The sequence below is a fragment of the Acidovorax sp. ACV01 genome (assembly GCF_014851495.1).
Taxonomy (GTDB): Bacteria; Pseudomonadota; Gammaproteobacteria; order Burkholderiales; family Burkholderiaceae_C; genus Acidovorax; species Acidovorax radicis.
Genome location: NZ_JACUZT010000001.1, coordinates 967955 through 1010744, shown reverse-complemented (window position 1 = coordinate 1010744; position 42790 = coordinate 967955). Strand labels below are relative to the sequence as shown.

Genomic DNA, 42790 nt, shown 5'->3' with positions numbered 1-42790 from the left:
GGGCCAGCCACTCCAGGCGCTCGATGTAGGTCTTGGGGCGGAATTCACCCTGCTCGTCGAAGTCCGTGATGGGGAAGGACAGCAGGCCGGAGCCCATGATGGATTTGAGTTCTTGCGGGTTCATGGTGATGGTAGGTCTGGTGAGAAAAACCTTGAAAGCCTTGGAGCTTCGAAGTGGGAAATCAATCGAGCTTGATGTTGGCGGCCTTCACCACGGTGGCCCAGCGGGCGCGTTCCTTGGTGAAGAACTGGTCTTGCTCGGTGGGGGTCATGGTCACCACTTCAGCACCCTGGCCGGCCAGGCGCGAGCGGATCTCGGGGGCGCGGATGGCCGTGATGAGTGCCTTGTTGAGCTTTTGCACGATGGCATCCGGGGTGCCGCGTGGTACCAGAATGCCTTGCCATGTGCCCGATTCGAAACCAGCCACGCCTTGTTCGGCGAGGGTGGGCACATCGCCAATCAGCGGCATGCGGGTGGCTTTGGAAACGCCCAGCACCTTGAGCTTGCCGTTCTGCACCTGGGGCAGGGTGGCGAGCATGCCGTTCATCAGGATCTGGGTCTGGCCAGCCACGGTGTCTTGAATGGCGGTAACGCCCCCCTTGTAGGGGATGTATTGCCACTTTGCACCGCTGGCGCGCTCCAGCGCCACGCCTGCCACGTGCGGCGCGCTGCCGGTGGCCGTCACGGCAAAGTTCAGGTCGTTCTTTTTCGAATACGCCACCAACTCCTTGAAGTTGTTGACGGGCACCGAAGGGTGCACCACCAACAGGTGGGGCGAGTACGCCAGCATGGTCACGCCACGCAGGTCCTTGGAGGGGTCGAATGACAGCTTGGTGTAGACCGAGGGGCTGATGGCCAGCGCACCCACGTCGCACAGCAGCAGGGTGTAGCCATCGGGTTCGGCCTTGGTCACAAAGTCGGCACCCAGGTTGCCATTGGCGCCGGGCTTGTTCTCGACGATCACCGTCTGCTTGAGCGATTCGGACAGCACTTGGCTGATGGAGCGCGCAATGATGTCCGAGCTGCCGCCTGGAGGGTAGGGCACCACGATGCGCAGGGTCTTGGCAGGCCATTCGGCGGTCTGTGCGGTGGCAGAGGCCGCAGCAAGGGTGGCGATACACGCCAGAAAGGCGGCTCTACGGCGCAGGGTCATGGAATGTCTCCGTGAATTAAGTTGTTAGTCATCGTACAACTAAGATTGCAAAGTGGCAATAGGAATGGTGGGGATTGGGATCTTTTTAGGTGAAAAATCAGGGTTTCTACCAGCATTTTTGCGTGAATTTCCCTATGGTATCGCCGGAAAAATTCCGCGAACGGCAGTCTTCAAAATTGGGGTAATCCCTGCATGAAGAGTTGGAAGTTATCGCGACAATGCAACTCTTGTTGTACGACAACATATAACGTATGACAAAACCCAAGACACTCCGCCGACCACACCGAGTCCCGGTCAGTAGCCGGCGGATGAATACCCATATGGCAAGCGGTGGCTGCGACCACCGCGCCGATCACTTCAGGAGATGGCAATGACCGCTGTACTTCGCATCCGCACCCGGGCGGCGCAACTGGCACTGGCTGCCGCTACCTGCCTGGCCACGCCCGGCGCCTGGGCGGTCACCTGGGTGTATGTCTCCAACGCAGACAGCCAGGATGTGTCGGTGTTCGAGCTGGACCGAAGCGCCGCCGCGCTCAAGCCGGTGGACACCACGGCGCTGGGCGGCATGGCGATGCCCATGGCTATGAGCCCGGATAAGAAGGTGCTTTACGTGGCGCTGCGCTCGCAACCATTTCGGGTGGTGAGCCTGGCGATCGACCCCACCAGCGGCAAGCTGCGCAAGCTGGGCGAGGCTCCGCTGGCCGACAGCATGGCCAATATCGATACCGATGCCACGGGGCGCTGGCTATTCGCGGCCTCATACCCGGGCCACAAGATCACGGTCAACAGCATTGGCAAGGATGGGGCGGTGGGCGCTGTGCAGCAGCTCATCCCCACGGCGCCCAACGCGCACGCCATCCATGCCGATGCCGCCAACCGCCACGTATTTGCCACCAGCCTGGGCGGCGACAACCTGTCGGCCTGGCGCTTCGATGCCGAGACCGGCAAGCTCACCGCCAACGAGCCGGCGGTCACTATGGTGACCCCTGAAAAAGCGGGCCCGCGCCACTTCGTGTGGGACAAGGGCCAGCGCTTCCTGTATTTGCTGAATGAACTGGACGCCTCCGTGCACGTGCTGGCCTACGACGCGGCGCGCGGCACGCTGCGCGCGGTGCAGCGCACCACAGCGCTGCCGGCCGGCTTTACCGGCAAGCCCTGGGCGGCCGACATTCACCTGTCGCCCGATGGCCGCACGCTGTATGCGTCGGAACGTACATCTAGCACACTCAGCAGCTTCCGCATCGACGCGGCCACGGGCCAGCTGCAACCGCTGGGCCAGGTGCCCACCGAAAAAACCCCGCGCGGCTTTGCGGTGGATTCGTCGGGCCGGTTCCTGATCGCAGCGGGGCAGGAGTCCCACCAGGTTTCGCTGCATCCCATCGACCCCACCACCGGCATCCCGGGCACCCCAACGCGTGTGCCTGCGGGCAAGAACCCCAACTGGGTCGAGATCGTTGACTTGCCTTGAGACGGCCTGAACCGTAGAAACGCCAGAGCGGTTCCTCCATTCGGGCCATCCATTCACCATCCATAAACCAGGAGACTTTTCATGCAACGCAGAACCCTCATCCACACAGCGGCCCTTGCCGCCGCCGTGGGCTTCATCGGCCTGCCCGCCGCCGCCCAGGGCGCGTGGCCCACGGGCAAGCCGATCAGCTACGTGGTGCCGTTTGCCGCTGGCGGCACCACCGACACGCTCGGCCGCCTGATCGGCCAGCAGTTGGGCACCGCCCTGGGGACCACCGTGGTGGTCGAGAACAAGGGGGGCGCGGCCGGCAGCATCGGTTCGGAGGCTGCAGCGCGCGCCGCACCTGACGGCTACACGCTGCTGGGTGGCACCGTCAGCTCCCACGCCATCAACATCAGCCTGTACCCGAAGCTGGGCTATGACCCCATCAAGTCATTCAGCCCTGTCACGCTGATCGGTACCAACCCCGTGGTGCTGGTCGTGGCCGCCAACAGCCCACACAAGACGCTCAAAGACGTGCTGGCCGCCGCCAAAGCCAAGGAGGGCGGCCTGTCGTCGGCCTCTGCCGGCACCGGCAGCTCGCAGCACCTGGCTGTGGAACTGCTGGCCTACAAGTCGGGCGTGAAGTTCACGCACATCCCGTACAAGGGCAGCGGCCCCGCCATCCAGGACGTGATCAGCGGCCAGGTGGACATGATGTTCGACACAACGGTAGTCGCTGCACCGCACATCCAGAGCGGCAAGCTGCGCGCCATTGCCGTCACCTCGCCCAAGCGCCTGGCCTCCATGCCCGATGTGCCCACCGTGGCCGAATCGGGCGTGAATGGCCTGGCCGACTTCCAGGTGCAGTCGTGGCAGGCGATTTTTGTGCCCGTCGGCACCCCCACACCCGTTGTCACGCGCTTGCACGACGAGATCCGCAAGATCCTCGCCCAGCCCGACATGCAAAACCGCCTGAAGGGGTTTGGCATGGAGCCGGCCGACCTGAACGTGACGCAGATTGCCGCCTTCCAGAAGGCTGAAGTCGAAAAGTGGGCGCAGGTCATCAAGGCGGCGAATATCAAGGTGGATTGAGCGAGCAATCCGTCGATCGCCCTTGCTGGGCAGGGTGCGGGATGGCCCTTGCGGGCCATCCCGTTTTTTTTGCCTGTCGTGGCAACAGGTTTGCAACAGGTTCTGACAAAAAGCAGGGGCATTGCCGGGAAGAGGAGGCAGGGCAGCGGGCGCCGTCGCAGCGAGACACAGCTGTGCGGCGTCTCCCATTTTTCTCCCCAATTGGCAGGCAGAAATACGGGTGGCGCATCCGCCATCCGCATGGTTTGACCTCTATACCCCATCTTCTGAAGGCCCCTGTATGACACACGCAACCCCTCCTCTTCTCACCCGGCGTCGCAATGCACTCGGCACCGTGGGCGCGCTCACCGCGCTTACCCTGAGTGCATGCGGAGGGGGTGGGAGCAGCAGCAATTCCAGTACGTCGAGCAATGCGTCGCTCTCTGGGTTGAGCGTGTCAGAAGAAGGGTTGAGCCCGGCATTTGATGCGGCCACCACCAGTTACGACCTGGCGGTGGCTAACACCGTCGCGTCACTGAAGCTGGTGCCAACGACTGCGGGCACCGATGCCAGCGTCCAGGTCAATGGCGCCACTGTGGCCAGTGGCAGCAGCACGGCGACGGTGGCTATCGCCGAGGGAACGAACACGCTCTCGGTGGTCGTCACGGCGGCGGATGGCAGCACCGCGCGCACTTACACGGTGCGGGTCACCCGGGCGCCGGCCAGTGCGTCTGCAGATGCTTCGCTGCGCGCGCTCACCCTCTCGTCCGGCGAGCTGTCGCCCACCTTTGCGGCCGGCACCACGGCCTACACGGTGGCGGTGGCCAATGCCGTCTCGATGGTCACGCTCACCCCCACGGCCACGAGCGGCGCTGCGAGCATTCGTATCAATGGCGTGGCCGTGACCAGCGGCAGCGCATCGGCAGCCATCTCGCTGGCTGTGGGCACCACCACGCTCACCGTGCGCGTCACCGCCCAGGACAAGGTCACCACGCGCAGCTACACCGTCGTCGTCACGCGGGCCGCCACCACGGTGTCCAGTGACGCCTCGCTCAAGACCTTGGTGCTGTCCGCAGGGGCGCTCACCCCCACCTTCGCGTCCGCCACCAGCAGCTACACCGCCTCGGTGGCCAACAGCGTGGCTTCAGTCACCGTGACGCCCACGGCTACCAGCGCTGCGGCCACGGTCTCGGTGAACGGCGTGGCGGTGGGCAACGGCAGCAACTCCGGCGCCATCGCGCTGGCAGTGGGCAGCAACACCATCAAGATCGTCGTGACCGCGCAGGACGGCGGCACCAGCAGCAGCACCACTGTGGTCGTGACGCGGGCCGCAGCCTCCGTGTCCACGGATGCGAGCCTGTCTGCGCTGGTCCTGTCGTCTGGCAGCCTATCGCCATCCTTTGCTGCGGCCACAACGGCCTATACGGCGGCCATCTCCAACACCGTGGCTTCGTTGACCCTCACGCCGACCACTGCGAGCAGCGGTGCCAAGATCACGGTCAATGGCAGCACCGTGGCCAGCGGCGCGGCGTCATCCGCCATCACCCTCGCGGTGGGGAGCAACACCCTGAGCATCGTGGTGACGGCTGCAGATGGCGTCACGGCGCGCACTTACACGGTGGTGGCCACGCGCGCCGCCACGGGCACATGCACACTCACGGCCACCGAGACCCAGGGGCCGTACCCACTGCTGGCAATCCTGTCGAACTCGGCCATGGTGCGCAGCAATATCACCGAGGGCAAAACCGGCGTACCGCTGACGGTGACGCTGACGGTGCAGGACGTGAGCAATGGCTGTGCGCCCGTGGCGGGCGCAGCGGTCTACATCTGGCACTGCGACAAGGATGGCCTCTACTCGGGCTACAGCACCGGCACCAATGCGGGCCAGGCGGGGTTGACCTATCTGCGCGGTATCCAGGTGACCAACAGCAGTGGCCAGGTCACCTTCACCACCATCTACCCCGGCTGGTACGCGGGCCGCATCACGCACATCCACGCCCAGGTCTATCTGAACGACAACCTCAGCGTCACCGCCACGGCCACCACCCAACTGGCCTTCCCCCAGGATGCGACGACGGCGGTGTACAACAGCACGCTTTACAGCGCCAAAGGTCAGAACAACTCGGTGACGAGCTTCGCCGCCGACAACGTGTTCAGTGACGGCACCAGCACAGAGATGGTGGCCATCAGTGGGAGTGTGGCGAGCGGTTACGCTGCGAACCTCACCGTCAACATCGCCTGAGTACGCGAAGGAAGCTCCGGGCTATTGAGTCCGACCCAGCGAACCCGGAGCCTCAGTCAACCCCCGCTGGGGTGCTGGGTTCGCGCAGGGCTCCGTCTTCATGCGCCCCGGGCTGGGTTCAGACGCCCACGGGGGCGTGCGCACCGCCGTTCGCTCCGGATCTTTCGGCCAGGCAAAACGCAGGATGCTGGCCCGTGAGCAGCAGAAACATCGCAAACACTGGCCCTTGCATGTTGCGCTCGTCGCTGGTGCTCTCCAGCGCCTGCCAGGTGCGCGACTGCACACCGCCTCGGCTGCCCGTCTGCAGCGGGTAACCCATCAGCTCCGCTGCCTGCGCCTGGCTGAGCCCTGCGGCAATGCGCGCTGCCTTGAGCTGGTCGCCCGTGGGGGTGGGCATGTCGAGCGGAATGGGTGTGGTAGTGGACATGGGTAGGCGGTTTGAAAGTTGTTTGCTATTAAATTTATAGCTATAAACGCAATGTGAACAAGCGGTAGGGCCTATTTTCACCAAAAATTAGCAGACCGCCGCCACGTTGCAGGGCACGCCGCATCAACACCTGGTGCCGTGGCAAGGATAAAGGGTCCCCTAAAATCCGCGAACCACACCAAGTAGTAACGCCGCGCCGGGAGGGGATGGGATGAGTTACACGCTGCAGCTCTGGGAAAAACCTGCCGATTGGCCCTGGCCCACCACCAAGGCGGAGGCCGAAGCACAGTTCGAGCGCGCGGCTGATGGCCCCAGGGGCCCGCTGAACCCCAAGTTCGTGGCGTGGGCCCGGGTGGTGGAAGATCGGTTCCCCGAGGCCTGGGACATCTGGCTGGGCGGCCCGGAAGACGCCGAGCCCACGTTTGGCTTCGGTCTGAACACCCGCATGTCGGACTGGGGCCCGCCGTTTGACCATGCCTGCGAGCAGGCCCATCGGCTGGGCCTGAACCTGTATGACCCCCAGAACGGCCTGCACTACCTGGCCAACGGCGATGTGCCCGAAGAGCCGGATCTGCAGGTGCGGCATGCGGTCAGCGCCCGCAAGGCGGGTGACGACGCCACGGCCTGGGCCGAGTACCGGCGCTGGGCGGCGCTCGGCAACAAACACGCCCTCTACGCCATGGGCCGCGCGTTGCGCTTTGGCACGATGGGCCAACGTCGGCACTTCGACCTGGCGGCAGTGCTGCAGACAATGGGTGCGCACGATACCCAGACCCAACTGGATGCCCAGGGCTTTTACGAACGCTTTCCGGCGGAGGCGAAAGCGCGTGTGCAGACGCTGTTCGCGCGCCTGAACTCTGCGTCGGGTGAGCAGCTGCTCAAGATCGTGGACGATGAGCGCAAGGCTGTGGACGATGCCTTTGTGCACGCCGAGCAAATGGCGCTCTTCACGCGCAAACGCATCGAAGCCGCCGACACCGTGATGGCAGTGGCTGAGCAGGGCCATGAGGTGGCGGCGTTTCAGCATGCGCTGGAGACGGTGATCGGCTGGGAACAGCCCAATTACGAGAGCGCCCGCTACTGGTGCCACCGGGCCGCCGACTGGGACTACGAACCCGCCAAGCGCTTGCTGGCGTTGATGCACGAGCGTGGCTGGGGCGGCCCCGTGGACAGGGAAGAGGCCGCCAAATGGAATGCTGCGGCGCAAGAGCAGCGGCAGCAGGCGCAAAAGATGCAGCAACGCCAGGAAGAGTCCGACTCACCGGGCGGCCTCAGCCTGGCACCCATGGCTCCGGCACCTTCGTCCTCGTCTTCCTCTGCACCCGTCGTGTGGACCGGCTCGGTCACCCGCGACCTGGTGGGCTGGTTCGCGCGCGAAGGCGACCCCCATGCGGCGTTCAGCCTGGGCACGTCAGACCAGCATGGCCGCGACGGGGGACCCGTGAACCTGGCCCAGGCCCGCGCGTGGTATGCCCAGGCGGCCGAGGCGGGCCATGCCGACGCGACCTACAACCTGGCCCTCTTCGTCGAGGAGGGTAGGGGTGGACCCAAGGACGCACTGGTGGGCAAGGCGCTTTTCATGCTGGCCCATGTTCGCGGCAGCACCCTGAGGGTCGAAAACTTGCGAGTCTCTCCGGCCGAGCAGGGCCCCGTGCGTGCATTGGTCACGGCCCTGCGCGCGCCAGGCCGTCTGCGTGCCGTGCTGCAGGAGCGGGGGCTGGCCCCCAGCGCAGAGGCGCGGTCGGTGTCCGTCCCTGCAGCGGCGGCCGGTGTGGTAGCGGCCGGACTGTCCGCATCGGAGTGGGGCCGGGCCGATACAGCTGCGCCAGCGCCCGCGCGTGCCCAGCCGTCCCAGGTTCCGGCGCCCAGCCGCTCACGCGGCCGGGCGGACGATGACGAGGAGGGTGAGCACAGCCGTGGTGCGCGATCCGCCTTCTCCCTGCATCTGGGCCATGTGGCCCTGGCCATTGGTGTGGCCAACGCAGTGTTGCTGATTGCGTTCTTCAAGCCTGGCGCGAGCTTTCGCATGGGCATGCTCATCCTGGGTTGTGTGGCAGCCTATGGAGCGTGGCGCACGGCGCGGGATTTCGACTGGTCACCCGTCACACGCGCCGTGGTGGCACTTCTGGCCGGGGTACCCATGCTGGGCATGGCCGTGAGCCTGGGCCTGTTGTTCAAGGCCGTGCGCGAGCGCTGAATTGCAATTCAGGCGCTAGCCTGTGCGCTCAGGCAGTGACCTCATGTGCCAGCATCTGCGCAAAGTACGACTCGGGCTCGATGTTGGTGTAGTTGGGAATGTCGGCCATCAGCGCCGCCGCCGTCTGTTTGGCTGCGATTTGTGCCTGCTTCAGGTCGCTGAAAAAAGCATTGGTCAGCGCCACCACCTGGCCGGGGCGTGGCTCGCCGGGGTAGAGCACGCGGTCGCTCTCCAGCCGCACCAGGCCCAGTGGCTGCAGGGCCGAACGGGCGATGCGCATGTGTTCGCCGTGGTAGTAGTCATGGTTGAAGGTGGCGCCTTCGCGCCAGCGGTACAGGGCGGTGACTTTGATCATCGAAGCCTTTCCATCAGGTATTGAAAACCGCCACCGTAGGGGCAACGTGTCGGTTGCACAGCCGCTTGCGCGACAGCCTGTCGCCCAGGTGGCTTGGTGTCGGTCCTTGTCAGGTCAATCCTCTTCCGATTCACCCAGGAATCCACCGCTCTGGTGACCCCACAGCCGTGCATACACGCCACCCTGCGCCAGCAGTTGCGCATGGGTGCCTTCTTCGACGATGCGGCCCGCGTCCATGACGATGAGGCGGTCCATGGCGGCGATGGTGGACAGGCGGTGGGCAATCGCGATCACGGTCTTGCCCTGCATGAGGCCGTCCAGGCTTTGCTGGATGGCGGCTTCCACCTCGGAGTCGAGCGCGCTGGTGGCTTCGTCCAGCAGCAGGATGGGCGCGTCCTTGAGCATCACGCGTGCAATGGCCACGCGCTGGCGCTGGCCCCCCGAGAGCTTCACGCCGCGCTCACCGACATGCGCCTCGTAGCCTGCGCGGCCCTGCAGATCCGTCAGCGTGGTGATGAAGTCCGCCGCTTCCGCGCGCTCGGCGGCCTGATGCAGGTCGGCCTCGCTCGCGTCGGGGCGGCCGTACAGGATGTTGTCGCGCATTGAGCGGTGCAAGAGCGAGGTGTCTTGCGTGACCATGCCGATGTTGCGGCGCAGGCTGTCCTGCGTGACCTGGGCGATGTCCTGCCCATCGACAAGGATGCGGCCCGACTGCACGTCGTGAAAACGCAGCAGCAGGTTGACCAGGGTGGACTTGCCTGCGCCCGAGCGGCCGATGAGCCCGATCTTCTCGCCCGGACGAATGGTCAGGTTGAGCCGGTCGATGACCAGGCGGGCACCGGGGCCGCTGCCGTAGGCGAAACTCATGTTGTCAAAACGCACCTCGCCCTGGGTCACGCTGAGAGGCGTCGCGCCGGGCGCATCGACCACGGTGTGGGGTTTGGTCAGCGTGTTGATGCCGTCCTGGATGGTGCCCACGCTCTCGAACAGGGTGGTCATCTCCCACATCACCCAGTGGGCGTGGCCCGACACGCGCAAGGTCATGGCGGTGACGGCGGCCACGGCCCCGGCGCCCACTTCGCCCGCCGACCACAGCCACAGCGCGGTCCCGCAGGCGCCCAGAATCATCGCCACCACCAGGATGTGGTTCACGATCTCGAACCGGCTCACAAGCCGCATCTGCGCGTAGCCGGTGAGCTTGAACGCATCCATGGCGGCACGGGCAAATTCAGATTCGCGCCGGGTGTGCGAGAAAAGCTTGACGGTGGCGATGTTGGTGTAGGCGTCGGTGATCCGTCCGGTCATCACCGAGCGCGCATCAGCCTGCGCCTTGCCCACCTTGCCCAGGCGCGGCACAAAGTACCAGCAGGCCAAGCCGTAGGCCACGATCCATACCGCAAACGGCACGATCAACCGCGCATCGAACCCCGCGAGCAGCACCAGGATGGTGGCGATGTAAATGCCCATGCCAATCACCACGTCGGTCGTCGTGAAGATCATGTCGCGCACGGCCAGCGCGGTCTGCATGACCTTGGTGGTGATGCGGCCTGCAAACTCGTCGGCATAAAAGGCCATGCTCTGGCCCAGCATCAACCGGTGAAAGTTCCAGCGCAAACGCAGCGGGAAGTTGATGGCCAGCACCTGGTGCTTGATGCTGGTCTGCACCGCCACCAGCGCCACCGAAGCCAGCAGCAGCGCGGCGATGCCGATCAGCGCACCTTTGCGCTCGGCCCAGAGTGCGCCCGGGGCCGTGTTGGATATCCAGTCCACCACGTAGCCCAGCACGGCAAACAGCAACGCTTCGTAGAAGGCAATGGCCGCAGACAGACCGGCCATGGCCACCACATAGCCGCGCAGGCCGCGCGTGCCATCCCACACAAAGGCCATGAAGTCCTTCGGGGGCAAATGGGGTTCGGCGGGGGGATAGGGGGGAAGGCGGCTTTCGAAATACTTGAACACGTAGCAAGGCTCCTCTGTGCCCGATGGTAGAGGCTCTGCGTGCTGGGGGGCTGTCAGCAGAGGGCTTGTCCGCGACTTCTGTAGGTGAACCGCGGGACCACCAGCAGTGACTGCGTTTTTATGCGCGCTGCAGCCGCGTGCTATGAAAACTGCTCCAGCAAAAAATCAACAAAGCTGCGCAGCTTGGGCGAGCGGTAGCGGTCTGGTGGGTAAACCACATGCATGGGACGACTCGGGAGGTCGTAGCCGGGAAACAGCTGCACCAGGCGGCCCGCCCGCACGTCGCCCGCCAGCTGGAACGACGGCTGCAGGACGATGCCCAGGCCGTGCAAGGCGGCGACGCGCAGCGCTTGCCCGTTGTTCACCTGAAGGCGGCCCGACACCGGCACGCGGCACACACCCTCATCGCCGGTCAGCTTCCACTCCGTCAGCACGGCAGGGCTGAAGGCCACGCACTCATGGCTTGAAAGGTCCGCGGGCTTTTGGGGGGTGCCCCGGCGCGCAAGGTAGGCCGGAGACGCACACACCATCAGCTGGTAAGGCGACAGGGGCCGGGCGATCAAGGCCGAATCGGGCAATGGCCCGATGCGGACTGCGGCTTCGAACCCTTCCTCCAGGAGGTCGACCACGCGGTCATTCAGCACGAGGTCCACACTGACGTCGGGGTAGCGGTCGAGGTAGGTCGACAGCACGGGCATGAGCGCCTCGGTACCGAACGTGACGGGCGCGCTGATGCGCAGCTGCCCCGCCGGCGCGAGCTGCAGGTTTTGCGCCAGCGCATCGGTCTCGGCCACCAGGCGCAGGATCTCTTTGCAGCGTGCGTAGTACTCGTCGCCGAAAGCCGTGAGGTGCTGGCGGCGTGTGGTGCGGTGCAGGAGTTGAGCGCCCAGCCTTTTTTCCAGCGTGCGCAGGTGATTGCCGGCCATGGTGGCTGAGATGCCAGATGCCAGCGCAGCGGCGGTGAGACTGCCTTTTTCTACCGCCAGCACATAGACCCGCATGCTGTCGAGCATGTCCATTTGCAATTCCTGATTTCAAATGATGGAAGTAAAAGGTAGTTTATCCGCTCTTGATTTGAAATCACACTCCAGTCGTGCCTGGGCCCCGACACAACCGACCTACTAATTGCTCACAGGACTCTGCCGCTATGAAAGCCATTGAACTTACCGCCCCTTCGCTCACCGCCTTTCGCACCACCCAACTGCCTGACCCCCAGCCCGCGCGGGGCGAAGTGGTGGTGCGCCTGCGGGCCGCGTCGCTCAATTTTCTGGACATTGCGATTGCCACCGGTGCCATTCCAGGGGCCGCTTTTCCGATGGTGCCGGTGGCCGATGGGGCGGGAGAAGTCGCCGCGCTGGGCGAGGGCGTGACCAGCGCCGCTGTCGGCGACCGCGTGGTTCCGCATTTCATGCCCGGCTGGCTGAGCGGCGCCATCACACCCGGGCATGTCGCTGGAATGCGCGGCGTGACCCTGCCGGGCTCTTTGGCCGAATACGTGGCCGTGCCCGCGGCCAGCCTGGTGGCGCTGCCGCCGCACCTTGACTTTGTGCAGGGCGCGACGCTTCCGATTGCAGCCACCACGGCGTGGAATGCGGTGCGTTCGGCGTCGGTGCGCCCGGGCTCCGTGGTGCTGCTGCTGGGCACGGGCGGCGTCAGCATCTTTGCCCTGCAGTTTGCCAAGGCCAGTGGTGCCACAGTCATCCTGGCCTCGTCGTCCGATGACAAGCTCGAGCGGGCGCGCCAGCTGGGCGCAGACCACCTCATCAACTACCGCGCCACGCCGGCGTGGGATGAGGAAGTGCTGCGGATCACCCATGGGCGCGGCGCCGACCTGGTGGTGGAAACCGTGGGAGCCGCCACGCTGCCGCGCTCGCTGAACGCCGCGGCCTTTGGTGGCACGGTGTTCACGGTGGGGTTCATCACGGGGTCGGTCGCGTCCATCGACATGTTGCCGGTCATCGTGAAGGCACTGCGCATCATGGGCAATAACACGGGTTCGGTGGCCGACCTGGCGCAGGCCGCGCAGGCCATTGCAGCCCACCGCATCGTGCCGGCCATCGACCGCGTATTTGGCATCGATGAAACGCAGGCGGCGTATGCCGAGCTGAGCGCTGGCGGACGGCATTTTGGCAAGCTGGCTATCGTGCACTGACGTGGCACAGGCGGGGGCCAGCAACTCCCTGCCGTCGGCCGATTCGGCGTGGTGCCGCGCTACAGCAGCACGGTGACGACCACAATCACCACGCCCAGCGCCAGGTTCACACCCACCCAGCTGCGGATGCTGCCCAGGGCCTTGCCCCCGGCGGGCCAGTCCGACGCAGCCACCGCCCGCTGCAGGCGCTTGAACAGTGCAAACCGGATGTGGCCGAAGATGGCCATCATGGCCAGGCCCAGCGTTGCCATGATGGTCCAGTCCAGCGGCATGGCAAAGTTGCCCCCCGCCTGCACGGTCTGTTTGGCCACACGGCCGATCATCCACAGACCGCTGCCCAGTACCACCACCACCGCCACACTCACCGCAGCCAGAAAACGCTGCAACACATCGTGCATGAGCCGCACACGCAGCGGCGGTTCCAGCGACTGCGCAGCAGGGCGCAGGAAGAAATGGGCAAACACCATGCCGCCGATCCACACGATGACGGACAGGACATGGGCGAGCTGGAGTGCGTTGTAGAACATGGTGCTGGAGAACGAGGAGGACATGGATGGAAGGGGATGGAGCACTGAGGGGTCAGGAAAGGCGCTTGCCAGAGTGATTTTTTGCGGGAGCGAACAGGGTGTGCGCCCTGCGCAGGCCAACGGGCAATAACACAGCCAGCACGATCAACCCCCAGATGGTCCCATAACACCAGCTGGCCGGGCCATGGCGGCCCATGCTCTCCAGGCCCGTCGTGGTTTCCAGCCAGGACCAGAAAGGGTGCAGCAGCACCGTCACCATGAACGCCACCGGCAAGGCGAGCGCCACGCCGCCCAGGATGGTGGCCAGCATGCGCAGCCCGTGCCCGCGTGGTGTGGTGCTTTGCGGGGGCGTTTGTGGGGGGAGGTGTGATTGGCTGGGGCTGCGGGTTGCGTCATGGTGGCAGTCCGCCCTGGGGCGAAGCCACCCGCACCTGGTTGCCACCGTTTTTCTTGGACAGGTACATCGCCTCGTCCGCATGCCCCAGCAGGTGGTGTTCCTCGCCCCCATGCTCAGGGTAGATGGACACGCCGATGCTGGGCTGGATGGTCAGGTGGATGCCTTCCAGGTCAAAGGGCTGGCCAAAGGCCGCCAGGATCTTCTCGGCGGCGGCCGCAGCGTGCTCACGGGCATGGCCGCTTTCGAGCAGCACCACAAATTCGTCGCCGCCCAGGCGGGCCACGGTGTCGGAGCCACGCACGCATTCCAGCAGCCGCTGGGCCACACGCTGCAGCAGCAGGTCGCCCATGGCATGGCCCAGCGTGTCGTTGACTTGCTTGAATCTGTCCAGGTCGAGGAAGAGCAGTGACAACAGGCTTTGATCGCGCCGCGCGCGGGCCAGCGCCGTCTTGAGGCGGTCCAGAAACAGCTGGCGGTTGGGTAGGTGCGTGAGCTGGTCGTACTGCGCCATGTGCTCCAGGCGCTCGTGCATCTGCTTGCGCTCGATGGCGGCTGCGACCTGGGTGGAGACAAACTGCAGCAGTTCCTTGTCTTTTTCGGTGTAGCGGCCCTGCTCGTTGTAGCTTTGCAGCACCAGCGCACCAATGGCACCTTTCTGCGTTTGCAACGGCACGCCCAGCCAGTACAGCGGCGCGCGTTCGTGTGGCAGCTGCTGATGGAGCAGCGCTGCCAGGGTTCCGGCGTTGTCGGAGGGCGGGGGGGTGTCGGGGGTCAGCAGCAGGGTGCGGCCGCTGCGGATCACCTCGGCACACAGCGCATCCTGCACCAGGGTCGTCGGCGTGGGGGCGGGCCCCGGTTCGTTGACGTGGTACGGAAAACTCAACGAATCACTGCAGGCGTCGTAGAGCGCGACCGCGAAGTCGGTGGCAGGCAAAAGCCGTCCGATGATCTGGTGGATGTGCTGGAACAGTGCCTGAAGATTCTGGGTGGTGTGGGCAGCCTCGGAAATCGCATAGATCACCGCCTGCATGGACTCGGTGAACTTGCGCTCGGTGATGTCGTGCGCCACGGCCAGCCGCAGCTGCTTGTCGGGCAGCCAGCGCGCTGTCCAGCGAACGTGGGCGATGGAGCCGTCCTTGCGCACATAGCGGTTTTCAAACTGCAGCTGCAGGTGGCCTTCCATCACGCGCTGTGCCTGGCGCTGGGTGATCGCCAGATCTTCGGGGTGCACCATGTCGAGCATGCGCTTGCCGATGACTTCCTGGGGGGCATAGCCAAAGATGCGCTCGAACGCCGGGCTCACAAACTCAATGGTGCTGTCCACATGGACGACGCAGACCGCGTCGAGCAGCAGGTCCACCACGTTCTGGGAAGGAATGCTTTGCATGGGGGGTAGCGCGCACAAGGTGCTGGGAAGACCCATTGTGCCGTGTGCTCCGTTCTTGTGCGGCACGGATGCAGGCCGCAATCCAAGGGCTATCCCGGAGAGATATGCTGATTGCTATGTAATTGATAGCAATTGGCGCTTGCAGTTAATGCGCTGGTGGCACTTTTTATCTGTATTTTTCTTCCAGCCCGTCCCAGGCGCTCTTGCGCACCAGCCGCTGGCGCTCCGCGAACGGTGCCACCAGGGCCGGGTCCTCATCGATGCGTTGGGTGTCGCGCAGCACGGTCAGTGCCTTTTGCATGCCGGCCACCGCGCCCTGCAGCGCCGCGTTGGCGTACAGCACCAGGCCATAGCCCAGCCCCGCCAGTTCTTCGGCACTGGTGATGGGCGTCTTGCCGCCGATCACCATATTCATCAGTTGCGGCGCCGCCAGCCGCTTGGGCAGGGCGCGGATCTCTTGCAGCGAGGTGACGGCCTCGACAAACAGGATGTCGGCGCCCGCCTCCTGAAAGCGCTGGGCGCGCTCCACGGCGGCCTCGAAACCCTGCGTGGCGCAGGCGTCGGTGCGGGCCAGGATGAGGGTGCCTGGGTCACGCCGGGCGTCCACGGCGGCCTTGATCTTGCCCAGCATCTCTTCGGTGCTGATCACTTCCTTGCCATTGAAGTGCCCGCAGCGCTTGGGGCTGACCTGGTCTTCGAGCTGGATGCAGTCGGCCCCGGCGCGCTCCAGCGTGCGCACGGCGTGGTAGGTATTGAGGGCGTTGCCAAAGCCGGTGTCGGCATCCACGATAAGCGGCAGCTCCACGGCGTCGCGGATGCGGGCCGTGTGGTCTGCAATGTCGGTCAGGCCCATGAAGGCCTGGTCCGGCAGGCCGAACCACATGTTGGTGACGCCTGCGCCGGTGATGTAGATGGCTTCAAACCCCAGGTCGGCCACCACGCGGGCGGAGAGGGCGTTGAACGCGCCGGGCACGATGACGCCCCGGCGGGCGTGGGCCAGGGCTTTGAGTTGTTGTCTGCTGGTTTGCATGGCGTTTCCTTGTGGTTTGATGCACTGAGCGGGTGTGGCCTGTGTTGCTGAAACTGGCGCGGCCCAAGCCAGCGGGCGCCGCGCAAGGGCCGCCCCGCCGCGCTGGCGCCGTCCCCCTTCCCGCATCGCGCAGCGAGGCGAGAGAAGGGGGAAGCGGCGCAGCCGCTCAGGGGGATGGCACTCTGATCCAGCCTTCCATGAGGATGCGGGCGCTGCGGCTCATGAGGGCTTTGGTGACTTGCCAATCGCCGGCGTCGTTCTGCCGGGCCTCGGCCCCCACGCGCAAGGTGCCCGAGGGGTGGCCAAATCGCACGCTGCTTCGCACGCCACCGCCCGCCGCCAGGTTGACCAGCGTGCCTGGTATGGCAGCGGCAGTGCCAATGGCCACGGCTGCCGTGCCCATCATCGCGTGGTGCAGCTTGCCCATGGAGAGCGCGCGCACCAGCAGGTCGATGTCTTGCGCCTCGATGCGTTTGCCGCTGGAGGCGGTGTAGCCAGCCGGGGGTGCCACAAAGGCGATCTTGGGGGTGTGCTGGCGGGTGGCGGCTTCGCCCAGGTTCTGGATCAGGCCCATGCGCAGGGCTCCGTGGGCGCGGATGGCTTCAAAGCGTGCAAGCGCCACCTTGTCCTCGTTGAGGTCGCCTTGCAGTTCGGTGCCTGCGTAGCCAGTGTCCTGGGCATTCAGGAAGATGGTAGGGATGCCCGCATGGATCAGCGTGGCGGCAAAACTGCCTACGCCGGGAACCTCCAGCGTATCCACCACGTTGCCGGTCGGGAACATCGATCCGCCCGCGTCTCCTTCGTCGGCAGGGTCCAGGAACTCCAGCGCCACCTCGGCGGCTGCAAAGGTCACGCCGTCCAGCTCAAAGTCGCCCGTCTCCTGCACCTGCCCGCGGGTGATCGGCACGTGCGCCACGATGGTCTTGCCAATGTTGGCCTGCCAGATCCGCACGGTGAGGTTGCCATTCAGCGGAATGCGTGCGGCATCGATCAGCCCCATGTGGATGGCGCACGGCCCCACGGCGGCCGAGAGGTTGCCGCAATTGCCGCTCCAGTCCACGAAGGGCTTGTCGATGGACACCTGGCCGAAAAGGTAGTCCACGTCATGGCCTGGGCGTGTGCTGCGGCTCAGGATCACGGCCTTGCTGGTGCTCGACGAGGCATTGCCCATTCCGTCGATCTGCTTGCCATACGGGTCCGGGCTGCCCAGCACGCGCAGCAGCAAGGCGTCGCGGGCGGGGCCGGGTTGTTGGGCGGGGGCGGGCAAGTCCTGCAGTTGGAAGAACACGCCTTTGCTGGTGCCGCCACGCAGGTAGGTGGCCGGGACTCGAATTTGAGGAGATGGGAACATTGGGGGAAAGAAGGAGCAGGCCGGTGCGGCCGGATGGTGGGTGACGGCGGTTCAAAACAGCCGCAGTTGTGTGTTGGAGGGATCTGGCGGTACGGGCTGCAATGGCCAACGGCCAATGGTTTCGTAGCTGTAGCTGTAGCTGTAGCTTTTGCCGTTGCCGCCCACGACCAGCAGAAGTTCATCGAGGGTCCAGGCAATCGTGTCCATCCGGGTGGGGCCCAGGCGGGTTGGCGCCCAGTAGCTGATCGTGCTGTGTGGTGTGTGGCCCGTTTCCGTTGCCAGTCCTTCTTCGTACAACGCTTGTCGGACGGCAACAAGCAAAGCATCGAAGCAGTGCGGCCTTCCACGAGCCCTAAAGGACCAGTGGATTGTGTTTTTGCCCTGTTCCTTGTGCACCCCGTCGCGGATCCGGTTGAGCACCAGCGTGCAGGCCTGCGCCCTCACGCGTGCGCCCGCGCGCAGCATTTTCTGGCGCACCTCCGGGGTGTCCCCATAGCGGTCTGACAGGGTCTGGTGCCAGTTGTCCTGGGGGGACAGGGTGCTGCTGTCCAGCCCATTGCGCGCAACGGCCCTCCACATCGCTGCGGCCACTTCAGGCGATGGCTTGGCCACGAAGATCAATCGGGGGCCTTTCATGGCCTGTGCCTCGCCCCACATGGCTGGCGGCCAGGAAGTCCTGCGCAAAGCGCTGCAGGACGCCACCGGCTTCGTAGATGGAAACCTCTTCGGCCGTATCGAGGCGGCAAGTCACAGGTACTTTGGCGCATCCCCCATTTTGACGGCGGATGACCAGCGTGAGGAAGGCGCTTGGCGCGCGGTGGCCCTCCACGTCATAGGTCTCCGTGCCATCCAGCCCCAGCGTGGTGCGGTTGATCCCCGCCTCAAACTCCAGCGGCAGCACCCCCATGCCAATCAGGTTGGTGCGGTGGATGCGTTCAAAGCCCTCGGCCACCACTACCTCCACACCCGCCAGCCGCACACCCTTGGCGGCCCAGTCACGGCTGGACCCCTGGCCGTAGTCGGCACCGGCAATGATGATGAGCGGCTGGCGGCGGTTTAGATAGGTTTCGATGGCCTCCCACATGCGCACCACCTGGCCTTCGGGCTCCACGCGGGCGAGCGATCCCTTTTTCACTTTGCCATCCACCACGGCCATCTCGTTGACGAGCTGCGGGTTGGCAAACGTGGCGCGCATGGCGGTGAGGTGGTCGCCCCGGTGCGTGGCGTAGGAGTTGAAGTCCTCCTCGGGCACGCCCATGTGGGCCAGGTATTCGCCCGCTGCGCTGTCCCGCAGGATGGCGTTCGAGGGTGACAGGTGGTCGGTGGTGATGTTGTCGGGCAGGATGGCCAGCGGGCGCATGCCTTTCAACGTGCGAGGTTGGGCGGCCAGGGCACCGATGCCCTCGGTGTCCCAGTAGGGCGGGCGGCGGATGTAGGTGGACTGCGGGCGCCAGCCGTACTGCGGCGACACGCGCTGGCCATCGTCGTCTCGGATGGCGAACATGGGCTCGTAAACGGCGCGATACTGCGCGGGTTTCACGGCGGCCTTCACCACGGCGTCGATTTCCTCATCGCTGGGCCACAGGTCTTTAAGGCGAATTTCTCTTCCGTTCACCACCGCCAGCACATCCTTTTCGATGTCAAAACGCACCGTGCCCGCAATCGCATAGGCCACCACGAGCGGGGGCGAGGCCAGGAAGGCCTGCTTGGCATAGGGGTGGATGCGCCCGTCGAAATTGCGGTTGCCAGAGAGCACGGCTGCGGCATACAGGTCGCGGTCGATGATCTCCTGCTGGATGGCAGGGTCCAGCGCGCCGCTCATCCCGTTGCAGGTGGTGCAGGCAAAGGCCACGATGCCAAAGCCGAGCTTTTCCAGGTCGGCCAGCAAGCCCGCTTCCTTCAAATACAGCTCCACCGCCTTGGATCCGGGCGCCAGCGAGGTCTTGACCCAGGGCTTGCGCGTGAGGCCCAACCGGTTGGCGTTGCGCGCCAGCAGCGCGGCGGCGATCACGTTGCGCGGGTTGCTGGTGTTGGTGCAGCTGGTGATGGCGGCGATGACCACGGCGCCATCGGGCATCGTGCCGTCCTGTGGTGCGGGCATGGCCCAGGGGCCCGCGATGCCTTGGGCCGCCAGGTCGGACGTGGCCACGCGCGCATGCGGGTTGGAGGGGCCGGCCAGGTTGCGCACCACGCTCGACAGATCGAACACCAGGTTGCGTGCGTAGACAGCGTCTTTGAGGGTGTCTGACCACAATCCCGCTGCCTTGGCATAGGTCTCGACCAGCTTCACTTGTGCCGCCTCGCGGCCTGTCAGCGTCAGATACTCCAGCGTCTGTTCGTCGATGCTGAACAGGGCCGCCGTGGCGCCGTATTCGGGCGCCATGTTCGAGATGGTGGCGCGGTCGCCAATCGTGAGCTTGGCTGCACCTTCGCCAAAGAACTCCAGGTAGGCCCCCACCACCTTGGCCTTGCGCAGAAACTCGGTGAGCGCCAGCACCACGTCGGTGGCGGTGATGCCGTCCTGGCGATGTCCGGTCAGTTGCACGCCCACGATTTCGGGCAGCCGCATCATCGATGCGCGCCCCAACATCACGTTCTCGGCCTCCAGGCCGCCCACGCCAATGGCGATCACGCCCAGGGCATCCACATGGGGGGTGTGGCTGTCGGTGCCCACGCAGGTGTCGGGGTAGGCCACGCCCTGGTCGGCGTGGACCACGGGCGACATCTTTTCCAGATTGATCTGGTGCATGATCCCGTTCCCCGCCGGGATCACATCCACGTTGGCAAAGGCTTTTTTCGTCCACTCGATGAAGTGGAAGCGGTCTTCGTTGCGGCGGTCTTCGATGGCGCGGTTCTTGGCGAAGGCATCGGGGTCGAACCCGCCGCACTCCACGGCCAGCGAGTGGTCCACGATGAGCTGCACTGGCACCACGGGGTTCACCTGGGCCGGGTCGCCACCCTCCTTGGCAATCGCGTCGCGCAGGCCCGCCAGGTCCACCAGGGCCGTCTGGCCCAGGATGTCGTGGCACACCACGCGCGCCGGGTACCAGGGGAAGTCGTGGTCGCGTTTGCGCTCGATAAGCTGGTACAGGCAGTCGTTGATGGTGGCCGGATCGGCGCGGCGCACGATGTTTTCGGCGTGGACCCGGGCGGTGTAGGGCAGGGTGGCCCAGGCGCCCGGTTGCAGGGATTCGACAGCCTCGCGGGCATCAAAGTAGTCGAGCTGCGTGCCGGGCAGCTTCTTGCGATACAGAGTGTTCATGAGCGTGGGGTAGGGAGCTGCGGCCGTTTGGTTTTACTTGCGGTCCTGGATTGGTATGAACGTCAGGTCTTCCGGCCCGGTGTAGTTCGCACTCGGTCGGATGATCTTGTTGTCCTGCCGCTGCTCAATGATGTGCGCCGCCCAGCCGCTGGTGCGTGCAATGACGAACAGCGGCGTGAACATGGCGGTGGGCACGCCCATCATGTGGTAGCTCACGGCGCTGAACCAGTCGAGGTTGGGGAACATCTTTTTCACCTCCCACATCACCGATTCCAGCCGCTCGGCAATGTCGAACATCTTGGTGCTGCCCGCCTCGTGCGACAGGCTGCGCGCAACGCCCTTGATGACGACGTTGCGTGGGTCGCTCACCGTGTAGACCGGGTGGCCGAAGCCGATCACGACCTCCTTGGCCTCCACGCGGCGGCGGATGTCGGCCTCGGCCTCGTCGGGGCTGTCGTAACGCTTCTGGATCTCGAAGGCCACCTCGTTCGCGCCGCCATGCTTGGGGCCGCGCAGCGCGCCGATGGCGCCGGTGATCGCCGAATACATGTCGCTGCCCGTGCCCGCCACCACGCGGGCGGTGAAGGTGGAGGCATTGAACTCATGCTCGGCGTACAGGTTCAGCGAGGTGTGCATGGCGCGCTCCCAGGCCGCACTGGGTGCTGCGCCGTGCAGCAGGTGCAAAAAGTGCGCGCCGATGGAGTCGTCGTCTGTTTCGACCTCGATGCGGCGGCCCGAGCTGGCCCAGTGGTACCAGTAGAGCAGCATGGAGCCCAGCGATGCCATCAACCGGTCGGCAATGTCACGTGCGCCGGGCAGGTTGTGGTCGTCCTTTTCGGGCAGCGCACAGCCCAGGGCCGAGACTCCTGTGCGCATCACGTCCATGGGGTGGCTGGCGGCGGGCAGTTGCTCCAGCGCCTGCTTGACCGACAGCGGCAGGCCGCGTAGGGCCTTGAGCTTGGCCTTGTAGGCGCGCAGTTCGGCACGCGTGGGCAGCTTGCCGTGCACCAGCAGGTGGGCGATTTCTTCAAACTCGCAGACCTCGGCAATGTCCAGGATGTCGTAGCCCCGGTAGTGCAGGTCGTTGCCCGTGCGGCCCACGGTGCACAGGGCGGTGTTGCCCGCCGTCACGCCCGACAGGGCCACTGATTTCTTGGGCTTGAAGCCCGGGGTTTCAACGGTGGTGGGGTTGGTCATGGTGTCTCCTCCTGGTTCACATAAGCGTTGGCGATGGGCGTGGGGCGGCCTTTGGCGTCCACGGCCACCATGTCGAAAACCCCTTGCAGCACGGCCTCTGGCGGCGAGCCCAGCGTGGCGGCCAGGCCGTTCACGCACACGGTGAGCGAGCTGCGGCCCATGCGGCAGACCCAGGCGCGCAGCGTGAGCACATGGCCCACGGGCACCGGGGCCAGAAAACGCACATCGGTCACGCCCGCCATCACCACGTCGCGCGCTGCGGCACCGCGTGCCGCCAGAAACGCCGCCTTGGCCATGAGCTGCAGGGCGTTGCCGCCAAAGAGCGTGCCGTAGTGGTTGGCTTCGGCAGGGAAGACGATTTCCGTCAGCTCGACGGTGCCGTGAGGGGTTGTCATGCTTCGCAATTTACGCACAATGGCATCCCTAAGTAAGGGCTGAATTGGCGAATGATTGCGAAGGTGGCGCCTGTGATTTGCAAAGTTTGCGAATTATTTGCAGATTGGTTTCGCGAACCAATGGCGCGGCCGGACAGCGAAAGAAACGATGAAAAAAACCTTCATGGGCGTGCGCCTGCGCCGCCTGCGCGAAGAGCGCGGCATGACCCAGGTGGCGCTGGCGCGCGCGCTGGACCTGTCGGCCAGTTACCTGAACCAGCTGGAGCAAAACCAGCGCCCGCTCACCGTGCCTGTGCTCCTCAAGATCAACGCGGTGTTCGGCGTGGACGTGCAGCGCTTTTCGGACGACGACGAGGCGCGCCTCATCACCGGCCTGCGCGAGGTGCTGGCGGACCTGCCTGCCGGTGTGGGCGGGGAGGGCGCGGGCGATGCCGTGTCCCTGGCCGAGATCCGCGAGCTGGCCGCCGGCATGCCCGCTGTGGCGCGCACGCTGCTAGCGTTGCACCAGCGGCACCGCCAGGCGCTGGAACGGCTGGAGGCGCTGGGCAGCCTGGGTGACGACCGCAGTGGGGTGGCCCCACTGCCCAGCCACCCGCCCATGGCCTATGAAGAGGTGCGCGACTTCTTCTTTGCACGCCAGAACCACATTGCCGAGCTGGACGATGCTGCTGAACGCTGTGCCGCCGAATGGGGCCTGCTGCCCGGCCGTGCCGACGAGGCGCTGGCCCAACGCCTGCTCGTGGCCCACGGAGTGCGTGTGGTGGACGTGACCGACCTGCCAGGGCAGGCGCAGCGCGTATTCCATGCCGACACGGGGGTGCTGCAACTGGCGGCCGGTCTCGAACGGGGGCAGCGTGCCTTCCAGATGGCGACGCAGCTGGCGTTTCTGGAGCAGGGTGACGCGCTGCAGCGCATTGCCGACGGCGCTGCTTTGTCGAGCGACCAGGCCCGGTCGCTGGCGCGTATCGGTCTGGCCAACTACTTTGCGGGGGCGCTGGTGCTGCCCTACACGGCCTTTTTGCGGGCGGCCGAAGCGGCGCGCTACGACATCGACCGGCTGGGCCACCAGTTTGGCGTGGGCTTCGAGACGGTGTGCCACCGCCTGTCCACCATGCAACGCCCCAGCGCGCGCGGCGTGCCGTTCTTCTTCATCCGCGTGGACCGCGCGGGCAACATCAGCAAGCGGCAGTCGGCCACACACTTTCACTTCAGCAAGATCGGAGGCACCTGCCCGCTGTGGAACGTGTACGAGGCTTTTGCCCAGCCGGGCCGCACCGTGCCGCAGGTGGCGCGCATGCCCGATGGCCGCGCCTACCTGTGGGTGGCCCGCGCGGTGTCGCGCAGCGGGGGCGGGTGGGGCGTGCCCGGCAAGGAGTTCTCGGTGGCACTGGGCTGCGACATCCGGCATGCACCGCAGCTGGTGTATTCCCGTGGGCTGGACCTGGCCAACCCCGATGCGGCCGTGCCCATCGGCATGGGCTGCAAGGTGTGCGAGCGGGACGCCTGCCCGCAGCGCGCGTTTCCGCCCATTGGGCGCGCGCTGGATGTGAACGAGAACCGCAGTCGGTTCGCGCCGTATCCGGTGGCCGTGAGCCACGCACCGAGGCCGTCTTGACCCAGACTATAAAAATCACTCATCAATTCATAGCTGAAGACGCATGGGGCTGTTGCGCTGACGGCACTTTCCACCAAATAACTGGTTGGTAACCAGTTGTTATGCCGAAGGTTGCTCCAAAGCGTGGTGGATTGCCGCTATCCTGCGTTTTGCCCGGCGCCCTGGTGCGGCTGCCGCTGCGTATACCCATAACGCCAGTACCACTGCCCAGGCTCTGTTCTGATACCGAATGCCAACCCGCCCCACGCCATGGCCCCTCTGACGCAAAACGGTCGATACCGGCACTGGATGGCCGGATTGAGCGTGGCCGTGCTCGGGGTGACGATGAGCCTCTGGCTGGCATCGCAGCAGGCCGATTCCGTGGCCCAGGTCGGACGGGCGCGGTTCATGCAGGAGGCGCGCGCGTTTGCCGATGCGCTGAGCCAGCGCATCGAAGGTCATACCGAAGTCGTCAACGGCCTGCGTGGCCTGTTCACAGCCAATCCCCACCTCACGCGCCTGGAGTTTGAGCGTGCAGCCAGCGACCTGGAGGTGGGCCAGCGGTATCCCGGTGTGCGCAATCTGTCGTTCACCCGCTGGGTGCCCGGGGCCGAACGGGCGGCCTATGAAACCCGTGTGCGCGCCGACACATCGCTGACGACCCAGGGCTACCCCAACTTTGCCATCCGGCCGCCGGGCGAGCGGGCTGAGTATTTTGTGGCGGAATACCTGTGGCCCATGGCCGGCAACGAAAGTGTGCTGGGCCTGGACATCAGCGCCCAGCCCACCAACCTGGCCGCCATGCAGTACAGCCGGGACAGTGGCCACACGGTGGCCTCGGCACCGTTCGATTTGCTGCAGGAGGAAACCCACCGCCCCGGTTTCGTGATCCGCGTGCCGGTGTTCGATTACACGGCGGGCACGCCAGAGCCGCGTTTCATCGGTGCCGTGGCATCGACCATCCGGGTGTTCGACCTGGTGCAGGCGCTGGGCAGCCAGGGGCTGCTCAATGGGATTGTGGTGTCCATGGAAGACTACGGCTCGGTCCGGGCGGGCTCCACCGACACCACGGTGCGGCCCTTGCTCGCGCAGTCCTCGGCGGCGCTTCCGGGCGCGCCGCCCTTTGTGCGCGAGTTGCAGGTGCATGACCGGCGCTGGCGCCTCACCTTCCACCCTTCGCGCTCGTTCCTGTCGCCGTCCGAGGCGCGGCTGCCCGTGCTGGTCGGCTTGGGCGGCGCCCTGGTCTCGCTGCTGCTGGCATCCACCGTGGGCCTGCTGATGCGCCAGCGCACGCTGGCCCTTGCGCGGGCCCAGGCGTCCGACGAAGCCCGGCACGAGAGTGAAGAGCGCTTTCATGCCCTGTTCAACCAGGCCAGCGTGGGCGTGGCGCTGCTCGATACCTCCACCGGCCAATTTCTGCGCGCCAACCAGCGCTATTGCGACATCGTGGGCTACAGCCCCGAGGAAATGCGGGCGCTCCAGGTCCAGGCCCTCATCCACCCAGACGACCTGGAGACAGACGCGCAGCATCTGGAGCGCCTGAAGAAGGGGGATGTGCCCGAATACCGGCTGGAAAAGCGCTACCTCCACAAGAACGGGCAGGTGGTGTGGGTAGACCTCACGGTGTCGCCCATGTGGGTGCCGGGGGCCAAGCCCGACCACCACATCGCGGTGGTGCAGGACATCACGGCGCGCAAGCGCATGGAAGACACCCTGCGCAGCAACGAGCACCGGCTGCGCGGCATCCTGGAGCACCTGCCCATGGGGCTGTGCCTGGTCCAGCCCGACGGGCGCATCAGTTTTCGCAACGCGCGTTATGTCCAGATCTGTGGCTACACGGCGGAAGACGTGCCGGACGTGGAAACCTGGTGGCAGCGCGCTTACCCCGACGAAGCCGAACGCACCGCTGTCCACGGGGCCTGGCGCAGGGCCGCACAGCAGGCGCTGGCGGGCGACGGGGTGATAGCCGCCAGCGAATACACCATCCGCTGCGCCGATGGCACGCGGCGCCCGGTCGAGGTGTCCGGCGTGGTGGTGGAGGGCGGGCACCTTGTGACCATGCAGGACCTGAGCCAGCGCAAGGCGGCCGAGGAAGAGATCAACTACCTGGCCTACTACGACCCGCTCACCCGCCTGCCCAACCGCCGCCTGCTCATGGACCGTCTGCAGCAGGCGCTGGCCACGAGTGCCCGCCACCAGCGCAGCGGCGCCTTGCTGCTGCTGGATCTGGACAATTTCAAGACACTCAACGAAACCCGGGGCCACGACAGCGGCGACAACCTGCTGCTGCAGGTGGCGCACCGGCTGCGCAGCTGCGTGCACGAAGACGACACCGTGGCTCGCCAGGGGGGTGACGAGTTTGTGGTGGTGCTGGAAGATTTGGGCGACAACCCGGAGGATGCCGCAGCCCGCAGCGAAGAAGTCGGCCAGCGCATCCTGACCGCACTGCGGGAGCCCTACCTGCTCAATGGCGCCGCGCACCACAGCTCGCTGAGCATGGGGGTCACCATTTTTAGCGGCATGCGCGAGACGGTGGACGAGCTGCTCAAGCGGGCCGACCTGGCCCTCTACCAGGCCAAGAATGCGGGCCGTGACACCTTGCGCTTTTACGACCCCCAGATGCAGGCGGCCGTCAGCGCGCGCGCCGCACTGGAGCTGGACATGCGCATTGGCCTGGCCCAGGGCCAGTTCGAGCTGTACTACCAGCCACAGATCGACCGGGGCCGCATCACCGGGGCCGAGGCATTGCTGCGCTGGCGCCACCCGCGCGATGGGTTTGTCTCGCCCGCACATTTCATCCCGCTGGCGGAGGAGACCGGCCTCATCCTCCCGCTGGGTGAGTGGGTGCTGCAGGCGGCCTGCGCACAGCTGGCGCGTTGGGCGCAACACCCCGACCTGGCGGTGCTGGGCATGGCCGTGAACGTGAGCCCGCGCCAGTTCCACCAGAGCGGTTTTGTGGCCCAGGTGCTGGCGGCACTGGCCAGCTCGGGGGCGCAGGGGCCCCAGCTCAAGCTGGAGATGACCGAAGGCCTGCTGCTGCAGGACGTGGAAGACACGATCGAGAAGATGGGCCAGCTCAAAGGGTATGGCGTGGGCTTCTCGCTGGACGACTTTGGCACCGGATATTCGTCGCTGGCCTATCTGAAGCGCCTGCCGCTGGACCAGCTCAAGATCGACCAGAGCTTCGTGCGCGACGTGCTTACCGACCCCAACGACGCCGCCATCGCCCGCACCGTGGTGGCGCTGGGCACCAGCCTGGGCCTGCGCGTGATTGCCGAAGGGGTGGAAACCGAGGCCCAGCGCGAGTTTCTGGAGCGCCACAACTGCCACGCCTGGCAGGGTTACCTCTTCAGCCCGCCCGTGCCGGTGGCGGAGTTCGAGGCGCTGGTGCGCAAAACCAATGGGGTGGACGCGCAAGACGCACAGGACGCGTAGCCCGGGAACGCTGCTCCAATCCGGCCCCGGGGCCTTGCTGGTACTGCGGGGAGTATCAATATTGGTAGCAATGAATCGTTGCTGGATAAGCGGAAGCCCCCATTTTTTCCAAATGTTTCCGTTGTGCCCTGGCTGTGGGGCGCTACCGTGCCGCCGAGGACCGGTGGCTGTCAGGCGGCGCGGTATCATTCCGCCCTTGTGCGAGCTGCGTGTTCCGGCCCGGAACGTCCATCCGGCGCCACTTTGCATCCCTGCCTCCATCCTATTTTTGCCCGCCCCCTGACCCGTGCGTCTCACCTCGATCAAGCTTTCCGGATTCAAGTCGTTCGCTGAACCCACCAACTTCATGCTGCCCGGGCAACTGGTGGGCGTGGTGGGGCCGAACGGCTGCGGCAAGTCCAACATCATGGACGCGGTGCGCTGGGTGCTGGGTGAGAGCAAGGCCAGCGAGCTGCGCGGCGAGTCCATGCAGGACGTGATCTTCAGCGGCACCACCACGCGCAAGCAGGCGAGCCGCGCCAGTGTGGAGCTGGTGTTCGACAACTCCGACCACCGCGCGGGCGGCCAGTGGGGCCAGTACGGCGAGGTGGCGGTGCGGCGCGTGCTCACGCGCGACGGCACCAGCAGCTACTACCTGAACAACCAGCCCGTGCGCCGCCGCGACGTGCAGGACGTGTTCCTGGGCACGGGCCTGGGGCCGCGCGCCTACGCCATCATCGGCCAGGGCACCATCAGCCGCATCATCGAAAGCCGCCCGGAGGAACTGCGCCTGTTCCTCGAAGAAGCCGCTGGCGTCTCCAAGTACAAGGAGCGCCGCCGCGAGACGGAAAACCGCCTGTCGGACACGCGCGAGAACCTCACGCGGGTCGAAGACATCCTGCGCGAGCTGAACGCCAACCTCGAAAAACTCGAAAAGCAGGCCGAGGTGGCCGCCAAATACAACACGCTGCAGGCCGACGCCACGCTCAAGCAGCACCAGCAGTGGTTTTTGAAGCGCGCCGAGGCCGAAGAGCAGCAGAACAAGGTGCGCCTGGACGGCCTGCAAGCCGTCAACGACCTTGAATCGCGCATGGCCGACCTGCGTGCCGTCGAGTCCGATCTCGAAACCATCCGCCAGGCCCACTATGCGGCGGGCGACCAGGTGAACCAGGCCCAGGGCAAGCTTTATGAAGCCACGGCCGAGGTCGGCAAGCTCGAAGCCGAGATCCGCTACGTGATCGAAGGCCGCCAGCGCGTGGAGCAGCGCCTGGTCACGCTGGCCGAGCAGATCGCCCAGTGGCAGGCCCGCAAGGAAGAGGCCGACATCGAACTCGAAAACCTGGCCGGTGCCGGTGTGGACGCCGAAGAACGCGCCGAGATGCTGGCCGCCCAGGTCGAAGAGCAGGCCATGCAGCTGCCCGACCTGGAAGAAGCCCTGCGCCAGGCCCAAAGCCGCACGGCCGAGCAGCGCAGCAGCGTGGTGCAGGTGCAGCAGCAGATTGGCGTGCTGGCCGCCGAGCAGCGCAGCATCGACGAACAAAGCCGCCAGCTCGACAGCCGCTTCGAGCGCCTGCGCACCGACCGCAATGCGCTGGCCGCGCCCGATGAAGCCCGCCTGACGAACTTGCGCGAGCAGCTCGAAGAAGCGCAAGAGATCGCCGAAACCACCGAGGCCCGACTGCACGAGCTGCAGGAGTCCGTGCCCCAGCTCGACGACGACCGCCGCGCGCGCCAGCAGGCCGTCAACACCGAAAGTGCCCGCCAGGCCGACCTGTCGGCCCGCATGGAGGCCCTGAAGGCGCTGCAGGAAAAGGTCAAGACCGATGGAAAGCTGCGCCCCTGGCTTGCCAAGCACGGCCTGGATGGCCTGCAAGGTCTGTGGAGCCGCATCCACATCGAACCCGGCTGGGAAAACGCGCTGGAAGCTGCATTGCGCGAGCGACTGGCCGCGCTGGAAGTAGGGCGCCTGGACATGGTGCGTGGCTTCCTCGGCTCCGGCGGCAACGACGCGCCCCCAGCTCGGCTGGCCTTCTACAGCGCCCCCGCAGCAGGCCACCCCGAGCCATCGTCACCCCACGCCCGCTTGTCCGACCTGCTGCGCTTGAACGATGCCGGCCTGCGTGCCGTGATGGTGGACTGGCTGCAAGGCTGCTACACCGCGCCCACGCTGGACGACGCCCTGGCCCGTCGCAGCACGCTGCAACCCGGGGAGGTGGTGTTTGTTCCTACCGGCCATGCGGTCAGCGCCCACAGCGTGAGCTTTTACGCGCAGGACTCCGAGCAGTCCGGCATGCTGGCCCGCGCGCAGGAGATCGAGCACCTCGAAAAAGAATTGCGCGCGCAGGCGCTCATCGCCGAAGAATCGCGCACCGCCCTGGTCCGCGCCGAGGCCGCGTATGCCGATGCCTCGCAGCGCCTCGTGGCCGCGCGCCGCGAAGCCACCGAAACCCAGAGCCGCGCCCACGAGCTGCAGGTCGAAACCCTGCGCCTCACGCAGTTGGCCGAACAGACCCGCGCGCGCAGCCAGCAAATCGACGGCGACCTGGCCGAAGTGGAGGCCCAGCTGGCCGACCTGCAGGAACGCCGCGTGGCGGCCGAAGCGCGTTTTGAAGAACTGGACATGCAGCTGGCCGACAGCCAGGAGCGCGAGGCCCAGCTGGGCGACAAGGTCATCGAGGCCGAGCGCAAGCTCACTGCCTGCCGCGAACAGCAGCGCACGCTGGAGCGCCAGGCGCAGGAGGCCACGTTCTCACAGCGCAGCCTGGAAGCGCGCCGCGCCGAACTCAACCGCTCCATCGAAACCGCCACGCAGCAGGCCAAGGCCCTGGCCGATGAAGAGCAGCGCGCGCGCGACGAGCTGGCCCGCCTGTCCGACGCCGCCGCGCAAGGTGGCCTGCAGGCCGCACTGGAAGTAAAGATGGAGCGCGAAAAAGCGCTCGGCGCCCAGCGCAGCGAATACGACGACCTCACGACGAAGCTGCGCGCCAGCGATGAACGCCGCATGCAGCTCGAACGCGCGCTGGACCCGCTGCGCGCGCGCATCACCGAATTCCAGCTCAAGGAACAGGCCGCGCGCCTGGGCCTGGAGCAATACACCACCTTGCTGGCCGACGCCCAGGCCGACCTCGAAGCCGTGGCCCAGTCGATCACCGACGGCAATGTGCGCGTGGGTGGCCTGCAAAGTGAAATCGACCGCCTGCACCGCGAAATCGCCGCCCTGGGCGCCGTGAACCTGGCAGCACTGGACGAACTCAAGCTCGCCAGCGAGCGCAAGATCTTCCTCGATGCGCAGACAGCCGACCTGACCGAGGCCATGAACACGTTGGAAGACGCGATCCGCAAGATCGACGGCGAAACGCGCCAGCTGCTCTCGGGCACCTTCGACACCGTGAACGGCCATTTCGGGCGCATGTTCCCCGAACTGTTCGGCGGTGGCCAGGCCAAGCTCATCATCACGGGCGACGAAATCCTCGATTCCGGCGTGCAGGTGATGGCCCAGCCCCCGGGCAAGAAGAACCAGACCATCCACCTGCTGTCGGGGGGCGAGAAGGCCCTCACGGCCATCGCGCTGGTGTTCGCCATCTTCCAGCTCAATCCCGCGCCGTTCTGCCTGCTGGACGAGGTGGACGCGCCGCTGGACGACGCCAACACCGAGCGCTACGCCAAGCTGGTCTCCAGCATGAGCAAGGGCACGCAGTTCTTGTTCATCAGCCACAACAAGATCGCGATGGAAATGGCCGAACAGCTGATCGGCGTGACCATGCAGGAGCAGGGCGTGTCGCGCATTGTGGCCGTCGATATGGAATCGGCCCTCTCCATGGCAGACGCTTGAAACAACCCACCCAACCATGAGCACATTGCAACTGAGTCTGGCCATCATCGGCGGTCTGGTGCTGGCCCTCATCGTGGCCTACAACACCTGGACCTCGCGCCGCAATGCGCCCAAGCGCGCCCTGCCGCAAGACCCCGTGGACCCCGCCGGTGAACCGGCCCAGCGCCAGGAGCCCGGCTTCGACGCGGGGGCTGCCGTGGCCGTGCCGCCGGGTGAATACCACGGCCTGGACCGTGGCCCCGATCCGTCGGAGCACGCCGTGGACGCTGACGAGGCCTTGCAGCTGCCCGTGCCGCCGTTCTCGCTGGAGCGCCGCCCCGGGCTCGATCCGCTCATTGATGTGATTGCATCACTGCAGCCTGAGCATGTGGTCTCGGGCGACGCTGCCCTGGCTGCGCTGCCGCCCACGCGCCGCGCCGGTAGCAAGCCGTTTGCCATCGAAGGGCTCAACGAAGCGACCCAGCAGTGGGAAACCCCTGCACCTGGCCAGCGCTACCAGGGCTTCCAGGCCGGCGTGCAACTGGCCAACCGCATGGGGGCGCTCAACGAGATCGAGTTTTCGGAGTTTGTCGTCAAGGCCCAGGCGTTTGCCGACACCGTGAACGCCGCGCCCGACTTCCCCGACATGCTGCAGGAAGTGGCTCGCGCGCGTGAGCTGGACCAGTTCGCCAGCGACCACGACGCCCAGCTGATGTTCATGCTGCGCGCCCGTCAGGCCGCCTGGAGCCCCGGCTACGTGCAGCAGAACGCCGCCCGCTTGGGTTTTGTGCCCGGCGCCATGCCCGGTCGGTTGGTGTTGCCCGCCAGCGCACAGGGCCTGCCACCCCTGCTCACGCTGGGCTACGACACCCAGGCCGCGCTGGCCGAAGACCCCGACCAGTCCGCCATCCGCGACATCACCCTGAGCCTGGACGTGGCCCAGGTGCACCGCACCGAACAGCCTTTTGCGCGCCTGCGCGACGTGGGGGCCGCGTTGTGTGAGGCCATGGACGGGGTGCTCTGCGACCAGAACGGCCAGCCGCTGCCCGCGATGGCCATGGACCCGATTGCTGCGGACCTGGAGCTGCTGTACGACCAGCTCGATGGACGGGATCTGTCGGCGGGGTCGGTGCTGGCGCGACGACTGTTCAGCTAGTGCAGCGCATGAGTGCAATGCAGGTCCGTCTGGCAACCGAAGCTGACCACGGCGCCGTCAAAGCTCTGTACAGAGAACTGCGGCCTCAGGACCCCGAGGCGGACAGTGATGCATCCTTGGCGCATTTTCGTGTCGTGTTGCAGTCTCCGCAGGCGCGCCTCGTCGTTGCGCTTTGCGAAGGCGAAGTCGGTGCCACCTGCATGCTGGCTTCGATCCCCAATTTCGCGAATGCAGGAATGCCCATCGGCGTCATTGAGCACGTGATTACGGGCGAGCGCTTTCGTCGCCGGGGGCTGGCACTTGCTGCTCTGGAGTTCGCTCTGGATGCAGCTTGGACAATGAATTGCTGCAAGGTATTTCTTCTCTCGGGTGCTCAGCGCAAGCAAGCGCACCGACTCTATGAATCTGCCGGCTTTGTTGGCAACCAGGAATTGGGCTTCGTCCAGAAGAACCCCAGGGCGGTCCGCCATGACTGAGCAATCTGATCTCTTTTCGGCTCCAGCGCCCGCAGATCAAGCGCAACCAGCTATCAAAATCAAAGCGCTGCGCGACCAGCTCAACCACTGGGCGCACCAGTACTACGTGCTGGACGAGCCCGCCGTGCCCGATGCTGAATACGACCGCTTGTTCCGCGAACTGCAGGGGCTGGAGGCCGCGCACCCCGATCTGGTCACTCCCGATTCACCCACGCAGCGCGTGGTTGGTGCGGTGATGGAGGGCCTGGCCTCGGTGCGCCACGCGGTGCCCATGCTCAGCATCCACACCGAGACCGACACCGAGGCCACGGGCGCGCAGGCGTTTGATGCCCGCGTGCGGCGCGAGCTGGGCCTGTCGGACGCCGACCCCGCCATCGAATACGTGGCCGAACCCAAGTTCGATGGCCTGGCCATGAGCCTGCGCTATGAAAACGGCCGCCTGGTGCAGGCCGCCACGCGGGGTGATGGTGAAGTGGGCGAGGACGTGACGCACAACATCCGCACCATCCGGCAGATTCCGCTCACGTTGCCCGACGGGGTGCCACCCATCCTCGAAGTGCGTGGTGAGGTCTACATGCGCCGTGCGGACTTCGACGCGCTCAATGAGCGCCAGCGGGAGCAGGGCGGCAAGACCTTTGTGAACCCGCGCAATGCGGCTGCGGGTGCGGTGCGCCAGCTCGACTCCAACATCACCGCCCAGCGCCCCTTGAGCTTTTTTGCCTATGGCCTGGGCGCCATCACGCCGCCCGGCGAGGGTGGGCCGGTGTTCCGCACGCACTACGAGATGCTGTTGACCCTCAAATCATGGGGTTTTCCGGTCGCGGCGCAGGTGCAGATTGCGACAGGCGCTACGGAATTGGTAGCGTTTCACCAGCAGGTGGGCGCCAGCCGCGATGCGTTGCCCTACGACATTGACGGTGTGGTCTACAAGGTCAACTCGCTGCAGCTGCAGCGCGACCTGGGTTTCAAGACCCGCGAGCCGCGCTGGGCCGTGGCGCACAAGTACCCAGCACAGGAGATGGCCACCAAGGTCGAGGGCATTGACGTGCAGGTGGGGCGCACTGGCAAAATCACGCCGGTTGCGCGCCTGATGCCGGTGTTTGTCGGCGGGGTTACCGTCACCAATGCCACGCTGCACAACCTGTTCGAGATCCGCAAGAAGGGCGTGCGCGTCGGCGACCAGGTGATCGTGCGCCGGGCGGGCGACGTGATCCCCGAAGTGGTGGGAGTCATGCCTCCACTCACCGACGCTACGGAAATCATTTCTGTCGATGGGGTGCCCATCAAGCAACGCCACGGAAATCCTCCTCGCGAGATATATGTCCCGAACTTCCGTATGCCGAGCAAATGCCCGGTCTGCGGCAGCGACGTGGTGCGCGAAAAAGGCGAGGCCAACCACCGCTGCACGGGTGGCCTGTTCTGCGCCGCGCAGCGCAAGGAGGCCATCCTGCACTTTGCCGCGCGCCGCGCCATGGACATCGAAGGCCTGGGGGACAAGCTGGTGGACCAGCTGGTGGACGCCAACGTGATCCGTACGCTGCCCGACCTGTACCGGCTGGGCCTGACCTCCCTCATCGCGCTGGAGCGCATGGCCGAGAAATCGGCCCAGAACGTGCTGGCGGCGCTCGAAAAATCCAAGCAGACCACCTTGCCACGTTTTCTGTTCGGCCTGGGGCTGCGCCATGTGGGCGAGGCCACGGCCAAGGACCTCGCACGGCACTTTGGCACGCTGGACGCCATCATGGATGCGAGCGTGGAGCAGTTGCTGGAGGTGAACGATGTGGGCCCCGTGGTGGCACAGAGCCTGCACACCTTCTTCCAGCAGCCGCACAACCGCGAGGTGGTCGAACAACTGCGCGCCTGCGGCGTGACCTGGCCCGAAGGCCCTGTGGCCGAACGCGCCCCGCAGATCCTCGCGGGCAAGACCGTGGTGCTGACCGGCACCCTGCCGACCTTGAGCCGCGACGCGGCCAAGGACATGCTCGAAGCTGCCGGCGCCAAGGTGGCCGGTTCGGTCAGCAAGAAGACCAGCTACGTGGTGGCGGGCGAAGAAGCCGGCAGCAAGCTGGCCAAAGCCGAAGAGCTCGGCGTGCCCGTGCTGGACGAAGCCGGCATGCTGGCATTGCTGTCGGGCACGGGCGCCTGAGGCACTCTCCCCTTTCTCTGAGTTTTTGATGCGCACCTTGCTGCTTTCCTTCCAGGCCCGCGCCGCGGCCCTGTTCCGCTGGCTGGCCGGCCTGTTTGCCTGGATGCCCCGCCCGCTGCGCCGCGCGCTGATGTGGGGCGCCCTGGCGCTGCCCGCCACCGTGCTGGTGTACACACTGGCGTTGATCCCGTTCACCCCCTCCATCAGCGACATCCGCAAGGCCAAGAGCGAGCTGCCCGCGCAGCTCATGTCGGTGGATGGCAAGCTGCTGGCCGAATACCGCTGGGCCAACCGTGAATGGGTGGAACTCAACCAGATATCTCCCAACGTGGTGAATGCGCTCATCGCCACCGAAGACCACCGTTTCTACGACCACTTCGGGCTCGACTGGCGGCGCACGGCGTCGTCGGTGGTGCACACGCTGCGCGGCGACCCACAGGGCGGCTCCACCATCACGCAGCAGCTGGCGCGCAACCTGTTCCCAGAGGAAATCGGGCGCTCGCGCGTGTTCCCGCAGGCCCTCACGCGCAAGCTCAAGGAGGCGATCACGGCGGTCAAGATCGAGGTTTCGTACACCAAGGACGAGATCCTGGAGACCTACCTCAATACCGTGCCGTTCCTGTACAACGCTTTCGGCATCGAGATGGCGGCGCGCACCTATTTCGACAAATCGGCCGACAAGCTCAATGTGCTGGAAAGCGCCACGCTGATTGGCATGCTCAAGGGCACGGCCTACTACAACCCCGTGCTCAACCCCGAGCGTGCCCAGGCACGGCGCAACACCGTGTTGTCGCAAATGGTCAAGCGCGGCAAACTGGAGGAAAAGCAGCTGGAGGCGCTGCAAAAACGTCCGCTGCGCGTCAATTTCGAGCGGCAGACCGAGGTCATGGGCCCCGCACCGCACTTTGCGATGCAACTGCGCAAGCAGCTCATCGCCTGGGCCGACAGCAACGGCTACAACCTGTACTCCGATGGCCTGGTGATCCGCACCACCATCGACTCGCGCCTGCAGGCCATCGCCAACCAGGCGGTAGCGCGCCAGGGGCGCCAGCTGCAGGGGGTGGCCGACACCGCCTGGTCCCAGCGCAATGGCTGGGGCCCGAAGAGCGAACTGGTGCAGACGCTGGTGCGCGAAAGCGCCGAATACCGCGCCGCCGTGGACAAGGGCCAGGCCCCCGAAGAAGCGTTGCAGGCGTTGCTGGATGACACCGCCTTCCTGCAAAAGCTGCGCGCCGAGAAGACGCGCGTGCAGGCCGGGTTCCTGGCGCAAGACCCGGTCACCGGCCACGTGCTGGCCTGGGTGGGCAGCCGCGATTTTGCGCAAGACCCGTTTGACCATGTGCAGGCGGCACGGCGCCAGCCCGGCTCCACGTTCAAGCCCTTTGTGTATGGCGCGGCGTTTGCCAGCGGCGCGTCGCCCGACGACACGCTGATGGACGCGGCCGTGGAAATCCCCCTGGGCGGGGGCCGCGTGTGGCGCCCCACCGATGGGGGTGCGCCCAGCGACCAGCCCATGACGCTGGGCGATGGCCTGGCGTTCTCCAAGAACACCATCACCGCGCAGGTCATGCAGCAGGTGGGCCCCGCCCGTGTGGCCGAGGTGGCGCGGGCCCTGGGGGTGCGCCAGTCGCCGCTGGAAGAGGTGCCGTCACTGGCGCTGGGCACCAGCCCGGTCACCCTGAAAGAAATGGTGACGGCCTACAGCTCCATCGCCAACCTGGGCCGCTATGTGGAGCCGGTGTTGATCACCCGCATCGAGGACCGCCACGGCAAGGTGCTGGAGACGTTTGCCCCCTCAGCCCCTGAAGAAGTTTTCGAGCCGCGCGCAGCGCAGACCCTGCGCAACGCCATGCGCGGCGCCATCGACAAGGGCACGGCCACCGCGATCCGCAGCCGCTATGGCATCCAAGCCGATGTGGCAGGCAAGACCGGCACCACGCAGGACAACACCGACGGCTGGTTCATCCTGATGCATGCGCGCGTTGTGGCCGGTGCCTGGGCGGGCTTCAACGACGGCCGCATCACGCTGCGCAGCGACCACTGGGGGCAGGGCGCCCGCAGTGCGCTGCCCATGGTGGGCGAATTCATGCAGCAGGCGATCCGTGCCAAGGTGATCAACGGCAACGACCGTTTTGTGGACGAGTTTGTGGATGCCCCACCACCCCCCGCCGATGGATCGCTGGGTGCCATGCGCGACTGGATCCGAGGGCTGTTCGGGGGCAATCCGCAATCCCCGCCTGTTCCGGCACCCTGGCCTGGTACTCCGCCCCGGCCCGGCAGCGATGGCCTGCCACCGGTGACGACAGACCCAGCCGGTTCATCTAGGCCGCCTGTGCCGCCCGAGGAGCGGGTGGGCGGGTAAGTCCGAACCGGCGGGTGGGCGGCGGACGAACCTCCGCACACCGCCGCCACAGAGACGTTGCGCGCTGCGGGCCGATCTCGAACAGACCTCGCGTTGTAGGACGGCGTCGCCAGTCATTGCACAGAGCGGGCGCCGCCTGGCTTATGCGCGCAACCGAACAGACCCTCCAGGGTGCGTCCCGCACATTGGTCCATGCAGCCGTTGTTGGGCTGCATGCAACGCCAAAGGACTCACCATGAAAACGATTACCACCACCTTGCTTGTGCTGGCCACCCTCACCCTGGGCGCCTGCACGGGCCCTATGGGCCCCCCGGGAGCACAGGGCAATACCGGCAACACGGGATATACCGGCAAGACCGGTGACACAGGAGCCACGGGCTACACCGGTGCCACAGGCAGCATGGGGTCCACAGGGGCCACTGGCGGGCAGGGCAGCACCGGTGCCACGGGCATGCAGGGCGCGACGGGCTACCAGGGGGACACAGGCGCCACGGGTGCCAAGGGCAATACGGGCAACACCGGAAGCAAGGGCAACACCGGGAATACCGGCACCTCGGGCGACGGCAGCACGGTCATCGTGATACCCGCCAAGCCTTGACGATCTGCGTGCGGCTGCTCACGGCGCCGCAACAGCCGATCTGCTGAACGGCCGAAGTCAGGCCACCGTGCCAGACCAGACGATGGCCTGCGCCACGATCACGGACTGGCCATTGAACGTGGCGGCTGGAGACCCGTACAAGCGATAGCCCAGGGCCAGCGCATCGCTCACGCGGCGGCAAAAGCTGGCGTCGTCGGGGCCGGTGAGCAGGCGGTAGACGGGCAGGCCGTCCGGTGGTGTACTGGACGGGGCGGGCGATGCAGGCGCTGTGCAGACAGTCATGGCGCGGCCTATTCGATATCAATGAAGTGCATACCCATGGTGCCCGCCTTGCGGTCGGCAAAGTAACACTCCAGCGTTTCCTTCACGGTGCGAAACGCGAGTTCGTCCCACGGTACCTCGTCTTCGGTAAACAGCCGGGCCTCGATGGTTTCGTAGCCGGGGTTGAACTGGTCGCTCAGCAGCGTGGCGCGGTAGAACAAGTGCACCTGGCCCACGCGGCGCACATTGAGCAGGCTGAACAGCGGGCCGATTTCAATCTGTGCGCCAGCCTCTTCATCGGTCTCGCGCGCGGCGCCCTGGGCCGTGGTTTCGTCCAGCTCCATGAAGCCTGCGGGCAGCGTCCATTTGCCCCAGCGCGGCTCGATGTTGCGCTTGCACAGCAGGATGCGGCCATCGGGCAGCGCGGGCACGGTGCCCACCACGTTGAGCGGGTTCTCGTAGTGCACCGTGTTGCAGACGGGGCACACCGCGCGCTGCTTGGTGTCGCCATCGTCCGGCAGGCGGTAGACCACGGCGGTGCCACAGGCGCGGCAGTGTTTGATGGGGCTGCGGAAGGTCATCGGAGGATTTTCTGGGTCAAATAGGCTGCCAGCGCTTGTCGTATAATCGCTGGCAGCTATGAAAAGCATAGTGTAGGGGCTGCGCACCCGGGCCAGGGTCGCGTGGCGCCCTGGCCGGGGGCGTCACACCACGCTCAGCCGCAACGTGCCCAGGCCCTCGACGCCACCCTCCAGTACATCGCCGCGCACCACGGCGCCCACGCCTTCGGGGGTGCCGGTGTAGATCAGGTCGCCGGGCTGCAGCTCCCACGCGGCCGAAAGGTGCTCGATGGTTTCGGCAATGTTCCAGATCAGCTGCGCCACGGTGCTGCGTTGCTTGTCCGCTCCGTTGACCTGCAGCCAGATGGCCGCCTTGGCCACGTCGCCAGCCTGCGCCGCAGGGGTGATGGGGCCAATGGGCGCGCTGGCGTCAAAGCCCTTGCCGATGCACCAGGGGCGGCCCTGTTTCTTCATGTCGTTCTGCAGGTCGCGGCGCGTCATGTCCAGGCCCACTGCGTAGCCATAGATGTGTGTGAACGCATCGGCGGCAGCGATGTTTTTGCCACCCTTGCCGATGGCCACGACCAGTTCGATCTCGTGGTGCAGGTTGGCCGTCAGGCTGGGGTAGGGCAGCTGGCCGGTTTCGCCCGCGTTGACCACCACAATGGCATCGGCGGGCTTCATGAAGAAGAAGGGTGGCTCGCGGCCGGTGAAGCCCATTTCCTTGGCATGCTCTTCGTAGTTACGGCCCACGCAATAAATGCGGTGCACGGGAAAGCGGTCGCCGCTGCCCACCACGGGCACGCTGGCCACGGGGGCGGGAGAAAACACGTAGCTCATGTCAGCCTCTCGAATTTCTGGGTTCAATGGAAATGAATGATTGCCCGACGGCGCGGATGCCAGGGCATGGACTGTGTCGCAAAAACCCCGGGTTGGACCCGGCGCGGCCTCGGTGTGGCAGTGTGCCATGGGCGCGGGCCGTCTGCTGTGGGGCGCTACACTCGCGCCCATGGCAAAGAGCTTCGATTTCCACAACACGCCAGGCCACCTGGTGCGCCGTGCCCACCAGCGAACCGTGGCGCTTTTCATGGAAGAAACTGCGGGGTTTGACGTGACGCCGGTGCAGTTCGCCATCCTGCATGAATTGCTGGCCCGGCCCGGTGAAGACCAGGTCACGCTGGCGTCCCGCGTGGCGTTTGATGCGGCCACGTCGGGTTCGGTGATCGGGCGGCTTGAAAAGCGCGGCTGGATTCGCCGAGAGCCTGATACCGGCGACCGCCGCCGCAAGCTGCTGTGGATCACCCCGGAGGGCGAAGTGGCCGCGCTGCAGATGCGTGATGCCGCCCAGCGCGTGCAGGAGCGGTTGATGGCTCCGCTCAATGCGCAGGAGCGCGTCGATCTGATGTCCATCCTGTCCAAGGTTGTCTACAACCACCAGGACCCTGCGGGAGCGTCGGGCGCCTGACGGACCGCGCGCGGGGCGGCGCCAAGGCCAGCGCACTGCGCGCCAGCTGTAGCTGCGGTGCCCCGCCCGCCACGTTTTTGACCCTTCCATTCAACAACGGATTTCTTGCATGCAGCTCTACAACTACTTCCGTTCTTCCGCCTCGTTCCGCGTGCGCATCGCGTTGCAGATCAAGGGCCTGCCTTATGACTACATCCCCGTGCACCTCCTCAAGGGCGAGCACCATGCGCCGGAATACGCAAGCCGCGTCGGCGATGCTCTGGTGCCCTTGATGGTGACGGACGACGGCGCGGCGCTGTCGCAGTCGATGGCCATCATCGAATACCTGGAAGAAACCCATCCCGCGCCAGCCCTGCTGCCCCCGACCCCGCTGGCACGTGCGCGTGTGCGTGCGCTGGCCCAGATGGTGGCGTGCGAGATCCATCCCCTGAACAATCCGCGTGTGCTCAAGTACCTGGTGCGTGAGCTGAAGGTGGAGGAAGACGCCAAGAACGCGTGGTACCGCCACTGGGTGCGCAACGGGCTCGAGGCCTTTGAGCGCCAGCTGGCGCTGCTGGCACAAGCGCGTGCGGCCCAGGGCTTGGCCCCTTCTGTGCTGTGCTGGGGCGACACCCCCACGCTGGCCGATTGCTGCCTCGTGCCGCAGATCTTCAATGGCCGGCGCTTCAACGTGAACCTGGAGGGCTTGCCACTCACGATGGGCGCATTCGACGCCTGCATGGCGCTGCCCGCCTTCCAGAAGGCCCAGCCTTCCGCCTGTCCGGACCACGAAGCTTGAGCCCCCACGAAGGCCCTTTGGCTGCGGCCGATTGCCTGGTGCCCGACTGGCCTGTACCCCCGGGCGTGCGCGCACTGTGCACCACCCGTGCGGGCGGAGTGAGCCTGCCGCCCTATGACAGCCTGAACCTGGGTACCCATGTGGGGGACAACCCCGCTGCGGTACACACCAACCGCCTGCGGCTGCAATCCACGGTGGGCGCTGCACCGACGAGCGCACGGCCCGTGTTTCTGAACCAGGTGCACGGCGATGGCGTGGTGCACCTGGATGGCAGCACGCCTGACGGCATCGACGCCGATGCCTGCGTGGCCACTGCGCCCGGAGTGGCCTGCACCATCATGGTGGCCGACTGCCTGCCGGTGCTGTGGGCCCACCGCTCGGGCCAGATGGTGGCGGCAGCGCATGCAGGGTGGCGCGGGCTTGCCGGAGTGGGCGGGCAGGGTGTGCTGGAAGCAGTTTTCAAGCGTTTTGAGGCCCTGGCGCTGGATGGAAAAGCGCTGGGTGCTATTAAAAATGGAGCAATCAATCTTGCCCCAACGCTCGCCCAGGACACGCTGGTCTGGCTGGGGCCCTGCATTGGCCCCCAGGCCTTCGAAGTGGGGCCCGAAGTGCGCGCAGCATTTTGCGAGGCGAATCCGGCTTCAGAGACGTGTTTTATGCCGAGCGGCGATGTCCGGGGCAAATACCTGTGCGACCTGGCCGGACTGGCACGGCTGCGGCTGCAGGCCCTGGGAATCACCCACATCCATGGCAACGACGGTACATCATCCTGGTGCACCGTGACCAACGCCTCACGGTTCTTTTCGCACCGCCGCGACAGCGCTGCCCTCGGCGGCAGCGGGCGCTTCGCCGCATGCATCTGGCGCAGCTGAACCAAGTAATTCAGGGGTGGCTGCGGCAGCAGCGGCGGCCTGCCCGGCATCGTAGGCCGCTTGTTCCGCAGCCTCACGTGCCTTGATCGCCCGCTTGCGGGAAGGTGTGCCAAGGATGTACACCAGAATGCCCATGGGCAGCAGGCCATACAGCGCAAAGGTGATCACGGCGCCCAGCACCGTGCCGTTGGGGCTGGTGGCTTCGGCCACCGCCATCATGAGGGTGACGTACGTCCAGGCGATGACGATGATGTACATTGGTTTGTGTTCACTGGAAGGGTTGAATCCGTTGCCATGTGCAAAGGGCTCGGCAACAATGAGCCCGAGAGATAAAAAACCAGAAGCTTTGCCGCTGCGAGCGACCAATCACTGAGGAAAGAGCATGAATTCTGAATCACCCTGGGCCGAGAGCGCCGAGCAGTTCCAGAAGATTTTCGGGCAAAGCTGGTCGCAGGCGCTGCAGTCGTTCCAGAAGCTGGACATGGGTACCCAGGTACCTGCAGCACCACCCCTGAAATTTTCGCCCACCAAGCTGCAGTCCCTACAGCAGCAGTATCTGAAGGACGCGCAGGAACTCTGGGCCCAGGGCCTGCAGGGCGCTCCAGAAGTCAAGGACCGCCGCTTCTCCGGTGAGGGCTGGGCCAGCAACCCCGTTGCCGCGTTCTCGGCCGCAGCCTACCTGCTCAATGCCCGCACCCTCATGGGTCTGGCCGATGCGGTGGAGTCCGATGAAAAAACCAAGGC

At 65.8% G+C, this 42790-nt stretch carries 35 protein-coding genes and 1 pseudogene (1 of these 36 only partly in view); 17 read left to right on the top strand and 19 right to left on the bottom strand.

Annotation, left to right across the window (positions count from 1 at the left end; all coding sequences use genetic code 11):
* Positions 1-124, bottom strand: a pseudogene (locus tag IB243_RS04565) (5-dehydro-4-deoxyglucarate dehydratase); the annotation flags it as partial.
* 58 nt (positions 125-182) lie between these two features.
* Complete coding sequence (locus tag IB243_RS04560) at positions 183-1154, bottom strand: tripartite tricarboxylate transporter substrate binding protein (protein WP_192425285.1); 972 nt, start codon at positions 1152-1154, stop codon at positions 183-185.
* 370 nt (positions 1155-1524) lie between these two features.
* On the opposite strand from IB243_RS04560, the gene IB243_RS04555 reads away from it, so the two are divergent.
* From IB243_RS04555 to IB243_RS04545, 3 genes are all read left to right on the top strand, one after another.
* On the top strand, positions 1525-2622 hold the full coding sequence (locus IB243_RS04555; RefSeq protein ID WP_192425283.1) for a beta-propeller fold lactonase family protein: 1098 nt from the start codon (positions 1525-1527) through the stop codon (positions 2620-2622).
* Between the two features lie 81 nt (positions 2623-2703).
* Positions 2704-3696: a tripartite tricarboxylate transporter substrate binding protein gene (locus IB243_RS04550; protein ID WP_192425281.1), complete on the top strand. Its 993-nt coding sequence runs from the start codon at positions 2704-2706 to the stop codon at positions 3694-3696.
* A 280-nt stretch (positions 3697-3976) separates the two neighbouring features.
* Entirely contained in the window at positions 3977-5917 is a 1941-nt protein-coding gene (locus IB243_RS04545; protein WP_225584697.1) for a cadherin-like beta sandwich domain-containing protein, read from the top strand.
* Positions 5918-6035: 118 nt separating this feature from the next.
* On the opposite strand, the gene IB243_RS04540 is transcribed toward IB243_RS04545, so the two are convergent.
* A complete protein-coding gene (locus IB243_RS04540; RefSeq protein WP_192425277.1) occupies positions 6036-6344 on the bottom strand; it encodes a DNA-binding transcriptional regulator in 309 nt (102 codons plus the stop codon).
* A 211-nt stretch (positions 6345-6555) separates the two neighbouring features.
* Between IB243_RS04540 and IB243_RS04535 the strand changes: the two genes are divergently transcribed.
* A complete protein-coding gene (locus IB243_RS04535) occupies positions 6556-8541 on the top strand; it encodes a tetratricopeptide repeat protein (protein WP_192425276.1) in 1986 nt (661 codons plus the stop codon).
* A 28-nt stretch (positions 8542-8569) separates the two neighbouring features.
* Here the strand turns inward: IB243_RS04535 and IB243_RS04530 are convergent, their stop codons facing one another.
* The 3 genes from IB243_RS04530 to IB243_RS04520 all read right to left on the bottom strand — a co-directional run bounded on the left by IB243_RS04530 (position 8570) and on the right by IB243_RS04520 (position 11874).
* Complete coding sequence (locus IB243_RS04530) at positions 8570-8896, bottom strand: EthD family reductase (protein ID WP_010458973.1); 327 nt, start codon at positions 8894-8896, stop codon at positions 8570-8572.
* Positions 8897-9010: 114 nt separating this feature from the next.
* Positions 9011-10855, bottom strand: coding sequence for an ABC transporter ATP-binding protein (locus tag IB243_RS04525; RefSeq protein ID WP_192425275.1), 1845 nt, complete (start codon positions 10853-10855; stop codon positions 9011-9013).
* A gap of 140 nt (positions 10856-10995) precedes the next feature.
* Positions 10996-11874 carry a LysR family transcriptional regulator gene (locus IB243_RS04520; RefSeq protein ID WP_192425274.1) on the bottom strand — a complete coding sequence of 293 codons (879 nt, stop codon included), beginning with the start codon at positions 11872-11874 and terminating at the stop codon, positions 10996-10998.
* A 128-nt stretch (positions 11875-12002) separates the two neighbouring features.
* Between IB243_RS04520 and IB243_RS04515 the strand changes: the two genes are divergently transcribed.
* Positions 12003-13007 (top strand): NAD(P)-dependent alcohol dehydrogenase, encoded by a 1005-nt coding sequence (locus IB243_RS04515; protein WP_192425273.1) that lies wholly within the window; start codon positions 12003-12005, stop codon positions 13005-13007.
* A gap of 59 nt (positions 13008-13066) precedes the next feature.
* Here IB243_RS04515 and IB243_RS04510 read toward each other — a convergent pair whose 3' ends face one another.
* The 9 genes from IB243_RS04510 to IB243_RS04470 form a co-directional block, all read right to left on the bottom strand.
* Positions 13067-13534 (bottom strand): CopD family protein, encoded by a 468-nt coding sequence (locus IB243_RS04510; protein WP_192425408.1) that lies wholly within the window; start codon positions 13532-13534, stop codon positions 13067-13069.
* 52 nt (positions 13535-13586) lie between these two features.
* Complete coding sequence (locus IB243_RS04505) at positions 13587-13844, bottom strand: hypothetical protein (protein WP_192425272.1); 258 nt, start codon at positions 13842-13844, stop codon at positions 13587-13589.
* An 82-nt stretch (positions 13845-13926) separates the two neighbouring features.
* Positions 13927-15318, bottom strand: a complete 1392-nt coding sequence (locus IB243_RS04500; RefSeq protein WP_192425271.1) for a diguanylate cyclase domain-containing protein — start codon at positions 15316-15318, stop codon at positions 13927-13929.
* A 166-nt stretch (positions 15319-15484) separates the two neighbouring features.
* On the bottom strand, positions 15485-16348 hold the full coding sequence (locus IB243_RS04495; protein WP_192425269.1) for an oxaloacetate decarboxylase: 864 nt from the start codon (positions 16346-16348) through the stop codon (positions 15485-15487).
* Positions 16349-16514: 166 nt separating this feature from the next.
* Complete coding sequence (gene prpF / locus IB243_RS04490) at positions 16515-17699, bottom strand: 2-methylaconitate cis-trans isomerase PrpF (RefSeq protein WP_192425267.1); 1185 nt, start codon at positions 17697-17699, stop codon at positions 16515-16517.
* A 51-nt stretch (positions 17700-17750) separates the two neighbouring features.
* Positions 17751-18335 (bottom strand): hypothetical protein, encoded by a 585-nt coding sequence (locus IB243_RS04485; protein ID WP_192425265.1) that lies wholly within the window; start codon positions 18333-18335, stop codon positions 17751-17753.
* A complete protein-coding gene (acnD, locus tag IB243_RS04480) occupies positions 18292-20961 on the bottom strand; it encodes a Fe/S-dependent 2-methylisocitrate dehydratase AcnD (RefSeq protein ID WP_192425262.1) in 2670 nt (889 codons plus the stop codon). Before acnD ends, IB243_RS04485 begins: the two co-directional genes overlap by 44 nt.
* A gap of 33 nt (positions 20962-20994) precedes the next feature.
* On the bottom strand, positions 20995-22158 hold the full coding sequence (prpC, locus tag IB243_RS04475) for a 2-methylcitrate synthase (protein WP_192425260.1): 1164 nt from the start codon (positions 22156-22158) through the stop codon (positions 20995-20997).
* Positions 22155-22553, bottom strand: a complete 399-nt coding sequence (locus tag IB243_RS04470; protein WP_192425258.1) for an acyl-CoA thioesterase — start codon at positions 22551-22553, stop codon at positions 22155-22157. Before IB243_RS04470 ends, prpC begins: the two co-directional genes overlap by 4 nt.
* Before the next feature lie 148 nt (positions 22554-22701).
* Here IB243_RS04470 and IB243_RS04465 point away from each other — a divergent pair, with 148 nt between their 5' ends.
* The 8 genes from IB243_RS04465 (at position 22702) to IB243_RS04430 (ending at position 38110) form a co-directional block, all read left to right on the top strand.
* Positions 22702-24168 (top strand): short-chain fatty acyl-CoA regulator family protein, encoded by a 1467-nt coding sequence (locus IB243_RS04465; RefSeq protein WP_192425256.1) that lies wholly within the window; start codon positions 22702-22704, stop codon positions 24166-24168.
* 249 nt (positions 24169-24417) lie between these two features.
* A complete protein-coding gene (locus IB243_RS04460) occupies positions 24418-27582 on the top strand; it encodes an EAL domain-containing protein (RefSeq protein WP_225584696.1) in 3165 nt (1054 codons plus the stop codon).
* Positions 27583-27868: 286 nt separating this feature from the next.
* Complete coding sequence (gene smc, locus IB243_RS04455) at positions 27869-31393, top strand: chromosome segregation protein SMC (protein ID WP_192425254.1); 3525 nt, start codon at positions 27869-27871, stop codon at positions 31391-31393.
* Between the two features lie 16 nt (positions 31394-31409).
* Positions 31410-32528: a cell division protein FtsZ gene (locus tag IB243_RS04450; RefSeq protein ID WP_192425252.1), complete on the top strand. Its 1119-nt coding sequence runs from the start codon at positions 31410-31412 to the stop codon at positions 32526-32528.
* An 8-nt stretch (positions 32529-32536) separates the two neighbouring features.
* Positions 32537-33004, top strand: coding sequence for a GNAT family N-acetyltransferase (locus tag IB243_RS04445; RefSeq protein WP_192425250.1), 468 nt, complete (start codon positions 32537-32539; stop codon positions 33002-33004).
* Positions 32997-35150, top strand: coding sequence for an NAD-dependent DNA ligase LigA (gene ligA / locus IB243_RS04440; protein WP_192425248.1), 2154 nt, complete (start codon positions 32997-32999; stop codon positions 35148-35150). Before IB243_RS04445 ends, ligA begins: the two co-directional genes overlap by 8 nt.
* Before the next feature lie 28 nt (positions 35151-35178).
* The gene (locus IB243_RS04435; RefSeq protein ID WP_192425246.1) at positions 35179-37512 is read left to right on the top strand and encodes a transglycosylase domain-containing protein; all 2334 of its coding nucleotides are present in this window, start codon (positions 35179-35181) and stop codon (positions 37510-37512) included.
* 235 nt (positions 37513-37747) lie between these two features.
* Positions 37748-38110 carry a collagen-like protein gene (locus tag IB243_RS04430; RefSeq protein ID WP_192425244.1) on the top strand — a complete coding sequence of 121 codons (363 nt, stop codon included), beginning with the start codon at positions 37748-37750 and terminating at the stop codon, positions 38108-38110.
* A 57-nt stretch (positions 38111-38167) separates the two neighbouring features.
* On the opposite strand, the gene IB243_RS04425 is transcribed toward IB243_RS04430, so the two are convergent.
* The 3 genes from IB243_RS04425 to IB243_RS04415 form a co-directional block, all read right to left on the bottom strand.
* Positions 38168-38392, bottom strand: a complete 225-nt coding sequence (locus IB243_RS04425; RefSeq protein WP_192425242.1) for a DUF1737 domain-containing protein — start codon at positions 38390-38392, stop codon at positions 38168-38170.
* A gap of 8 nt (positions 38393-38400) precedes the next feature.
* Positions 38401-38952 carry an NUDIX hydrolase gene (locus IB243_RS04420; RefSeq protein ID WP_192425240.1) on the bottom strand — a complete coding sequence of 184 codons (552 nt, stop codon included), beginning with the start codon at positions 38950-38952 and terminating at the stop codon, positions 38401-38403.
* Positions 38953-39075: 123 nt separating this feature from the next.
* A complete protein-coding gene (locus IB243_RS04415; protein ID WP_010458932.1) occupies positions 39076-39771 on the bottom strand; it encodes a fumarylacetoacetate hydrolase family protein in 696 nt (231 codons plus the stop codon).
* Positions 39772-39940: 169 nt separating this feature from the next.
* On the opposite strand from IB243_RS04415, the gene IB243_RS04410 reads away from it, so the two are divergent.
* The 3 genes from IB243_RS04410 (at position 39941) to IB243_RS04400 (ending at position 42046) form a co-directional block, all read left to right on the top strand.
* Positions 39941-40396: a MarR family winged helix-turn-helix transcriptional regulator gene (locus IB243_RS04410; RefSeq protein ID WP_029413102.1), complete on the top strand. Its 456-nt coding sequence runs from the start codon at positions 39941-39943 to the stop codon at positions 40394-40396.
* Between the two features lie 109 nt (positions 40397-40505).
* Positions 40506-41174 carry a maleylacetoacetate isomerase gene (gene maiA / locus IB243_RS04405; protein ID WP_192425238.1) on the top strand — a complete coding sequence of 223 codons (669 nt, stop codon included), beginning with the start codon at positions 40506-40508 and terminating at the stop codon, positions 41172-41174.
* Positions 41171-42046, top strand: coding sequence for a polyphenol oxidase family protein (locus IB243_RS04400; RefSeq protein WP_192425236.1), 876 nt, complete (start codon positions 41171-41173; stop codon positions 42044-42046). The genes maiA and IB243_RS04400 overlap by 4 nt, the downstream gene beginning before the upstream one ends.
* Here the strand turns inward: IB243_RS04400 and IB243_RS04395 are convergent.
* A complete protein-coding gene (locus tag IB243_RS04395; protein ID WP_192425234.1) occupies positions 41966-42304 on the bottom strand; it encodes a hypothetical protein in 339 nt (112 codons plus the stop codon). The genes IB243_RS04400 and IB243_RS04395 overlap by 81 nt on opposite strands.
* Before the next feature lie 124 nt (positions 42305-42428).
* Here IB243_RS04395 and IB243_RS04390 point away from each other — a divergent pair, with 124 nt between their 5' ends.
* Positions 42429-42790 carry the beginning of an alpha/beta hydrolase gene (locus IB243_RS04390; protein ID WP_192425231.1) on the top strand. 1339 nt of this gene lie beyond the right edge of the window, so the window shows 362 of its 1701 coding nt (coding positions 1-362); its start codon is at positions 42429-42431; the stop codon falls past the right edge of the window.

Excerpts from the sequence above, each read along its gene's own strand:
- IB243_RS04560 (WP_192425285.1), bottom strand. The coding sequence starts at position 1,154 with ATGACCCTGCGCCGTAGAGCCGCCTTTCTGGCGTGTATCGCCACCCTT.
- IB243_RS04555 (WP_192425283.1), top strand. The coding sequence starts at position 1,525 with ATGACCGCTGTACTTCGCATCCGCACCCGGGCGGCGCAACTGGCACTG.
- IB243_RS04550 (WP_192425281.1), top strand. The coding sequence starts at position 2,704 with ATGCAACGCAGAACCCTCATCCACACAGCGGCCCTTGCCGCCGCCGTG.
- IB243_RS04545 (WP_225584697.1), top strand. The coding sequence starts at position 3,977 with ATGACACACGCAACCCCTCCTCTTCTCACCCGGCGTCGCAATGCACTC.
- IB243_RS04540 (WP_192425277.1), bottom strand. The coding sequence starts at position 6,344 with ATGTCCACTACCACACCCATTCCGCTCGACATGCCCACCCCCACGGGC.
- IB243_RS04535 (WP_192425276.1), top strand. The coding sequence starts at position 6,556 with ATGAGTTACACGCTGCAGCTCTGGGAAAAACCTGCCGATTGGCCCTGG.
- IB243_RS04530 (WP_010458973.1), bottom strand. The coding sequence starts at position 8,896 with ATGATCAAAGTCACCGCCCTGTACCGCTGGCGCGAAGGCGCCACCTTC.
- IB243_RS04520 (WP_192425274.1), bottom strand. The coding sequence starts at position 11,874 with ATGGACATGCTCGACAGCATGCGGGTCTATGTGCTGGCGGTAGAAAAA.
- IB243_RS04515 (WP_192425273.1), top strand. The coding sequence starts at position 12,003 with ATGAAAGCCATTGAACTTACCGCCCCTTCGCTCACCGCCTTTCGCACC.
- IB243_RS04510 (WP_192425408.1), bottom strand. The coding sequence starts at position 13,534 with ATGTTCTACAACGCACTCCAGCTCGCCCATGTCCTGTCCGTCATCGTG.
- IB243_RS04505 (WP_192425272.1), bottom strand. The coding sequence starts at position 13,844 with ATGCTGGCCACCATCCTGGGCGGCGTGGCGCTCGCCTTGCCGGTGGCG.
- IB243_RS04500 (WP_192425271.1), bottom strand. The coding sequence starts at position 15,318 with ATGCAAAGCATTCCTTCCCAGAACGTGGTGGACCTGCTGCTCGACGCG.
- IB243_RS04495 (WP_192425269.1), bottom strand. The coding sequence starts at position 16,348 with ATGCAAACCAGCAGACAACAACTCAAAGCCCTGGCCCACGCCCGCCGG.
- prpF (WP_192425267.1), bottom strand. The coding sequence starts at position 17,699 with ATGTTCCCATCTCCTCAAATTCGAGTCCCGGCCACCTACCTGCGTGGC.
- IB243_RS04485 (WP_192425265.1), bottom strand. The coding sequence starts at position 18,335 with ATGAAAGGCCCCCGATTGATCTTCGTGGCCAAGCCATCGCCTGAAGTG.
- acnD (WP_192425262.1), bottom strand. The coding sequence starts at position 20,961 with ATGAACACTCTGTATCGCAAGAAGCTGCCCGGCACGCAGCTCGACTAC.
- prpC (WP_192425260.1), bottom strand. The coding sequence starts at position 22,158 with ATGACCAACCCCACCACCGTTGAAACCCCGGGCTTCAAGCCCAAGAAA.
- IB243_RS04470 (WP_192425258.1), bottom strand. The coding sequence starts at position 22,553 with ATGACAACCCCTCACGGCACCGTCGAGCTGACGGAAATCGTCTTCCCT.
- IB243_RS04465 (WP_192425256.1), top strand. The coding sequence starts at position 22,702 with ATGAAAAAAACCTTCATGGGCGTGCGCCTGCGCCGCCTGCGCGAAGAG.
- IB243_RS04460 (WP_225584696.1), top strand. The coding sequence starts at position 24,418 with ATGGCCCCTCTGACGCAAAACGGTCGATACCGGCACTGGATGGCCGGA.
- IB243_RS04450 (WP_192425252.1), top strand. The coding sequence starts at position 31,410 with ATGAGCACATTGCAACTGAGTCTGGCCATCATCGGCGGTCTGGTGCTG.
- IB243_RS04445 (WP_192425250.1), top strand. The coding sequence starts at position 32,537 with ATGAGTGCAATGCAGGTCCGTCTGGCAACCGAAGCTGACCACGGCGCC.
- ligA (WP_192425248.1), top strand. The coding sequence starts at position 32,997 with ATGACTGAGCAATCTGATCTCTTTTCGGCTCCAGCGCCCGCAGATCAA.
- IB243_RS04435 (WP_192425246.1), top strand. The coding sequence starts at position 35,179 with ATGCGCACCTTGCTGCTTTCCTTCCAGGCCCGCGCCGCGGCCCTGTTC.
- IB243_RS04430 (WP_192425244.1), top strand. The coding sequence starts at position 37,748 with ATGAAAACGATTACCACCACCTTGCTTGTGCTGGCCACCCTCACCCTG.
- IB243_RS04425 (WP_192425242.1), bottom strand. The coding sequence starts at position 38,392 with ATGACTGTCTGCACAGCGCCTGCATCGCCCGCCCCGTCCAGTACACCA.
- IB243_RS04420 (WP_192425240.1), bottom strand. The coding sequence starts at position 38,952 with ATGACCTTCCGCAGCCCCATCAAACACTGCCGCGCCTGTGGCACCGCC.
- IB243_RS04415 (WP_010458932.1), bottom strand. The coding sequence starts at position 39,771 with ATGAGCTACGTGTTTTCTCCCGCCCCCGTGGCCAGCGTGCCCGTGGTG.
- IB243_RS04410 (WP_029413102.1), top strand. The coding sequence starts at position 39,941 with ATGGCAAAGAGCTTCGATTTCCACAACACGCCAGGCCACCTGGTGCGC.
- maiA (WP_192425238.1), top strand. The coding sequence starts at position 40,506 with ATGCAGCTCTACAACTACTTCCGTTCTTCCGCCTCGTTCCGCGTGCGC.
- IB243_RS04395 (WP_192425234.1), bottom strand. The coding sequence starts at position 42,304 with ATGTACATCATCGTCATCGCCTGGACGTACGTCACCCTCATGATGGCG.